The sequence below is a fragment of the Streptomyces sp. 12E genome (assembly GCF_055633275.1).
The window spans coordinates 3046675-3103120 of sequence record NZ_JBVNCJ010000001.1 but is presented as its reverse complement, the minus strand read 5'-3'; the positions used below and the strand labels follow the sequence as shown (position 1 = coordinate 3103120).

At 71.8% G+C, this 56446-nt stretch carries 50 protein-coding genes and 1 tRNA gene (1 of these 51 cut by a window edge); 27 read left to right on the top strand and 24 right to left on the bottom strand.

Annotated elements, in window-relative coordinates; genetic code table 11:
- A protein-coding gene (locus tag ACZ8ZB_RS14340; RefSeq protein ID WP_470738111.1) for an SDR family oxidoreductase crosses the window boundary here: on the top strand, window positions 1–82 show its 3' portion. The gene continues 803 nt to the left of window position 1, outside the view; the window shows 82 of its 885 coding nt (coding positions 804–885); its start codon lies beyond the left edge, outside the window; it ends in the stop codon at window positions 80–82.
- 77 nt (window positions 83–159) lie between these two features.
- Window positions 160–339, top strand: a complete 180-nt coding sequence (locus ACZ8ZB_RS14335; protein ID WP_470738110.1) for a hypothetical protein — start codon at window positions 160–162, stop codon at window positions 337–339.
- A gap of 77 nt (window positions 340–416) precedes the next feature.
- Here the strand turns inward: ACZ8ZB_RS14335 and ACZ8ZB_RS14330 are convergent, their stop codons facing one another.
- Window positions 417–3680, bottom strand: a complete 3264-nt coding sequence (locus ACZ8ZB_RS14330; protein ID WP_470738109.1) for a S41 family peptidase — start codon at window positions 3678–3680, stop codon at window positions 417–419.
- Between the two features lie 175 nt (window positions 3681–3855).
- On the opposite strand from ACZ8ZB_RS14330, the gene ACZ8ZB_RS14325 reads away from it, so the two are divergent.
- Window positions 3856–4455 carry a TetR/AcrR family transcriptional regulator gene (locus tag ACZ8ZB_RS14325; RefSeq protein ID WP_470738108.1) on the top strand — a complete coding sequence of 200 codons (600 nt, stop codon included), beginning with the start codon at window positions 3856–3858 and terminating at the stop codon, window positions 4453–4455.
- 99 nt (window positions 4456–4554) lie between these two features.
- Window positions 4555–6762 (top strand): MMPL family transporter, encoded by a 2208-nt coding sequence (locus tag ACZ8ZB_RS14320; RefSeq protein WP_470738107.1) that lies wholly within the window; start codon window positions 4555–4557, stop codon window positions 6760–6762.
- Between the two features lie 95 nt (window positions 6763–6857).
- Here the strand turns inward: ACZ8ZB_RS14320 and ACZ8ZB_RS14315 are convergent, their stop codons facing one another.
- Window positions 6858–7124, bottom strand: coding sequence for a type II toxin-antitoxin system RelE family toxin (locus ACZ8ZB_RS14315; protein WP_470738106.1), 267 nt, complete (start codon window positions 7122–7124; stop codon window positions 6858–6860).
- Window positions 7117–7383, bottom strand: a complete 267-nt coding sequence (locus tag ACZ8ZB_RS14310) for a type II toxin-antitoxin system Phd/YefM family antitoxin (protein WP_470738105.1) — start codon at window positions 7381–7383, stop codon at window positions 7117–7119. Before ACZ8ZB_RS14310 ends, ACZ8ZB_RS14315 begins: the two co-directional genes overlap by 8 nt.
- A 93-nt stretch (window positions 7384–7476) precedes the next feature.
- Here ACZ8ZB_RS14310 and ACZ8ZB_RS14305 point away from each other — a divergent pair, with 93 nt between their 5' ends.
- Both ACZ8ZB_RS14305 and ACZ8ZB_RS14300 read left to right on the top strand, forming a co-directional pair.
- Window positions 7477–8322, top strand: coding sequence for an EamA family transporter (locus ACZ8ZB_RS14305; protein ID WP_470738104.1), 846 nt, complete (start codon window positions 7477–7479; stop codon window positions 8320–8322).
- Window positions 8323–8404: 82 nt separating this feature from the next.
- Window positions 8405–8680, top strand: a complete 276-nt coding sequence (locus ACZ8ZB_RS14300; RefSeq protein WP_470738103.1) for a DUF1876 domain-containing protein — start codon at window positions 8405–8407, stop codon at window positions 8678–8680.
- A 6-nt stretch (window positions 8681–8686) separates the two neighbouring features.
- On the opposite strand, the gene ACZ8ZB_RS14295 is transcribed toward ACZ8ZB_RS14300, so the two are convergent.
- The gene (locus tag ACZ8ZB_RS14295; RefSeq protein ID WP_470738102.1) at window positions 8687–9853 is read right to left on the bottom strand and encodes a serine hydrolase domain-containing protein; all 1167 of its coding nucleotides are present in this window, start codon (window positions 9851–9853) and stop codon (window positions 8687–8689) included.
- A gap of 304 nt (window positions 9854–10157) precedes the next feature.
- On the opposite strand from ACZ8ZB_RS14295, the gene ACZ8ZB_RS14290 reads away from it, so the two are divergent.
- A complete protein-coding gene (locus ACZ8ZB_RS14290) occupies window positions 10158–10514 on the top strand; it encodes an SsgA family sporulation/cell division regulator (RefSeq protein WP_470738101.1) in 357 nt (118 codons plus the stop codon).
- A gap of 13 nt (window positions 10515–10527) precedes the next feature.
- Here ACZ8ZB_RS14290 and ACZ8ZB_RS14285 read toward each other — a convergent pair whose 3' ends face one another.
- The 3 genes from ACZ8ZB_RS14285 to ACZ8ZB_RS14275 form a co-directional block, all read right to left on the bottom strand.
- Window positions 10528–12195, bottom strand: a complete 1668-nt coding sequence (locus tag ACZ8ZB_RS14285) for a penicillin-binding transpeptidase domain-containing protein (RefSeq protein WP_470738100.1) — start codon at window positions 12193–12195, stop codon at window positions 10528–10530.
- A gap of 106 nt (window positions 12196–12301) precedes the next feature.
- Window positions 12302–13948: a penicillin-binding transpeptidase domain-containing protein gene (locus ACZ8ZB_RS14280; protein WP_470738099.1), complete on the bottom strand. Its 1647-nt coding sequence runs from the start codon at window positions 13946–13948 to the stop codon at window positions 12302–12304.
- A 149-nt stretch (window positions 13949–14097) separates the two neighbouring features.
- On the bottom strand, window positions 14098–15873 hold the full coding sequence (locus ACZ8ZB_RS14275) for a dolichyl-phosphate-mannose--protein mannosyltransferase (RefSeq protein WP_470738098.1): 1776 nt from the start codon (window positions 15871–15873) through the stop codon (window positions 14098–14100).
- Between the two features lie 85 nt (window positions 15874–15958).
- Here ACZ8ZB_RS14275 and rsmI point away from each other — a divergent pair, with 85 nt between their 5' ends.
- From rsmI to ACZ8ZB_RS14250, 5 genes are all read left to right on the top strand, one after another.
- Window positions 15959–16807, top strand: a complete 849-nt coding sequence (rsmI, locus tag ACZ8ZB_RS14270; RefSeq protein ID WP_470738097.1) for a 16S rRNA (cytidine(1402)-2'-O)-methyltransferase — start codon at window positions 15959–15961, stop codon at window positions 16805–16807.
- A gap of 102 nt (window positions 16808–16909) precedes the next feature.
- Entirely contained in the window at window positions 16910–17341 is a 432-nt protein-coding gene (locus ACZ8ZB_RS14265) for a hypothetical protein (RefSeq protein ID WP_470738096.1), read from the top strand.
- Window positions 17342–17351: 10 nt separating this feature from the next.
- Window positions 17352–18242: a TatD family hydrolase gene (locus tag ACZ8ZB_RS14260; protein WP_470738095.1), complete on the top strand. Its 891-nt coding sequence runs from the start codon at window positions 17352–17354 to the stop codon at window positions 18240–18242.
- Window positions 18243–18276: 34 nt separating this feature from the next.
- The gene (gene rsmA / locus ACZ8ZB_RS14255; protein ID WP_470738094.1) at window positions 18277–19185 is read left to right on the top strand and encodes a 16S rRNA (adenine(1518)-N(6)/adenine(1519)-N(6))-dimethyltransferase RsmA; all 909 of its coding nucleotides are present in this window, start codon (window positions 18277–18279) and stop codon (window positions 19183–19185) included.
- A complete protein-coding gene (locus ACZ8ZB_RS14250; protein WP_470738093.1) occupies window positions 19182–20075 on the top strand; it encodes a 4-(cytidine 5'-diphospho)-2-C-methyl-D-erythritol kinase in 894 nt (297 codons plus the stop codon). Before rsmA ends, ACZ8ZB_RS14250 begins: the two co-directional genes overlap by 4 nt.
- 9 nt (window positions 20076–20084) lie before the next feature.
- Here ACZ8ZB_RS14250 and ACZ8ZB_RS14245 read toward each other — a convergent pair whose 3' ends face one another.
- Window positions 20085–20690, bottom strand: a complete 606-nt coding sequence (locus ACZ8ZB_RS14245; protein ID WP_470738092.1) for a Uma2 family endonuclease — start codon at window positions 20688–20690, stop codon at window positions 20085–20087.
- A gap of 143 nt (window positions 20691–20833) precedes the next feature.
- Here ACZ8ZB_RS14245 and ACZ8ZB_RS14240 point away from each other — a divergent pair, with 143 nt between their 5' ends.
- The 4 genes from ACZ8ZB_RS14240 (at window position 20834) to ACZ8ZB_RS14225 (ending at window position 27516) form a co-directional block, all read left to right on the top strand.
- The gene (locus ACZ8ZB_RS14240; protein WP_470738091.1) at window positions 20834–22642 is read left to right on the top strand and encodes an ABC-F family ATP-binding cassette domain-containing protein; all 1809 of its coding nucleotides are present in this window, start codon (window positions 20834–20836) and stop codon (window positions 22640–22642) included.
- A 266-nt stretch (window positions 22643–22908) separates the two neighbouring features.
- Entirely contained in the window at window positions 22909–24663 is a 1755-nt protein-coding gene (locus ACZ8ZB_RS14235) for an outer membrane protein assembly factor BamB family protein (protein WP_470738090.1), read from the top strand.
- 58 nt (window positions 24664–24721) lie between these two features.
- Window positions 24722–26629, top strand: a complete 1908-nt coding sequence (locus tag ACZ8ZB_RS14230; protein ID WP_470738089.1) for an outer membrane protein assembly factor BamB family protein — start codon at window positions 24722–24724, stop codon at window positions 26627–26629.
- A gap of 206 nt (window positions 26630–26835) precedes the next feature.
- Window positions 26836–27516, top strand: coding sequence for a helix-turn-helix transcriptional regulator (locus ACZ8ZB_RS14225; protein ID WP_470738088.1), 681 nt, complete (start codon window positions 26836–26838; stop codon window positions 27514–27516).
- 389 nt (window positions 27517–27905) lie between these two features.
- Here ACZ8ZB_RS14225 and ACZ8ZB_RS14220 read toward each other — a convergent pair whose 3' ends face one another.
- Together ACZ8ZB_RS14220 and ACZ8ZB_RS14215 are read right to left on the bottom strand one after the other, a co-directional pair.
- Entirely contained in the window at window positions 27906–28217 is a 312-nt protein-coding gene (locus ACZ8ZB_RS14220) for a hypothetical protein (RefSeq protein WP_470738087.1), read from the bottom strand.
- 21 nt (window positions 28218–28238) lie between these two features.
- On the bottom strand, window positions 28239–29918 hold the full coding sequence (locus tag ACZ8ZB_RS14215) for a sodium:solute symporter family protein (RefSeq protein WP_470738086.1): 1680 nt from the start codon (window positions 29916–29918) through the stop codon (window positions 28239–28241).
- A gap of 176 nt (window positions 29919–30094) precedes the next feature.
- Between ACZ8ZB_RS14215 and galT the strand changes: the two genes are divergently transcribed.
- From galT to galK, 3 genes are read left to right on the top strand one after another with little or no spacing between them, the layout of a single operon-like run.
- Entirely contained in the window at window positions 30095–31180 is a 1086-nt protein-coding gene (gene galT, locus ACZ8ZB_RS14210) for a galactose-1-phosphate uridylyltransferase (protein ID WP_470738085.1), read from the top strand.
- Entirely contained in the window at window positions 31177–32157 is a 981-nt protein-coding gene (galE, locus tag ACZ8ZB_RS14205; protein WP_470738084.1) for a UDP-glucose 4-epimerase GalE, read from the top strand. The genes galT and galE overlap by 4 nt, the downstream gene beginning before the upstream one ends.
- Before the next feature lie 28 nt (window positions 32158–32185).
- Window positions 32186–33358 carry a galactokinase gene (gene galK / locus ACZ8ZB_RS14200; RefSeq protein WP_470738083.1) on the top strand — a complete coding sequence of 391 codons (1173 nt, stop codon included), beginning with the start codon at window positions 32186–32188 and terminating at the stop codon, window positions 33356–33358.
- Between the two features lie 141 nt (window positions 33359–33499).
- Here the strand turns inward: galK and ACZ8ZB_RS14195 are convergent, their stop codons facing one another.
- Window positions 33500–33955, bottom strand: a complete 456-nt coding sequence (locus tag ACZ8ZB_RS14195; RefSeq protein ID WP_470738082.1) for a GNAT family N-acetyltransferase — start codon at window positions 33953–33955, stop codon at window positions 33500–33502.
- 291 nt (window positions 33956–34246) lie between these two features.
- Between ACZ8ZB_RS14195 and ACZ8ZB_RS14190 the strand changes: the two genes are divergently transcribed.
- Window positions 34247–35002 carry a LuxR C-terminal-related transcriptional regulator gene (locus ACZ8ZB_RS14190; RefSeq protein WP_470738081.1) on the top strand — a complete coding sequence of 252 codons (756 nt, stop codon included), beginning with the start codon at window positions 34247–34249 and terminating at the stop codon, window positions 35000–35002.
- Here ACZ8ZB_RS14190 and ACZ8ZB_RS14185 read toward each other — a convergent pair.
- Window positions 34961–35458: a MarR family winged helix-turn-helix transcriptional regulator gene (locus ACZ8ZB_RS14185; protein WP_470738080.1), complete on the bottom strand. Its 498-nt coding sequence runs from the start codon at window positions 35456–35458 to the stop codon at window positions 34961–34963. The genes ACZ8ZB_RS14190 and ACZ8ZB_RS14185 overlap by 42 nt on opposite strands.
- Window positions 35459–35576: 118 nt before the next feature.
- Here ACZ8ZB_RS14185 and ACZ8ZB_RS14180 point away from each other — a divergent pair, with 118 nt between their 5' ends.
- Window positions 35577–36380 (top strand): trans-aconitate 2-methyltransferase, encoded by an 804-nt coding sequence (locus ACZ8ZB_RS14180; RefSeq protein WP_470738079.1) that lies wholly within the window; start codon window positions 35577–35579, stop codon window positions 36378–36380.
- Window positions 36380–36739, top strand: coding sequence for a VOC family protein (locus ACZ8ZB_RS14175; RefSeq protein WP_470738078.1), 360 nt, complete (start codon window positions 36380–36382; stop codon window positions 36737–36739). Before ACZ8ZB_RS14180 ends, ACZ8ZB_RS14175 begins: the two co-directional genes overlap by 1 nt.
- Here ACZ8ZB_RS14175 and ACZ8ZB_RS14170 read toward each other — a convergent pair.
- Together ACZ8ZB_RS14170 and ACZ8ZB_RS14165 are read right to left on the bottom strand one after the other, a co-directional pair.
- Window positions 36736–37413, bottom strand: coding sequence for a TetR/AcrR family transcriptional regulator (locus ACZ8ZB_RS14170; RefSeq protein ID WP_470738077.1), 678 nt, complete (start codon window positions 37411–37413; stop codon window positions 36736–36738). The genes ACZ8ZB_RS14175 and ACZ8ZB_RS14170 overlap by 4 nt on opposite strands.
- The gene (locus tag ACZ8ZB_RS14165) at window positions 37410–38423 is read right to left on the bottom strand and encodes an acyl-CoA desaturase (RefSeq protein WP_470738076.1); all 1014 of its coding nucleotides are present in this window, start codon (window positions 38421–38423) and stop codon (window positions 37410–37412) included. Before ACZ8ZB_RS14165 ends, ACZ8ZB_RS14170 begins: the two co-directional genes overlap by 4 nt.
- 289 nt (window positions 38424–38712) lie before the next feature.
- On the opposite strand from ACZ8ZB_RS14165, the gene ppc reads away from it, so the two are divergent.
- Window positions 38713–41445, top strand: coding sequence for a phosphoenolpyruvate carboxylase (gene ppc, locus ACZ8ZB_RS14160; protein WP_470738075.1), 2733 nt, complete (start codon window positions 38713–38715; stop codon window positions 41443–41445).
- A 71-nt stretch (window positions 41446–41516) separates the two neighbouring features.
- Here ppc and ACZ8ZB_RS14155 read toward each other — a convergent pair whose 3' ends face one another.
- The 7 genes from ACZ8ZB_RS14155 to ACZ8ZB_RS14125 all read right to left on the bottom strand — a co-directional run bounded on the left by ACZ8ZB_RS14155 (window position 41517) and on the right by ACZ8ZB_RS14125 (window position 47187).
- The gene (locus ACZ8ZB_RS14155; RefSeq protein ID WP_470738074.1) at window positions 41517–42002 is read right to left on the bottom strand and encodes a hypothetical protein; all 486 of its coding nucleotides are present in this window, start codon (window positions 42000–42002) and stop codon (window positions 41517–41519) included.
- An 86-nt stretch (window positions 42003–42088) separates the two neighbouring features.
- Window positions 42089–42703: an aminoacyl-tRNA hydrolase gene (pth, locus tag ACZ8ZB_RS14150; RefSeq protein ID WP_470738073.1), complete on the bottom strand. Its 615-nt coding sequence runs from the start codon at window positions 42701–42703 to the stop codon at window positions 42089–42091.
- A gap of 97 nt (window positions 42704–42800) precedes the next feature.
- On the bottom strand, window positions 42801–43391 hold the full coding sequence (locus tag ACZ8ZB_RS14145) for a 50S ribosomal protein L25/general stress protein Ctc (RefSeq protein ID WP_470738072.1): 591 nt from the start codon (window positions 43389–43391) through the stop codon (window positions 42801–42803).
- Between the two features lie 216 nt (window positions 43392–43607).
- Entirely contained in the window at window positions 43608–44588 is a 981-nt protein-coding gene (locus tag ACZ8ZB_RS14140) for a ribose-phosphate diphosphokinase (RefSeq protein ID WP_470738071.1), read from the bottom strand.
- 88 nt (window positions 44589–44676) lie between these two features.
- Window positions 44677–46122: a bifunctional UDP-N-acetylglucosamine diphosphorylase/glucosamine-1-phosphate N-acetyltransferase GlmU gene (glmU, locus tag ACZ8ZB_RS14135; protein WP_470738070.1), complete on the bottom strand. Its 1446-nt coding sequence runs from the start codon at window positions 46120–46122 to the stop codon at window positions 44677–44679.
- A 118-nt stretch (window positions 46123–46240) separates the two neighbouring features.
- Window positions 46241–46311, bottom strand: a tRNA-Gln gene (locus tag ACZ8ZB_RS14130).
- A 6-nt stretch (window positions 46312–46317) separates the two neighbouring features.
- Window positions 46318–47187, bottom strand: a complete 870-nt coding sequence (locus ACZ8ZB_RS14125) for a helix-turn-helix domain-containing protein (RefSeq protein WP_470738069.1) — start codon at window positions 47185–47187, stop codon at window positions 46318–46320.
- Window positions 47188–47350: 163 nt separating this feature from the next.
- Here ACZ8ZB_RS14125 and ACZ8ZB_RS14120 point away from each other — a divergent pair, with 163 nt between their 5' ends.
- On the top strand, window positions 47351–48652 hold the full coding sequence (locus ACZ8ZB_RS14120) for a sensor histidine kinase (protein ID WP_470738068.1): 1302 nt from the start codon (window positions 47351–47353) through the stop codon (window positions 48650–48652).
- Between the two features lie 12 nt (window positions 48653–48664).
- Here ACZ8ZB_RS14120 and ACZ8ZB_RS14115 read toward each other — a convergent pair whose 3' ends face one another.
- A complete protein-coding gene (locus tag ACZ8ZB_RS14115; protein WP_470738067.1) occupies window positions 48665–49159 on the bottom strand; it encodes an SUKH-3 domain-containing protein in 495 nt (164 codons plus the stop codon).
- A 56-nt stretch (window positions 49160–49215) separates the two neighbouring features.
- Entirely contained in the window at window positions 49216–49728 is a 513-nt protein-coding gene (locus ACZ8ZB_RS14110) for a YwqJ-related putative deaminase (RefSeq protein WP_470741479.1), read from the bottom strand.
- Window positions 49729–50080: 352 nt separating this feature from the next.
- Between ACZ8ZB_RS14110 and ACZ8ZB_RS14105 the strand changes: the two genes are divergently transcribed.
- The 3 genes from ACZ8ZB_RS14105 (at window position 50081) to ACZ8ZB_RS14095 (ending at window position 54702) form a co-directional block, all read left to right on the top strand.
- Entirely contained in the window at window positions 50081–51070 is a 990-nt protein-coding gene (locus ACZ8ZB_RS14105) for an SMI1/KNR4 family protein (protein WP_470738066.1), read from the top strand.
- Between the two features lie 9 nt (window positions 51071–51079).
- A complete protein-coding gene (locus tag ACZ8ZB_RS14100; protein WP_470738065.1) occupies window positions 51080–53614 on the top strand; it encodes an SUKH-4 family immunity protein in 2535 nt (844 codons plus the stop codon).
- 203 nt (window positions 53615–53817) lie between these two features.
- A complete protein-coding gene (locus ACZ8ZB_RS14095; protein ID WP_470738064.1) occupies window positions 53818–54702 on the top strand; it encodes a cellulose-binding protein in 885 nt (294 codons plus the stop codon).
- A gap of 68 nt (window positions 54703–54770) precedes the next feature.
- Here the strand turns inward: ACZ8ZB_RS14095 and ACZ8ZB_RS14090 are convergent, their stop codons facing one another.
- Window positions 54771–56264: an MFS transporter gene (locus ACZ8ZB_RS14090; RefSeq protein ID WP_470738063.1), complete on the bottom strand. Its 1494-nt coding sequence runs from the start codon at window positions 56262–56264 to the stop codon at window positions 54771–54773.
- Window positions 56265–56446: the final 182 nt, after the last annotated feature.

Sequence of the window (56446 nt, the reverse complement as noted above, 5' to 3'; positions counted from 1 at the left end):
CCGGCTCACCGGGGTCCGCACGGGGTTGGTCGGAGCGGGCGGCGACGCCGATGAGCAGCACCGGAACACGGTCCGTGACTGATCGACATGCGTGGGGTGACGGGCCGTGTGAATCTGGTCGGGCAAGTTCCCCCCACCCCACCACGGGAGTGAACCCACATGGGTATGAAGGACCAGTTCCAGGAGAAGTCCGAGCAGTTCCAGCAGCAGGCCAAGCAGCGTGCCCAGCAGGGCAAGGAGCAGCTGCAGAACCGCGGCCGCCGACGGGACGAGGACATGGACGAGCAGCGGCGCCGTCGTGAGTCCGAGGAGCGTCTCGACCAGGACTACGAGGTCTGACGCCGAGCGCTGAGCACGTCCGAGCGCGTCGTGCGCCGAAGTGGAGGGGGCGCCCCGTGGCGAAGGGGCGCCCCTTCTCACGTCCGGGGCGGCAGCTTCGGCCGGGAGCGGTCGGGCACGTCGCGGTAACCGGGGGGTGTCGCCGGGGGGTTGTTCTCCAGCAGGTCGAGGGCGAGCCGTACCGCGTCGTCGAGCACCGCGTACCGGCCCTCGGCCCAGTCCAGCGGGGTGCGCAGCGCCTCCAGGTCGGGTTCGACGCCCTTGTTCTCCACGGACCAGCCGTACGCGTCGAACCAGGCCGCGTTCATCGGCACCGTGATCACCGTGCCGTCGCCGAGCCGGTGCCGGCCGGTCATGCCGACCACCCCGCCCCAGGTGCGCTGTCCCACCACCGGGCCCAGCTCCAGCAGCTTGAAGGCGGCGGTGATCATGTCGCCGTCGGAGCTGGTCGCTTCGTCCGCGAGGGCCACGACCGGTCCGCGCGGGGCGTTGGAGGCGTACGACACCGGCTGGGCGTCGCGGGTGAGGTCCCAGCCGATGATGGTGCGGGTCAGCTTCTCGACGACGAGTTCGCTGATGTGGCCGCCCGCGTTGCCGCGCACGTCCACGATCAGCGCGGGACGGGACATCTCCATGCGCACGTCGCGGTTGAACTGGGCCCAGCCGGAGCCGCCCATGTCCGGGATGTGCAGATAGCCGCACCGGCCCCCGCTCAGCTCCCGCACCACCGCGCGGCGTTTGGCCACCCAGTCCTGGTAGCGCAGCGGCGTTTCGTCGACGAGCGGGACGACGGCGACCCGGCGGGGCGGTCCTTCACCCCCGGCGGGGACGAACGTCAGCTCCACGGTGGTGCCGCCCGCCCCCGCGAGCAGCGGGTGAGGACCCGTGACCGGGTCCACCGGGCGGCCGTCGACGTGGGTGAGGACCGCGCCCTCGCGGATGCCGGTGCCGGCCAGCGGGGAGCGGGCGCGGGAGTCGGAGGAGTCGCCGGGCAGGATGCGCCGGACCGCCCATCCTTCCTCGCGGAGGGTGAAGTTGGCGCCGAGCAGGCCCTGGCGGCGCTGGTAGTGCGGAGGGCCCTCGTTGCGGCGGGCGGCGGTGACGTAGGCGTGGGAGGTGCCGAGTTCGCCGAGCACCTCGCGCAGCAGGTCGGCGAACTCGTCCGGGGAGGCGACCCGTTCGACCAGCGGGCGGTACTGCTCCAGGACCGCGTCCCAGTCGATGCCGCACATGTCCGGTTCCCAGAAGTAGGCGCGGATCAGCCGTCCGGCCTCCGCGTACGCCTGGCGCCACTCGGTGACCGGGTCGGCCTCGTGCAGGATGCGGCGGGAGTCGATCCACACCGTGGAGTCGCCGTCGCCGGGCTCGGTGGCGGGCATCGCGCGCAGCTCGCCCTCGTCGGCCACGACCAGCCGGGTGCCGTCGCCGCTGACCGCGAAGAAGTCCAGGTCGGCGACGAGTTCGGACCTCTTGGCCTTGCCGATGTCGAAGTGTTCCAGGGCGGGCCGGCCGCTGGTGTCGTCGGGGTTGGCGAACGTCTCGCCGAGCGCGCCGGAGATCGGCCAGCGCAGCCACACCAGGCCGCAGCCCGCGACCGGGTACAGCCCCGAGTACTTGGAGGCGGCCACCGGGAAGGGCGTGACCCTGCTCTCCAGGCCCTCCGCCTCCACGGTCACCGTGCCGCCCTCGCCGCTCTCCTCGGTCTCCTCGCGCTCCACCGGGTCCAGTCCCCCGGCGGCCGGGCGGCCCTCGGGGGTGAGGGCGAACGGGGAGGGGGTCGCCGACGACAGCGGCACCAGATACGGGCGGCAGCCCAGCGGGAAGGACAGGTCGCCGGTGTGCACGTCGTACACCGGGTCGAAGCCGCGCCAGGAGAGGAAGGCGAGGTAGCGGCCGTCGCGGGTGAAGACCGGGTTCTCGTCCTCGAAGCGCCCGCTTGTGACGTCGAGGACCAGCCGGTCCTTGATCCGGGCGAGCTTGATCTGCCGCAGCGACCGCCCGATCACGGGATGGGACCAGGCCAGCCACGCCCCGTCGGGGGAGAAGGCGAGGTCGCGCACCGGCCCGTTGCCGGAGTGGATCAGCTCGGTGACCTCCCCCTCCGTCCCGTCCGTCGTCCCGTCGGTGTCGACCAGCAGCAGCCGTCCGTCGTGCGCGGCGACGGCCAGCCGCTGCCCGTCCGGGTCGGCCGCCGTCTCCAGGACCCGGCCCAGCTTCCCGGCGGCCAGCCGCCGGGGGACGCGCTGGCCGGTGGCGCGGGGCAGGGAGGCGATCTCGACGGCGTCCTCGCCCTCGGCGTCCGTCACGTACGCCACCTGGCCGCCCGCGCCGAGCATCTCCGGCAGCCGGACCCGCACGCCCGGGGTGTCGGCGAGGGTGCGGGCGGGCCCGTCGCGGTGGGTGAGCCAGTACAGGCTGCCGCGGACGACGACGGCGCTGGCGCGGCCGGTCTCGTCGACCGAGAGGCCGTCGAGGTGGCGGGCGGCGGGCACCTGGTAGGGGCGCCGCCCGGCCCGCGGGCCGTTCAGCGTCACGTCGAGCCGGCGCGGGACGGAACCGGGGGACAGGCCGTCCACCAGCCACAGATCGCCGGCGCACTGGTAGACGACCCGGGTGCCGTCGCTGGCGGCGTGCCGGGCGTAGAAGGCGTCGTGGTCGGTGTGGCGGCGCAGGTCGGAGCCGTCGTACGCGCAGGAGTACAGGTTGCCGACGCCCTCGTGGTCGGAGAGGAAGGCGATCCGGCCGCCGACGAACATCGGGGAGTGCAGGTGGCCGTCGAGCCCGTCGAGCAGCCGGTGCCCGTGCAGCCACAGCCTGCCCGTGGCACCGCCCCGGTAGCGCTTCCAGGAGGCCGGTTCGTGCGGTGGGGTGCCGGTGAGCAGCAGCGACTTGCGCTCTCCGGCGATGTCGGCGACCTGGATGTCGGAGACCGGGCCCCAGGGCAGTTTGCGGCCCGGGCTGCCGTCGCAGGCGAGTTTGTAGGCCCAGGTGAAGTAGGAGAAGGGCTCGCCGTGCGAGGCGACGGCGAGGATCTCGGCGTGGTCGCCCTCGTCGGGGGGCGCCCAGCCGCAGACCCGGGTGTCGGAGCTGCCCCAGTAGGTGAGGCGCCGGCCCGGTCCGCCGTCCACCGGGACGAGGTGCACCTCGGGGTCGAGGCTGCGCCAGCTCGTGTACGCGATGTGGCGGCCGTCGGGGGAGAAGCGGGGGTGGCCGAGCTTGGTGCGGTCGACGGTGAGCCGCCAGGCGCGGCCCGCCCCGTCGAGCGGGGCGAGCCAGAGGTCGTCCTCGGCCACGAAGCACAGCAGGTCGTCCTTGAGGTGCGGCAGACGCAGATAGGTCACCTTTCCCATGCTTTGCCGGGGTCCGGGCCCCGGCAACTTATGAGTAACCGACAACCGTGACGCAGAACACGAACGAAACAGTTTCGTTTCGTTAGGGGGGTGGGCTACCTTCGTCCTGTACGAAACCGTGTCGTTTCTTTGACGCGGTGGGCGCCGGAGCGGAAAGGTGGACGGCATGAACGAAGTGACGACGGCGCGTCGCAGCCGGATCACCCCCGAGCGCGAGGCCGAGCTGTACGGCGCCGTGCTCGACCTGCTCCGTGAGGTCGGCTACGACGCCCTCACCATGGACGCCGTGGCCGCCCGCACCCGGTCCAGCAAGGCCACCCTCTACCGCCAGTGGGGCGGCAAGGCCGAGCTGGTGGTGAGAGCGATGCGCAGCCAGAAGCCCGGCGGCCTCGCCGACATCGACACCGGGAGCCTGCGCGGCGACCTGCACGCCATCGTCGCGCGCGAGGACGACTGCGTCATGGAACAGAGCGTCGCCCTGATGCGCGCGCTCGCCATGGCCGTGCACATGAACGACGAGCTGCGCCAGGCCTTCAAGGAACTCCTGGTCGAACCGGAGATGGAGGAGTTCCGGCGGATGATCCGGCGCGCGGTGGACCGGGGCGAGATCCGCCCGGACAACCCGGCGCTGGACTACCTGGTGCACATGCTCGTCGGCGCGTTCGCCACACGGACGCTGATCGACGACCTGCCGCCCACGCAGGCGTTCCTCACCTCGTACATCGACGCCGTGGTGCTCCCCGCCCTCGGCGTGTCCCCGCGCTGACCGTCCCCGCGGTCAGCCACCACCTGACGTCACCGCTCACGTCGTCGGGCTGATCCAACCTGCCCCGAAACCACACGACCTGACCGGGAGTACGCCCTCGTGGCCACTTTCCTCTACCGACTCGGCCGGTTCGCCTTCAGGCGACGGCACCTCGTAGCCCTCTTCTGGGTGGCGCTGCTGGCGCTCGCGGGCGCCGGCGCTGCCGGCGCCCCCGCGGCCGGCAACTCGTCCTTCTCCATCCCCGGCACCGAGGCCCAGAAGGCCTTCGACCTGCTGGAAGAACGCTTCCCCGGCTCCAGCGCCGACGGAGCGACCGCACGCGTCGTCTTCAAGGCCCCCGCCGGCGAGAAGATGACCGACGCCGACAACAGGACGACCGTCCGGGACACCGTCGACACCCTCGCCGGCGGCTCCGAGGTCGCCCGCGTCACCGACCCCTACGAGGGCGGCGGCGTCAGCGAGGACGGCGCCGTCGCCTACGCCTCGGTGAGCTACAAGGTCTCCGGCATGGAGCTGGAGGACTCCTCCCGCGACGCCCTGGAGGGCGCCGCCGAGGACGCCCGCGACGCCGGACTGACCGTGGAGATCGGCGGTGACGCCCTCCAGGCCGTCCCGCACACCGGTGCCGCCGAGATCATCGGCATCGGCGTCGCCGCGGTCGTCCTGGTCATCACCTTCGGCTCGCTGCTCGCGGCCGGGCTGCCGCTGCTCACCGCGATCGTCGGCGTCGGCATCGGCGTGGCGAGCATCACCGCGCTGGCCAGCACCCTCGACCTCGGCTCCACCACCTCCATCCTGGCCTCGATGATCGGCCTCGCGGTCGGCATCGACTACGCGCTGTTCGTCGTCTCCCGCTACCGGGCCGAACTGGCCGAGGGCCGCGGGCGCGAGGAAGCGGCCGGCCGGGCCGTGGGCACGGCGGGCTCCGCCGTGGTCTTCGCCGGCCTCACCGTCGTGATCGCCCTGGTCGGTCTGGCGGTCGTCAACATCCCGATGCTGACCAAGATGGGCATCGCCGCCGCCGGCACGGTCGCCCTCGCGGTCCTGATCGCCCTCACCCTGGTCCCCGCCCTGCTCGGCTACGCGGGCCGCCGGGTCCGCCCCGCCGGCGAGAAGAGCAAGCTGCTCGGCGGGGGCCGCGCCGCGAAGAAGCCGCAGCGCCCCAACATGGGCGCCCGCTGGGCGAGCTTCGTCGTACGCCGTCCGCTGGCCGTCCTCCTGCTCGGCGTCGTCGGCCTGGGCGCCGTGGCCGTCCCGGCGGCCTCCCTCGAACTGGGCCTGCCAGACGACGGCTCGCAGCCGACGTCCACCACCCAGCGCCGCGCCTACGACCTGCTCTCCGAGGGCTTCGGCCCCGGCTTCAACGGACCCCTGGTGGTCGTGGTCGACGCCAAGGGCAGCGACGACCCGCAGGCCGTCTTCCAGCAGGCCGGCGACGACATCAAGGCCCTCGACAACGTCGTGAACGTCGCCCCGGCCGCCCCCAACAAGGCCGGCGACACGGCGACGATCACCGTCGTCCCCGACTCCAAGCCCTCCTCGGTGACCACCGAGGAGCTGGTGCACGACATCCGTGACACGGGCGCGGACATCAGGGCCGACACCGGCGCCGACGTGCTGGTCACCGGCTCCACGGCCATGAACATCGACGTCTCGCAGAAGCTCAACGACGCGCTGGTGCCGTACCTGGTCCTGGTGGTCGGCCTGGCGTTCCTGCTGCTGATCGTCGTCTTCCGCTCGATCCTGGTCCCGCTGAAGGCCGCCCTCGGCTTCCTGCTCTCCGTCCTCGCTGCCCTCGGCGCGGTCGTCGCGGTCTACCAGTGGGGCTGGCTGTCCGGCCTGATGGGCGTGGAGGAGACCGGCCCGATCATGTCGATGATGCCGATCTTCATGGTCGGCGTGGTCTTCGGACTGGCCATGGACTACGAGGTGTTCCTCGTGACCCGGATGCGGGAGGCCCACGTCCACGGCGAGAAGCCCGCCCAGGCCGTGGTGACCGGCTTCAAGTACAGCGCCCGGGTGGTGACCGCCGCCGCGGTGATCATGATGGCGGTGTTCTCCGGTTTCATCGGCTCCAGCGAGCAGATGGTCAAGATGATCGGTTTCGGCCTCGCCGTCGCCGTCCTCTTCGACGCGTTCGTCGTCCGCATGGCGATCGTCCCGGCGGTGCTGGCCCTGCTCGGCGACAAGGCCTGGTGGCTGCCGAAGTGGCTGGACCGGATCCTGCCCAACGTGGACGTCGAGGGCGAGGCCCTGCGCACGGAGGACGACCGGAAGGACGAGGACCGGGAGCTCGTCGGGGCCTGACGGCCCGAACGGGTACGCAGAACCAGCCGGTGAGGGCTCCGTGGGGACGGGGCGCCCTCACCGGCTTCCCTCCGTACGGGTTCCGGGACTCCGTGTCAGGTGCCGTATACCGTGGAGCGATGTCCGACGTGAACGACCCAGACCACCAACTCCCCGTTGTCGACCGTGTAGATGACGCGGTGATCACCGATACGGAGCCGGCGCCGGTCGGGCCGGGAGACGAGCGCCGTGGTGTCGAAGCCGAGCGGGTCGGTCTCCAGTTCCGTCAGTTTGACCAGGATCCGGAGCGCCATGTCCCGGGGGACCTTGCGCAGCTCCGCCCGAGCCTCCGGCCGGAAGACGGTGCGATACGTGTTACTCACCGCGCTCCAGCGTTTCCCTCATGACGTCCTCGATCGGGATGCCGGCCACCGGATTCGCCATGCGCTCGTCGATGATCCGGTTGATCTCGCGCTCTTCCCATTCCTGGTACCTGCGGAGGACCTCCATCGACACGACCGCGGCCACCTGCCTGCCACGCCGGGTGATGACCGTGGGCGTGTCGTCACGGTCGGCCCGCTCGACCACCTCGGCCAGGTGGGCGCGCACGTCACGGATGGACTCTATGGGCATCTGCTTCATGCACCAAAGGTACACAGCGTCCCATGTGTACACACCGGATCATTGTCGTCGGCACTCCCGGGCGCCCCGGGGCGACGTGCGCGAGCGCACCCCGTGACCCCCCTGGTCACCGCGGCCGTCCTGTTCGCCGCGGTCACCCACGCCGGCTGGAACGCCATCGCGCACCGGATCACCGACAAGCTCGTCGGGTTCACGCTGATCTCCGGCGGCGGGCTGCTGATCGGCCTGGCGGCGGCGCCGTTCGTGCCGTTCCCGGCGGCCGGGGCGTGGCCGTACCTGTTCTGCTCGGCGGCGATCCACATCGCGTACTACGCGCTGCTGATGAAGTCCTTCCGGCTGGGCGACTTCGGCCAGGCGTACCCGATCGCCCGGGGCAGCGCGCCCCTGGTGGTCACCCTCCTCGCCGCCGTGTTCGCGCACGAGGTGCCCGACGGCTGGGCCGCCGCCGGGATCGTCCTGTCCTGCGCGGGCCTGACCGGCGTCGCCCTGTGGGGACTGCGCGGGCGCCGGCCCGACTGGGCGGCGATCGGCGCGGCCTTGGCGACCGGCCTGACCATCGCCGTGTACACCGTCGTCGACGGGCTCGGGGTACGGGCCTCGGGCTCGTCGTCCGGCTACATCGCCTGGCTGATGGCGGTCCAGGGCACGGTGATCCCGGCGTACGCCCTCTGGCGCTGGCGGCGGGAGGCGGCCGCCCGGCTCCGGCCGCACGCCGGTCTCGGCCTGATCGGCGCCGCGCTCTCCGTCGCCGCGTACGCGCTCGTCCTGTGGGCCCAGACCCGTGCGGCGCTCGCCCCCGTCGCGGCGCTGCGGGAGTCGTCGATCATCGTGGGCGCGGCCATCGGGGCGCTGTTCTTCAAGGAACGGTTCGGCGCCCCGCGGATCGTCGCGGCCGGACTGCTGGTCGTCGGGATCGGGCTGATGCTGCACGCGGGATAGGCGCGCTTTCCCGTGCGCGGGCGGGTGCACGGCGGCGAGGTGAGGCGCACCCTGGAATGAGAGGAATCCGGAGGTGATCGTCATGACGCACACCGCAGTGGGATGGCACGTGGACCTGGAGTTCGAGGAGGACGACCGGCAGACGCGCGCCGCGGCGATGGTCCGGCTGCCCGACGGGACCGAGGTACGGGCCCACGGTCACGCGAGCCGGCACCACACCGACGCGAATCAGCCACGGGTCGGTGAGGAGATCGCCGGGGCACGCGCGCTGAACGAACTCGCCATGCAGATGCTCACCAAGGCGCACGGCGAGATCGACGACGCGTCGGGCCGCATCTCGCACCCGATCCACGTCTAGCCACGTCTAGGCCGTCAGGGCCTGCCGTACCGCCCGTATCAGCGCCTGGGCCCTGGGATCCGCCGTCACCGTCCTGCGGAAGCCGTTGGTGACGTAGCCGAAGGCGATGCCGGACTCCGGGTCGGCGAAGCCGAGGGAACCGCCGCGGCCGGGGTGGCCGAAGGAGCCCGGGGCCAGGAGGGGGGAAGCGCCGCCGTGCAGCATGTAGCCGAGTCCGAAACGGGTGCCGACGACCAGCACCCGGTCGGGGCCCGCCGACTCCTCGGCGCGGGCGAGTTCGACGGTGGCCGGGTCGAGGAGGCGTGTGCCGTCGACCGGGCCGATCAGTGAGGCGTAGAAGCGGGCCAGCCCGTCCGCCGTCGCGATCCCGCCCGCGGCGGGCAGGGCCGCCGCGTGGAACACCGGGTCGTTCTGGTCCGGGAAGGGGGTGATCGCCGCGAAGGCGCGGCGGGTGAGGGAGGACGGGTCGGCGTAGGCGTCGGTGACCGAGCGCTTGGGGCGGGCACGGAGCGTCCCGGAGGGTTCGGGCGCCTCGGTCCTGCCGACCGTGCCGACGCGGTGGGCCCGCGCCTTCGGCAGCCCCACCCACAAATCCAGGCCCAGCGGGCCGGCGATCTCCGACGCGATCCACTCGCCGCAGCCCCGGCCGGTCACGCGGCGCACCAGCGCGTCGACCAGCCAGCCGTAGGTCAGCGCGTGATAACCGTGGTCGGTGCCCGGCTCCCACACGGGCGCCTGTGCGGCGACCGCCTCGGCGGCCCGCACGGGATCGGCCGCCTCGTGCAGGGTGAGCGGACGGTCGAGGACGGGAAGTCCGGCGCGGTGGTTCAGTACGTGCCGGACCGACAGCCGCTCCTTGCCGCGCGCCTTGAACTCCGGCCAGTACGCGCCGACCGGCGCGTCCAGGTCCAGCTCGCCGCGCTGGTGCAGCAGGAGGAGGACGGCGGCGGCGACGCCCTTGGTCGCCGAGCGCACGACCTGCGCGGTCTCCCGCCGCCAGGGCTCGGCGCCGTCGACGTCCTTCACCCCGGCCCACAGGTCGACGACCCTGCGTCCGTCCCGGTACACGGCCACGGCCGCGCCCCGGTCGCCGAGCACGTCGAAGTTGCGCGCGAACGCCTCCCGGACCGGCTCGAAGCCCTCGGCCACTGTGCCGTGCACGTCGACGCCCACGTCCCGTCCGCCCTTCCACTCGCCTGTGACAGTGCGTGCAACCGTGCCGGACCGCCGGTGATTCCCGGGCGGAGCCGGCCGGGCACGAGCGTCGCGAGGGGCCGGGTGCGTGGGCGGACCCGGTGGTGTGACCTGCTGCGCACACCGCGCCGGAGCGAGCCGGTCGTCCCGCCTCACGCACGGCCCGTCTGTGACGGGCGCCTCTCGGACGCGCGAATTCCGGATTGGGGGCAGGATGGAGCGGAGGGCGGGTATACGGCTTACACGCCTTTCATACGGATTGACGCCGGGTAAGGGGTCATCGATGTCCGCAGTAGAGCAGTACGCGCGAGCCCACATCGTCACCGACGTCCTGGACGAGGACCGCGGAGCGGTACCCGTGGTGCTGCGCTACGACCCCGACCGGGACCCCCACTGCGTCCGCATGGCGCTGCCGGGCGCCGCGCCCCGCGAGTGGGCCGTCGCGCGGGACCTCCTCGAGCGGGGCCTGCACGCCCCCGCGGGCCGGGGCGAGATACGGGTGTGGCCGTGCGGCCGCGTCCAGACCGTGGTCGAGTTCCACACCGCGCGGGGCGTGTCGGTGGTGCAGTTCGAGACGAAGACCCTGACGCGGTTCCTGCGGCGGACCCACGCGGCCGCCGCGGAACCCGTCCCGCACTGACCCCTCGGCCGGCTCAGCCGCCGCTCTTCAGCAGCGCCGCCACGATCGGTCCGGCGGTCGAACCGCCGTGACCGCCCTGCTGCACCACGCCGGCGGCCGCCAGATCGCCGCGGTACGCGGTGAACCAGCCGTTGGGCTTCTTCTGGCCGTCGACCTCGGCCGACCCGGTCTTCGCGCCCTTGTCACCGCTCACCCCGGCCATCGCCTCCGCAGCCGTGCCGGAGGTGGCCGTGTACGACATCAGCTCCCGCAGCTGCGCCAGGGTGCCGGGCGACATGGTGCGCGAGGCCGTCGCCAGCGTGCGCCCGTCGACCTCGGGGGAGACCAGGTACGGCTGGTGGAAGACGCCCGCCTTGACCGTCGCCGACACCGACGCCATGTTCAGCGGGTTCATCCGCACCCCGCCCTGGCCGATCAGGGAGGCGCCCATCGGGGCGTCCTTCTGCACCGGCACCGAGCCGTCGAAGGTCGGCACCCCGACCTGCCAGTCGTTCTTCCCCAGCCCGAACACCTCCTGGGCCTGCTCGGTCAGGTCGTCGTCCTCCAGCTCGGGCGCCTGGCTGATGAAGGCGGTGTTGCAGGAGCGGGCGAAGCTCGCCCGGAACGTGCCGTCCTTGATCTCGAACTCGTCGAGGTTCTGGAACTTCCAGCCGCCGTAGCTGAAGTACTTCGGGCACGGGTGCCTCTCGTCCATCGAGGCGAGCCCCTTCTCGATCAGCATCGAGGCGGTGATCACCTTCATCGTGGAGCCCGGGGCCAGCGAACCCTGGAACGCGGTGTTGAAACCGCGCGAGGAGTTGGCCACCGCGAGGATCTCACCGGTCGACGGGCGCAGCACCACCACCGACGCCCGCTCCTTCTTCGCCACCTGCGCCTCGGCGGCGGCCTGCAGGGACGGGTCCAGCGTGGTCTTCACCGTGCCGGGCGTGCCCTCGCTCAGCTCCAGCAGCGTCTTGTCGGACAGCTCCGCCTTCTTCGACGCCTTGCCGCGGACGATCCGCAGCTCGACGCCGGCCTCGCCGCCCGCCTTCTCGCCGTACTTCTCGCGCAGTCCGTCCAGCACCGTCCCCAGGGAGGGGTACGCGGCGGTGGTCAGCTCGGCGCCGTCCCGGTCCAGCGCCTTGACCGGCGGGGTGCCCGCCTCGCCGGTGACCAGCTTGTCGCCGTCCCTGAGCTCGGGATGCACGACGGCCGGCCGCCAGGCCACTCGCGGTTCACCGTCCCCGGCCCGGCGCACGACGGTCAGCGCGCTGTCGTACCTCAGCGGCTTGCCGGCCCCCTCGTACGACACCGTGCCCTCGACGGCGAAGGGAACCTCGGGGCCGGAGCGGGCGCCCGCGGTGAGGGTGACGTCCGTGACCCGGGCGTCCTCGGCGTAGGCGGTCAGCAGGGCGGCCGCGGCCTTCGGGTCGTCGGTGGCGGCGGCCGCCTCGTCCACCTTCCCGGCCTGCCAGGCGGTGAGGAAGCGCTCGGCCGCGGAGGTGACCTCGTCGGCGGAGAGCGGGCCGGTCCTGACGGCCTCGGCCGCGGAGGTCGTACGGGTGCCGTCCTCGGCCGCGGCGCCGCCGAGCAGCGCGTAGGCGCCGAACCCGGCGCCGCCGACGACCGCGGCGATCACTCCGCCGAGCACGACGGGCCTCGTCCTCCGCCCCTCGGCGGTGTTCCTTCTGTTCTTCCCCACTGCTTCCCGTTCCTCCGCTGTCCGCCGGGCTCCCCGTGGCCCTCGTGGTGCCCACGTGTGCCAACGACGGCCACCACCCTAGAGTCCCGATCCGGGCCCGGCGCGGTCAGCCTGCCGCTCGTAGCACGGCTGCGACAATCGGACCGGCCGCGTCGCCGCCGTGACCGCCCTGCTCGACCATGGCCGCCGCCGCGACGTCGTTGCGGAAGCCGGTGAACCAGCTGTCGGAGGTGGCCTTGCCGTCGGCCTCGGCGGAACCGGTCTTCGCGCCGATGTCGCTGCCGAGCCCCGCCATGGCCTCCCGGGCGGTGCCCTGGGTGGCGGTGAGCCGCATCATCTGCCTGAGCTGGGCGGCGGTGCCCGCCGGGAGCCCCTTGGCCTGCGCGAACTGCCGGCCGTCGAGGTCGGGGGAGACCAGGTACGGCTGGCGGAAGGCGCCGGTGATGGCGGTGGCCGTCACGGAGGCCATGTTCAGCGGGTTCATCTGCACCCGGCCCTGGCCGATGGCGTTCGCCGCGCGGTCCGGGCCGGCGACGGCGGGGACGTTGCCGTCGAAGGAGCCGATGCCGGTCTTCCAGTCGTTGCGGCCGAGCCCGAACCGCTCCTGGGCCTCCTGGGTGAGCGAGGCGTCGTCGATCGGCTTCTCGTCGATGAGCTTGATGAAGGCCGTGTTGCAGGAGCGCAGGAAGCTGTCGGCGAGGCTGGCGCCCTCGTTCGGCTCCATGCCGGGGAGGTTCTTGAAGGTCTGGCTCTGCCAGGTCGCGGTGGGCGGGCAGGGTGCCGGGCCGTTCATCGAGGTCACGCCGTTGTCGATGAGCATGGCGGCGGTGATGATCTTCATGGTGGAGCCGGGGGCGACCTGGCCCTGGAAGGCCGCGTTGAACCCGTCGTCGCGGTGGTTGGCCACCGCCAGCACCTCACCCGTGCTCGGCTCGACCGCCACCACCGACGACTCGGCGTACTTCCGCACCGCCTTCTCGGCCGCCTCCTGCGCCACGGCGCTGAGGGTGGTGCGCAGCTTGCCCGGCTCGCCCTCGGCGAGGGTCAGCAGCGGGGTGTCGGCGGCCGGCCCGCCCGTGGCGCCCTCGGCGCGCCTGATCACCAGTTCGACGCCGGGGGTGCCGCCCGCCTTGTCGCCGTACTTCTGGCGCAGGGTGTCCAGGACCGGGCCGAGGGAGGGGTACTTCTCCTTCGTCAGCACCGTGCCGTCGCGGTCCACCGCCTCGATGGGCGGCTGCGCGGACTCCCCGGTGACGAGGGTGTCGCCCTTCTTCAGATCGGGGTGGACGACGGACGGCTCCCAGTCGACCAGCGCCCGCCCGGTGGTCTTCCCGCGCACGACGGTCAGCTCGCTCCTGTAGCTCAGCGCCTTCGACTTCCCGCCGTACGAGACGGTCGCCTTCACCGCGAACGGCACGGTGGCGCCGGCGGCCGTGCCGGGCGTTATCCCGACGTCGCCCACGTGGGCCTCGTCGCCGTACGCAGCCAGCAGCGCGCCGGCCTCCTGCGCGTTGTTCGTGTACGACGCCGCCTGCGACGCCTGCCCCTTCTCCCAGGCCGCGAAGAAGCTCTTGGCGGTCTCCCGGACCTCCGCCCCGTCCGGCGGCCCGGACTTCTTCGTCCCCGCGGCGCTCGCGCCGCTCCCCCCGTCACCGTTCACGGCCGACACGATGTTGTAGACGCCGTACCCGGCCCCGCCCACCATCACCGCGAACACACCGCCGACGACAGCGGTCTTGACCCCCTTGCCCATCGGACGCTCCCCCTCCGCCGGACCCCCCACTTCTTGTGAACGTGTTCAAAAAGCCCGGTGGGTGAGCACTCTAAGCGCAGGGAGTGACGACCGGGGCGGCTGTTTCCGTTTGTTGTCCGAACAGAGATCCGTCCAGCGGCCGGAACGACTCAAACCCACGTGTCCAGCCACATCCGCGCCCGCCAGTCCTCGATCGGGATCGGGGTGCCGGTGTAGATGGGCCAGAAGTAGATGAAGTTCCAGACGATCAGCAGGGTCAGCACGCCCGCCGCCGTGGCGCCCGCGACACGGCGGGCGTCGGTGGAGCGGGGCGGGCCGACGAGGGCGCCCAGGAGCATCGCCACGGCCAGACAGAGGAAGGGGAGGAAGACGACGGCGTAGAAGAAGAAGATCGTGCGTTCCTGGTACAGGAACCAGGGCGCGTAGCCGGCCGCGATGCCGCAGGCGATCGCACCGGCCCGCCAGTCGCGGCGCAGCAGCCAGCGCCACAGGACGTACAGGATCGCGAAGCAGGCCGTCCACCACAGCATCGGGGTGCCGAGGGCCAGCACCTCGTGGGCGCACTTCTCACCCGCGTCGACCGGGCACCCGTCCGTGCCGGGGGCCGGGGACTCGTAGAAGTAGGAGACCGGGCGGCCGGTGACGATCCAGCTCCACGGGTTGGACTCGTAGGGGTGCGGCGAGGACAGTCCGACGTGGAAGTCGTAGACCTGGTTCTCGTAGTGCCACAGGCTGCGCCACCAGTCGGGCAGCAGCCACGACCAGTCGCTGTCCTTGCCGTCCTTGGCCGCCCAGTCACGGTAGTAGCCGCCGGTGCCGTCGGCCGGGGAGAGGATCCAGCCGATCCAGGAGGCGAAGTAGGTGACCACCGCCACCGGCACGGTCGACAGGAACGCCCAGCCCAGGTCGCGCCGGAGCACCGCCACCCGGGGGCGCCGGGCGCCCGCCACCCTGCGCGCGCCGACGTCCCACAGCACCGCCATCACACAGAACGCGGCCATGATGTAGAGGCCGTTCCACTTCGTGCCGATCGCCAGACCCAGCATCAGCCCCGCCGTCAGGCGCCAGGGACGGAAACCGATCCGGGCGTTCTCGGCGACGTACGCGTCCGGGCGGACCCGGCCGTCCGGGTCCACGGGCAGCGCGGCGGCGAGCCTCTCCCGCGCCCGGTCCCGGTCGACCACCAGACAGCCGAACGCCGCCAGCACGAAGAACATCAGCACGCCGTCGAGCAGCGAGGTCCGGCTCATCACGAAGTGCAGCCCGTCCACCGCCATCAGCGCGCCCGCGAGACAGCCGAGGAACGTGGAGCGGAACAGGCGCCGGCCGATCCGGCACAGCATCAGCACCGAGACCGTGCCGAGCAGGGCCGTCATGAACCGCCAGCCGAACGGGTCGAAGCCGAAGATCAGTTCGCCCAGCCCGATCACGTACTTGCCGACCGGCGGATGCACGACGTACGCCGCGTCGGTCGGGATGGGGACGGTGTCGCCCGAGAGGATCAGGTCGTTGGCGTTCTTGTCCCAGTTGACCTCGAACCCGCGGTGGACCAGCGCCCACGCGTCCTTGGCGTAGTACGTCTCGTCGAATATCACCGCCTTCGGACTGCCCAGGTTCCAGAACCGGAGCACGCCCGCCAGCAGCGTGACCAGGAGCGGACAGCCCCACCCCGACCAGCGGGCGATGCGCCCCGCGAGCACCGGCGGCACCCCGAGCGTGTCCCACAGCCGCTTCGACGGCTCCGTGTACGGCGGCACCAGGCGGTCGCGGACGTCGCCCTCGCGGACGTCGGCCCCGCGGGCGTCACCTCCGGCCGGACCCGGCGCCGGGTAGCCGAAACGACGCAGCCGCTGCTGCCACGACGGCCGCTCTTCGTGCGGTGTCTGGTCCTGCCGGGTGTCCGTGGAGGACGCGGTACTGGTCACCGCGCCATCGTAGGGAACAGGGCTGTGCGAGTCCCGCGCATGGCCGGTATGCCCCGGCTCCGTCCGGTCCTGGGAGGATGGGGGGGTGACCGGAACCCTCGTACTCGCAGGCACCCCCATCGGCGACGTCTCCGACGCCCCGCCCCGGCTCGCGGAGGAGCTGGCGGGCGCCGACGTCGTCGCGGCCGAGGACACGCGGCGGCTGCGGCGCCTCACCCAGGCGCTCGGCGTCACCCCCAAGGGGCGGGTCGTGTCGTACTTCGAGGGCAACGAGTCCGCCCGCACGCCCGAACTGGTCGAGGAACTGGCGGGCGGCGCGCGCGTGCTGCTGGTGACGGACGCCGGGATGCCGTCCGTGTCCGACCCCGGCTACCGGCTGGTCGCGGCGGCCGTCGAGCGGGACGTCAAGGTCACCGCGGTGCCGGGGCCGTCCGCGGTGCTCACCGCGCTCGCCCTGTCCGGGCTGCCCGTGGACCGGTTCTGCTTCGAGGGGTTCCTGCCCCGGAAGGCCGGCGAGCGGCTGGGACGGCTGCGCGAGGTCGCCGACGAGCGGCGCACCCTCGTCTACTTCGAAGCCCCGCACCGCCTCGACGACACCCTCGCCGCGATGGCCGAGGTGTTCGGCGGGGAGCGGCGGGCCGCCGTCTGCCGGGAGCTGACCAAGACGTACGAGGAGATCAAGCGCGGTCCGCTGGCGGAGCTGGCCGTGTGGGCGGCGGAGGGCGTGCGCGGGGAGATCACGGTGGTGGTCGAGGGGGCGCCGGAGAAGGGGGCCGAGGAGATCGACGACGCCGAGCTGGTGCGGCGGGTGCGGGTGCGGGAGGAAGCCGGGGAGCGGCGCAAGGAGGCGATCGCGGCGGTGGCCGTGGAGGCGGGGCTTCCGAAGCGGCGGGTCTTCGACGCGGTGGTGGCCGCGAAGCGCGCTCTCGGCTGAGCGGCCGGCCGACGCCGTCGAGGGCCCGTGGCCGTCGCGGACCGACGGCCACGGGCGGGGCCGGTCGCGCCCGCGCGGCGGTGAAGGGCCCGGGACGTTCCGGTGGGGTACGGCCGCATCGCCGCCCGTGCCCGGCCGCCCCTCCTGCGCCCGCCGGCCCGCGGCGGTCCACCGGGAGCCGGGACGCGACCGCCCCTTTGGCGGACCGGCAGGAGCCGGACGTCCGGGATCACCGGGCAGGCCGCGCCGCGCGCGGGCGCCACCGCCGTCGTCGACGAGCCGTCCGCGGTCGCCCGCATCCGCCGCGGGTACGGCTGGGAGCGGTCGTACGGGACGGAGCACCCCACCGGCGCCGACGGCCACGCCCTCGTGATGTGCGTGGCGGACGGCCGGACCGCCCCCTCCCCGCCGAACCGGCCGACCTGCCGGAACCGCGACGGTCACATGGCGTGCGTCCCGCGACCGGACCGGACCGGGCCGGGCCGGGCCGCCTCCGCGCGGAACGCCGAGCCGACGTCCGCGCCGCTTCCGTAGGATCGGGGGCATGCCTTCGAACGCCCCCGACAAGAACGCCGCCCCGCCGCTCCCCGAGCCCCTGCGGGTGCCGGTCGCGGACTCGCACACCCACCTCGACATGCAGTCCGGCACCGTGGAGGAGGGCCTCGCCAAGGCCGCGTCGGTGGGCGTGACGACGGTCGTGCAGGTCGGCTGCGACCTCAAGGGGTCCCGGTGGGCGGCGGACACGGCGGCCGCGTACGACGCCGTCCACGCGACGGTCGCGCTGCACCCCAACGAGGCCCCGCGCATCGTCCACGGGGATCCCGACGGCTGGTCCCGGCAGGGCGCCCGCGAGCCCGGTGGGGACGCGGGACTGGACGAGGCGCTCGCCGAGATCGACCGGCTGGCCGCGCTGCCCCAGGTCAAGGGCGTCGGCGAGACGGGCCTCGACCACTTCCGCACCGGGCCGGAGGGCAAGGAGGCACAGGAGCGGTCCTTCCGCGCCCACATAGAGATCGCCAAGCGGCACGGCAAGACCCTCGTCATCCACGACCGCGACGCCCACGCCGACGTCCTGCGCGTCCTGAAGGAGGAGGGCGCCCCCGAGCGCACCGTCTTCCACTGCTACTCCGGGGACGCCGAGATGGCGGAGATCTGCGCGAGCGCCGGGTACTACATGTCGTTCGCCGGCAACGTCACCTTCAAGAACGCGCAGAACCTGCGGGACGCGCTCGCCGTGGCCCCGCTGGAGCTGGTCCTGGTGGAGACCGACGCGCCGTTTCTGACCCCGGCGCCGTACCGCGGACGCCCCAACGCCCCCTACCTGGTGCCGGTGACCGTGCGTGCCATGGCGGCCGTACGGGGCGTCGACGAGGACACCCTGGCCGCCGCCCTCGGGGCGAACACGGCCCGCGCCTTCGGTTATCCACGGGCGTGACCTGCCCGGTCCCCGTGCCCCGTACCCTTGTCCCGTGACCAGCCCCACCCCCGACGCCCTCCTGGGCCCCGCCGACATCCGTGAACTGGCGGCCGCCCTCGGCGTACGGCCCACCAAGCAGCGCGGCCAGAACTTCGTCATCGACGCCAACACGGTGCGCCGTATCGTGCGCACCGCCGGGGTCCGCCCCGACGACGTGGTCGTCGAGGTCGGCCCGGGGCTCGGCTCGCTCACGCTGGCGCTCCTCGAGGCCGCCGACCGGGTCACCGCCGTCGAGATCGACGACGTCCTCGCCGCCGCGCTGCCCGCCACCGTCGCCGCCCGCATGCCCGAGCGGGCCGAGCGGTTCGCGCTGGTCCACTCCGACGCGATGCACGTCACCGAGCTGCCCGGACCCGCCCCGACCGCCCTGGTCGCGAACCTGCCCTACAACGTGGCCGTCCCGGTGCTGCTGCACATGCTCGAAAGCTTCCCCAGCATCGAACGCACCCTCGTCATGGTGCAGTCGGAGGTCGCCGACCGGCTCGCCGCCGCGCCCGGCTCGAAGGTGTACGGCGTGCCCTCGGTCAAGGCCAACTGGTACGCGGAGGTCAAGCGGGCCGGGGCCATCGGACGGAACGTCTTCTGGCCCGCGCCGAACGTCGACAGCGGGCTGGTCTCGCTGGTGCGCCGCGCGGAGCCGCTGAAGACGGACGCCTCCCGGCGCGAGGTGTTCGCCGTCGTGGACGCGGCCTTCGCCCAGCGCCGCAAGACGCTGCGGGCGGCGCTCGCCGGGTGGGCGGGGTCGGCGGCCGCCGCGGAGGCCGCCCTGGTCGCCGCCGGGGTGTCGCCGCAGGCGCGCGGCGAGTCCCTGACCGTCGAGGAGTTCGCGCGCATCGCCGAGAACGCCGGGAACGCCGGGAACGCCGGGAACGCCGGGAACAGGGAGCAGGGTCAGCAGTGAGCGTCACCGTCCGCGTCCCCGCCAAGGTCAACGTCCAGCTCGCGGTCGGCGCCGCCCGCCCCGACGGCTACCACGACCTGGCCAACGTCTTCCTCGCGGTGGGCCTGTACGACGAGGTCACCGTCACGGCGGCCGACGGGCTGCGGGTGACCTGCGCCGGCCCCGACGCCGGCCAGGTCCCCCTCGACCGTACGAACCTCGCCGCCCGCGCGGCCCTGCTGCTCGCCGAGCGGTACGGCCGTGACGCGGACGTCCACCTCCACATCGCCAAGGACATCCCCGTCGCCGGCGGCATGGCGGGCGGCAGCGCGGACGGCGCGGGGGCGCTGCTCGCGTGCGACGCGCTGTGGGGGACGGGAGCCTCGCGCGAAGAGCTCCTGGACATCTGCGCCGAGCTGGGCAGCGATGTGCCGTTCAGCCTGGTGGGAGGGGTGGCGCTGGGTACCGGACGGGGCGAGAGGCTGACGGAGCTGGAGGTCGGAGGCGCCTTCCACTGGGTGTTCGCGATGGCCTCGCGGGGGCTGTCGACGCCGGCGGTGTTCCGGGAGTTCGACCGGCTGGGGGAGGGGCGGGAGATCCCGGAGCCGGTCGCCTCGCGGGAACTGCTCGACGCCCTGGCCAAGGGCGACGCCGACGCGCTCGCCGCCACCGTCTCCAACGACCTCCAGCCGGCGGCGCTGTCGCTCTTCCCGGAGCTGGCGGACACGCTCGCGGCGGGGCGTGCGGCGGGGGCGCTGGCCTCGCTGGTGTCGGGGTCGGGGCCGACGACGGCGTTCCTGGCGCGGGACGCGGAAGCGGCGGAGGGGATCGCGGGTGCGCTGCGGGCCGCCGGCACCTGCCGCACGGTGCGTACGGCGGCTGGTCCCGTGCGGGGCGCGACGGTGGTCTGAGGGAGCTGGTCAGAGCTCGTCGACGGCCGTGAGGTCGATGTCGATGCCGTAGGGCTTGTCGACCTTGATCCGGTCGCGGTGCATGTCCGTGTGCACGTACGCGCGAGCGAGCGGATCCGGTTCATGCACGTGGACGAGCGGCTTGCGGTCGGTCCCGTCACGCTCGACCCGCCAGAAATGGGGGACGCCGGCGTTGCCGTACTCGTGCGGCTTGGTCGTACGGTCGTGGGACTCCGAGTCCGGGGACACGGCCTCGACGGCCGGCACCACGTCCTGGGCCCGGTAGCTCGTCCGGTCCGGGCCGCGGACCGCATCCGCGAAGACCACGCTGACATCGGGCTCCGGTCCGTTGCGCCGGTCCAGGGCGACGGTCATCCCCCGTTCGACCCTGTGGTTCTTCGGAGCGCTTCGCCGCAGGCCACTGACCAGCAGGTCGATCACGTCTGCGTGGAAACTGCGCTGCGGACTCACGGTGATGAGGCTCCCGTCGACCAACTCGGTGTGCGGCGGGAGATCGGGCAGCGTGAACAGGTCGTCCACGGTGTAGCCGTCCAGCGGCGGCACCGGCCACGGGACGCGGTGCTCTGCGGACTCGGCGGTCGTGGTTCCTCCCATGGACGGGATCCTGCTGCCTGTCCCTACGGGAGCCGTCCGTCTCCGATCACGTCATCACGGAGAGTGATGATCTCCTCGCGTCCCGTCCGCCCTCCCGCAGGCCCTACGCTTGAAGGCTGAGCGATCCACCGGGCAGGAGAGAAATGGCCGTCAATCTGGTCAATGTCGAGAACGTCAGCAAGGTGTACGGCACGCGCGCGCTGCTCGACGGGATTTCCCTCGGCGTCTCCGAAGGGGACCGGATCGGGGTGGTGGGGCGCAACGGGGACGGCAAGACCACCCTCATCCGGATGCTGGCCCGGCTGGAGGAGGCCGACACCGGGCGGGTGACGCACTCCGGCGGGCTGCGGCTGGGGGTGCTCACCCAGCACGACTCCCTCGACCCGGCCGCCACCGTCCGGCACGAGGTCATCGGCGACATGGCCGACCACGAGTGGGCCGGGAACGCCAAGGTCAGGGACGTACTGACCGGGCTGTTCGGCGGACTGGACCTGCCGGGGTTCCCCAAAGGGCTGGACACCGTCATCGGGCCGCTGTCCGGCGGTGAGCGCAGGCGCATCGCGCTCGCCAAGCTGCTCATCGAGGAGCAGGACCTGATCGTCCTCGACGAGCCGACGAACCACCTCGACGTCGAGGGCATCGCCTGGCTCGCCCAGCACCTGCGGACCCGCCGGTCCGCGCTCGTCTGCGTCACCCACGACCGCTGGTTCCTCGACCAGGTCTGCACCCGCATGTGGGACGTGCAGCGCGGTGACGTGTACGAGTACGAGGGCGGCTACTCCGACTACGTCTTCGCCCGCGCGGAGCGCGAGCGCATCGCCGCCACCGAGGAGGTCAAGCGGCAGAACCTGGTCCGCAAGGAGCTGGCCTGGCTGCGGCGCGGTGCTCCCGCGCGGACGTCCAAGCCGCGCTTCCGGGTGGAGGCCGCCAACGAGCTGATCAGGGACGTCCCCCCGCCCCGTGACAGCAGCGAGCTGATGAAGTTCGCCTCCTCGCGGCTCGGCAAGACGGTGTTCGACCTGGAGGACGTCACCGTCCAGGCCGGACCCAAGGTGCTGCTCAAGCACGTCACCTGGCAGCTCGGACCCGGCGACCGCATCGGTCTGGTCGGGGTCAACGGCGCGGGCAAGACGTCCCTGCTGCGGGCGCTCGCCGAGGCGGCCCGGAGCGAGGGGGAGACGCAGCCCGCGGGGGGTCACGTCCGCGTCGGCAAGACGGTCAAGCTCGCCTACCTCTCCCAGGAGGTCGCCGAGCTCGACCCCACCTGGCGGGTGCTCCAGGCGGTGCAGCAGGTGCGCGAGCGCGTCGACCTCGGCAAGGGGCGCGAGATGACCGCCGGGCAGCTGTGCGAGACGTTCGGGTTCAGCAAGGAGAAGCAGTGGACCCCGGTCGGGGACCTGTCCGGCGGTGAGCGGCGGCGGCTGCAGCTGCTGCGGCTGCTGATGGACGAACCCAACGTCCTCTTCCTCGACGAGCCCACCAACGACCTCGACATCGAGACCCTCACCCAGCTCGAGGACCTTCTCGACGGCTGGCCCGGCTCGATGATCGTCATCTCCCACGACCGGTTCTTCGTCGAGCGCACCACCGACCGGGTGTTCGCCCTCCTCGGCGACGGCACCCTGCGAATGCTGCCGCGCGGGATCGACGAGTACCTGGAGCGGCGCAAGCGGATGGAGGAGGCCGCCGCGGCCTCCGCTCCGGCCGCGGCGCCCCAGGGCTCCGCCCCGGAGAAGAGCGCCGCCGACCAGCGCGCCGCCAAGAAGGAACTGCAGAAGATCGAGCGCCAGCTCGACAAGGTCTCCGAGAAGGAGACCAGGCTGCACGCCGCCATCGCCGAGCACGCCACCGACTTCGCGAAGGTGGCCGAACTCGACGCCGAGCTGCGGGAGCTGGCCGGACAGCGGGACGAGCTGGAGCTGCGCTGGCTGGAACTCGCCGAGGACGCCTGAGCCGACCCGCCGCCCGGTGTGCCGGGGGCGCGTGGCGTGAAGAGGGAGTGCTGTGCTTTCCGGGGGGATCCCCCGGGGACCTCCCGCGCGTAACAAGGGCATCACGGGCCGGTCCTCCCTTGGGAACAGGGGAGGACGCGGCCCGGTTGCGTGTCGGCGCCGGGTGATACAAAGGGGCCAGTCTGAGAAACGTCTGAATACGACTCTGGGTTCATCGCATACCTCAGGGCGTGGCTAAAAATCAGTGAGCAAGGGGGAACGCGCTGATGACTCAGCCGCCCAATCAGCCGCCGCAGGGCGGCTTCGGAGCGCCGCAGGATCCGCCGCCGGGGGGTGGTTTCGGGGCTCCGCAGACGCCTCCGCCGCCGCAGGGCCCGCCGCAGCCCGGGTACGGGTATCCGCAGCAGCCGGGACCGTACAACTCCGGGCCGTACGCCTCCGGCCCCTACGGGCAGCCGCAGCAGCCGGGGCCCTACGGACAGCCGCAGCAGCCGGGGCCCTACGGGCAGCCCGGGTACGGACACCCGCCGCAGCCGCAGTTCCCCGGGGCGCCCGGCACGCCGCCGCCCGGCGGGTCCGGCTCCCGCAGCCCCTTCAAGGGCAAACCCGTCATGATCATCGGTGCCGCCGTGGCCGCGCTGCTGGCGATCGGCGGCACCGTGTGGGCCGTCTCCGGCGACGACGGCAAGAAGGACGAGAAGCCCGTCGCCCAGCAGACCGACGACCCCGAGCCGGGCGGCAGCTCCGGCGCCCCGGTCAACCCGGGCGACGGCAGCGGTGACGGCGGTGAGGACCCGGAGAACCTCAACGAGGGCCGCCAGGCCGGTGAGTCCAAGGTGCTCTGGTACAAGGAGGCGCCCGACGCGCCCGGTTCCGGTGCCGACGCCCCCGGCATGTGGATCACCGACAAGACGGCCGTGAAGGCCGCCTACAAGGAGCTCTTCGCCTACAACGTCGGCGATGGAAAGCCCACCTGGGACAGCCTCGCCTTCCCGCAGAAGATCTGCGCGGTCACGAAGGAGGCGACGTCCGACAACAAGGTCGTCATCGCCTACATGAGCGGCAGCAGCGACCGCGCCAAGTGCAACCAGCTCCAGCTCGTCGACCTCGACACCGGCGAGAAGGGCTGGACGCAGGAGGTCGCCGACGGCGCGCTGTTCGACTCCGTGCTCTCCATCGAGATGTCCCTCGCCGGCAACACGCTGATGGTGGGCCGCTCGCAGTCCGGCACGGCGTACGACATGACCAGCGGCAAGAAGCTGTTCGACGCGAAGAAGTACGGTGACGCCCCCTGCTTCCCCGCCGCCTTCGCGGGCGGTGAGCGGCTGCTCCAGGTCGCGTCCTGCGGCGCCGGCGGCACCAACGAGCACGACGAGCTCCAGGAGCTCGACCCGAAGACCGGCAAGGTGAAGTGGACCCGGAAGTTCGAAAAGGGGTGGCGCATCGAGCGTGCCTACTCCGTCGACCCGGTGGTCGTCTACAGCACCAACGAGGAGAAGAAGGCCTGGAACATCTCCGCCTTCACCGGCAGCGGGAAGTTCCGCTCCCAGGTCACCGTCGACGAGGACTTCGCTCCCGGCTGCGGCTGGGCCATCCTCGCGCGCGACCTCCAGGGCTGTGAGGGCGTCGTCGTCGACGGGAACACCCTCTACCTGCCGACCAAGGCGACCACCGGGGCCAACGAGATCGTCGCCATCGGCCTCGACAACGGCAAGGAGCAGTGGCGGGTCAAGTCCCCGGCCGAGGAGTCCATGCAGCCGATGAAGGTCGAGGACGGCAAGCTCATCGCCTACGTCGACCCTTCGTACGACGCGGGCGGGCGGGTCGTGGCCATCCCCGTCGGCGGCGGCGACCACAAGCCGGCCGAGCTGCTGAAGAACCCGCAGGGCGTCGCGAGCATCGAGAACAGCTTCTTCAGCAAGTCGATCGACTGGGCCGACGGGCGGTTCTACATCTCGACCACCCGGCTGACCGGCAATGACGAGTCGAAGGAGAAGTTGATGCTCGCCTACGGCAAGTGAGGGCCGTTCCCGTCCCCTTCCCGTCGCCCGTCGTCCCCTTCCCCGAGGTGCTCACGTCATGACCCAGCCGCCCCCGCCGCCCAACCAGCCTCCGCAGCAGCCGGGGTTCGGACCGCCGCAGCCGCCCGCGCAGCCTCCGCAGCCGCAGCCGACCGCGCCCGGCGGGCCTGATCTCAGCAAGGCCCCGGAGCCCGGATACGGGTATCCGCAGACTCCGCCGGCCCCGACCGCCCCGCAGCCGCCGGCCGCCCCGCAGCCGCCGGCCGCCCCGCAGCCGCCGGTCGCGCCGCCGTCGGCTCCGCAGGGACCCGGGTACGGGTATCCGCAGCAGCCGCCGGCCGCCGGGTACGGGTATCCGGGGCAGCCGCAGCCGGGGGCGTACGGGTATCCGGGGCAGCCGCAGCCGGGGGCGTACGGGTATCCGCAGCAGCCGGGGCCGTACGGGCAGCCCGGGTACGGACACCCGCAGCCGCCGACCATGCCGATGCAGTCGCAGCCGGGGGGCGGCGGGAAGAAGTTCGGCGCGCAGGCCGCCATCATCGTCTCGGCGGTCGTGGCCATCGCCCTGATCGTCGGCGCCGGCGTCTGGTACGCCTCCTCCGGCAAGGACGACGACAAGAACACCACCGCGGATTCCGGCGGCACCAGCGGCAAGGGCGGGAAGGACGGCGGCTCCGGGGGCACCTCCTCCGGGGCGGAGGAGAAGGCGCCGGCCGACACCGGCTCCAAGGTGCTGTTCCAGGTGCCCGCGCCCAAGGTCCCCAAGGGCACCACGAGCATCCCCACCTCCGGTTCCTGGGTGACCGACACGGTGTACGCCAAGAGCGGGATCGCCGAGATCGTCGGCTACGACCGTGCCAAGGGCACCGAGAAGTGGACGATCGACCTGCCCGGACCGGTGTGCGAGGCCACCAACCGCGTCACCGAGGACGGCAGGACGGCGATCATCTTCAAGCCCGCCATGCCGACCAAGGAGAACCCGCAGGCCTGCACGCAGCTCGCGGTGATCGACCTCGCGGCGGGCAAGGAGGTGTGGACCAAGACCGCCAAGTCCGGCACCATGCCGATCAGCTTCAACAACGTCACCCTCAGCGGCGGCACCGTCGCGGCGGGCAGCTCCAGCGGCGGCGCCGCATGGGAGATCGCCTCCGGCAAGCAGCTGTGGGCGCCCAAGACGTCCGACTCCTGCTTCGACTCCGGGTACGGCGGCGGCGAGAAGCTCGTCGCGGTGCGCAAGTGCGGTTCGTACGACCAGCGGCGGCTGCACATCCAGACCATCGACCCGAAGAGCGGGAAGGTGATCTCCGATTACGAGATGGGCGAGGGCATCGAGTACGCCGCCGTCGTCTCCACCGACCCGCTGGTCGTGGCGGCCGACGTCAACGAGTCCGCGGGTGACGGCAGCGGGATCTCGGACTTCTTCTCCATCGACGGCAGGACCGGCAAGCTGCGCACGCGCATCTCCGCGCCGGGCGAGGAGTACGCGGCCCGCTGCGACGGCATCTACAAGCTCGAGAAGTGCACCGGGCTGGCGGTCGGCGACGACCGGCTGTACATCGCGACCGAGGAGCACGAGGGCGGCGGGGAGTCGTACGTCCAGACCAACGAGGTCGTCGCCTTCGACCTGGCGACCGGCAAGCAGACCGGGCAGCGTGCCGACGCGGGTGACGGCTACACGATCACCCCGCTGCGGATGGACGGCGGCAACATCCTGGCGTACAAGCGTCCGCCGTACGACAAGGGCGGGCAGGTCGTCAGCATCGACGGGGGGACCTTCGAGCAGACGACGCTGATGGAGAACCCGGCGACGAGAACCGTGCGGGACGTCGAGTCGCGGATGTCGCCCGAATACGCGGAGATCCTGTTCTCGCGGGGCGCTCTGTACATGTCCGGTGCCTACGCCAGTGACTTCTCGTCGGCTTCGGACGAGAAGGAATATCTCGTGATCGCTTTCGGTACGAGCTGATCGTCCGGTTCGTTGCTTTCCGCGGCCCCGTCCCTGGTCAGGGACGGGGCCGCGGGCGTATCGCGCGTCATCCGCCCATCGCCGTCGAATGCGAGAATTTCGGCGATCCGGGGCGATTCTCGCCGGTAGGGGGAGCGCGACGTCGAACAAGCGTGTAGCTTCCGGGGGCATCCTGGGGTGCGTTGTCATGGGGGGTTGGTTGTTCGATGGGAGCGCGGCTGATGGTGGTCGACGACCACCGATTGCTCGCCGAGGCGTTGGCCTCGGCGTTGAAGCTGCGGGGGCACCGGGTGCTGGCGGCGGCCGCGCCGGCGGCCGGCGCCGCGGATCTGGTGATCAGCAGGGCGCCCGAGGTGTGTCTGCTGGGGACGGCGGCGCCCGCGGCGGCGGGAGCGTTCGATCCGGTGGTGAAGATCAAGCGGGAGCGGGCGCAGGTGGCGGTGGTCGTGCTGGGACCGGTGCCGTCGCCGCGGGGCATCGCGGCGGCGTTCGCGGCGGGGGCGTCGGGGTACGTGCGGCACGACGAGCGCATCGAGGGGGTCGAGCGGGCGATCACGAAGGCGCGGGCGGGGGAGGCCGCCGTGGCGCCGCAGTTGCTGCAGGGGGCGTTCGGGGAGCTGCTGAATCCTGCGGCGCAGCCGGACGACGAGGGCGCGCGGCTGCTGCGGATGCTGACGCCTCGGGAGGCGGAGGTGCTGGTGCGGGTCGCCGACGGGGAGGACACCCGGCTGATCGCGGCGGGCATGGGCATCGCGCCGTCCACGGCCCGGACGCATGTCCAGCGCGTCCTGATGAAACTGGGCGTGGGCTCCCGCCTGGAGGCGGCGGCTCTGGCCGCCCGGACGGGCCTGCTGGACCGGGCGGGGCCGGTGGGGGGCGGCGCCTAGGCCCGCGGCGCGGGGCCCGGTCCGGTGGGGGTGCGGGTGTGGTGCCCGCGGCGCGGGGCGGGCGGGATGCCTGCGGCGCCTGTGCGGCTTCGGCGGGGGCGGGCGGAGCGCCCGCGGTGGGTGGACCGGGGCCGCGTCGGGGGTGTCCGTCCTCGGACCGGCGCGGATCACGTCTCCCGGGAAGGCGAGGGCGCGGACGCGCCGGCCGCCGCGGGTGGCCACCGCGCCCCGCCCCCTCCCCGCCGTACGCCGCCACCCGTCTTCCTCCCCGCGGCCAGCGGCTCACCACGCCGACCGCTCCCGCGGGCAGTCGTGACACTGGGGCGATGGGGAGGCTCCGGGGGGAGGCACCCCGCGGGCGCCGGGGCGCGCGTCCCGTGCAACCCCGCCTACTCCTCCCGTTCCCCCGGAACGGCGTCCGGCGGCGGCGGAGCCGTCGGCCTGAGCTTCAGCCAGAGGAGGAACAGCAGGCCCAGGACGAGCATCCCCAGCCCCGTCCAGAGGTTGATGTTGACGCCCTCCGCCTTGTCGAGGTCCGCGTCGGACGCGGTGAGGCCCGCGATCGTGACGATCACGCCGTACACGACGAACAGTCCGCCGATGATCCGCCGGATGTCGAACAATCGTGCGGCCGTCGTGGACCTGGTCTCCAGCTCGGAGACCTCCTGCTGGAGTTCACGCTCGGAGTAGTGCTCGGACATGTTCTCTCCATCCTCCCGCGGTCAGAACGAGAACGGGATGTAGCAGGCGGCGGCCAGGATCACCGCACCCCAGCCCAGCAGCGCCGGCTTCCGGTACCACGCGTCGTCGCCCTCCGCGGGCGGTTCCGCCATGCCGGGGGAACGCGTGCCGTAGACCAGGCCCTCGAGTTCCTCCGCCGGCTTGGGGGCCGTGAAGAGCGACACGGCGACCATGACCACCGCGCCCGCGACGAAGCCGGCGATCGCGGAGACGAAGTTGGCGCCCTGGTCGGAGGGGATGTCGATGATGCCCTGCTTGTAGATCCAGAAGTAGTTCACCATCGCGGCGGTGGTGCCGGCGAGCAGGCCCCAGAAGCCGGACTTCATGGACGCCCTCTTCCAGAACATGCCGATGATGAAGACCACGAACATCGGCACGTTGAAGAAGGAGAACAGCGTCTGCAGGTAGCTCATGATGTTCGAGAACGAGGACGCGAGGAAGGCCGTGCCGATGGAGGCGAGGACACCGATCGCGGTGATCAGGCGGCCGAAGCGGACGTAGTACTCGTCCTCGCGGTGCTTCACCACGTACTTCGCCCAGATGTCGGTGGTGAAGACGGTGTTGAAGGAGGAGACGTTGGCCGCCATGCCGGCCATGAACGCGGCCAGCAGGCCGGTGACGGCGATGCCCAGGACGCCGTTGGGCAGGAGCTGCTGCATCAGGTACGGGATCGCGTCGTTGTACTGCAGGTCCGAGTCGGCCGTGCCGATCGCCGGGACCAGCACGGCGGCGACCAGGCCCGGGATCATCACCAGGAACACGATGAAGATCTTCGGGAACGCGGCGATGAGCGGGGTGCGCTGGGCCGCCGAGAGGTTCTTGGCGGACAGGGCGCGCTGCACCTCGGCGAAGTTCGTCGTCCAGTAGCCGAAGGAGAGGACGAAGCCGAGGCCGAGGACGATGGTCAGCCAGTTGGCGCCGAGCGGGTTGTCGCTGCCGATGCCGGTGCCGCCCCAGGCGGTCATGAAGTCGTCGCCGCGCGCCTGGGTGAGGGAGTCGGACAGGCCGTCCCAGCCGCCCACGCTCTTCAGGCCGAGCACCGTGATCGGGATGAGCGCGGCGAGGATGACGAAGAACTGCAGGACCTCGTTGTAGATCGCCGAGGACAGACCGCCGAGGGTGATGTAGGCCAGGACGAAGAAGCCGGCGACGACGATCGCCACCCACTGCGGCCAGCCGAGGAGGGCCTCGACCACGATCGCGAGGGCGTACAGGTTCACGCCGGCGATCAGGATGGCCGCCGCCGCGAAGAGGCCCGAGCTGAGCAGGTGGGCCGCCTTGTCGAAGCGCAGCAGCAGGAACTCGGGGACCGAGCGGACCTTGCTGCCGTAGTAGAACGGCATCATCACCAGGCCCAGGAAGACCATCGCGGGGATGGCGCCGATCCAGTACCAGTGGGTCGTGTAGACGCCGTACTGGGCGCTGTTGGCCGCCATGCCGAGGATCTCGGTGGCGCCGAGGTTGGCGGCGATGAAGGCCAGACCGGTGACCCAGGCGGGCAGGGAGCGGCCGGACAGGAAGAAGTCGAGGCTGGTCCTGACCGAGCGGCGGGCGGCGAAGCCGATGCCCAGCACGACGACGAAGTAGATCCCGAGGATCGTGTAGTCCAGCCAGTTGGTGGGGAGTCGAAGCTCTGCGGCCAGGTATGTGGGGGTTTGCATACACACTCGCTTCGTTCGCGAACTGATCCGGTGCGGAACCCATGCCTCGGTGTTCGATTGCCGAACACTTCCCGTGATGTTCTTTGTTTGATCGTGACGAGCGGGGCTCGCTGGTGGGTTGTGATGTGTTATGTTTATTTGTGTTGAGTGATGGGTGGGTGTAGAGGAGTGCGGCAGTGAAGAAGACCTCGACCCGGCTGGCCGACGGCCGCGAGCTCATCTACTACGACCTGGGCGACGACACCGTCCGCGACGCCGTCGACCGCCGTCCTCTGGACGCCACCGTCACCACGTCCGAGATCCGCCGCGACGTGCTGCTGGGCGACTCCGTCGCCATCGCCTCCCACCGTCAGGGACGCACCTATCACCCGCCGGCCGACGAATGTCCGCTGTGCCCCTCCGAGGGCGACCGGCTGAGCGAGATCCCGGACTCGTCGTACGACGTGGTCGTCTTCGAGAACCGTTTCCCCTCGCTGGCCGGGGACTCGGGCCGGTGCGAGGTCGTCTGCTTCACCTCCGACCACCACTCCTCCTTCGCCGGTCTGAGCGAGCGGCAGGCGCGGCTGGTGCTCGACGCCTGGACCGACCGGACCTCCGAGCTGTCGCATCTGCCCTCCGTCGAACAGGTCTTCTGCTTCGAGAACCGGGGGGTCGAGATCGGCGTCACCCTCCAGCACCCGCACGGGCAGATCTACGCCTACCCCTTCACCACCCCCCGCACCGCCCTGACACTGCGCCAAGTGGCCGCACACAAGGAGGCGACGGGCGGTGAGAACCTGTTCGACGCCGTACTGGAGCGGGAGCTGGCCGACGAGCGGATCGTCCTTGAGGGTGAACACTGGGTGGCCTTCGTGCCGTACGCGGCGCACTGGCCCTACGAGGTCCACCTCTACCCCAAGCGCCGGGTGCCCGACCTGCTCGGACTGGACGAGGCGGCGCGCGCGGAGTTCCCCCGGGTGTACCTGGAACTCCTGAAGCGCTTCGACCGGATCTTCGACGGGCGGGACGGGGGGAAGGAAGGCGGGGGCGAGCCCCCGACGCCGTACATCGCGGCCTGGCACCAGGCCCCGTTCGGCACGCTGGAGGAGTTCGACGGCGTCACGCGCGACGACTTCGCGCTCCACCTCGAGCTTTTCACCATCCGCCGTACGTCCGGCAAGCTGAAGTTCCTCGCGGGCTCCGAGTCCGGCATGAACGTGTTCATCAACGACGTGCCGCCGGAGCGCGCGGCCGAGCGACTGCGAGAGGTAGCGAGTTCATGAGCGGGAAGTACCTGGTGACGGGCGGGGCCGGTTACGTCGGCAGTGTCGTCGCCCAGCATCTGCTGGAGGCCGGCCACGAGGTCGTCGTGCTCGACAACCTCTCCACCGGGTTCCGGGAGGGCGTTCCCGCGGGCGCGTCGTTCATCGAGGGCGACATCCGCGACGCGGCCAAGTGGCTGGACCCCTCCTACGACGGCGTGCTGCACTTCGCCGCGTTCTCGCAGGTCGGCGAGTCGGTGGCGAAGCCGGAGAAGTACTGGGACAACAACGTCGGCGGCACCATGGCGCTGCTCGGCGCGATGCGCGAGGCGGGCGTGCGCCGGCTCGTGTTCTCCTCCACGGCGGCGACGTACGGCGAGCCCGAGCAGATCCCGATCGTCGAGTCCGCGCCGACCAGCCCCACCAACCCCTACGGCGCCTCGAAGCTCGCCGTCGACCACATGATCACCGGTGAGGCGGCGGCGCACGGACTGGGCGCGGTCTCCCTGCGCTACTTCAACGTGGCCGGCGCCTACGGACGGTACGGCGAGCGGCACGACCCCGAGTCGCACCTCATCCCGCTCGTGCTGCAGGTGGCCCAGGGACGGCGCGAGGCGATCTCCGTCTACGGCGACGACTACCCGACGCCCGACGGCACCTGCGTGCGCGACTACATCCACGTCGCCGACCTGGCCGAGGCCCATCTGCTCGCCCTGAGGGCCGCCGCGCCCGGCGAGCACCTGATCTGCAACCTCGGCAACGGCAACGGCTTCTCCGTCCGCGAGGTCGTCGAGACGGTCCGCCGGGTCACCGGCCACCCGATCCCCGAGGTGGTGGCCCCCCGCCGGGGCGGCGATCCGGCGGTCCTGGTCGCGTCGGCCGCCACCGCCCGCGAGAAGCTGGGCTGGAACCCGTCGCGCGCCGACCTCGCGGGGATCGTCGCGGACGCGTGGGAGTTCGCGCAGCAGCGCGCCGAGCAGGCCGAACAGGCCGAGTAGAACGTCACGAAGGAGCAGGGGTCAGGGCATGAGCGAGTCCAGCGAGACCGTCGCGGGGGCCGTCGCCGAGCGGTTCGAGGAGCTGTACGGGGCCGCACCGGACGGGGTGTGGGCGGCACCGGGCCGGGTCAACCTCATCGGCGAGCACACCGACTACAACGACGGCTTCGTCATGCCGTTCGCCCTGCCGCACACCGCGGTCGCCGCGGTGTCCCGGCGGGACGACGGCGTCCTGCGGCTGCACTCCGCCGACGTGGACGGGCCGGTCGTGGAACTGACGGTCGACGCCCTGACCCCCCAGTCCGACAAGCGGTGGACCGCCTACCCGGCGGGCGTCGTGTGGGCGCTGCGCGAGGCCGGACACCCCGTCACCGGCGCCGACGTCCACCTCGCCTCGACCGTCCCGGCGGGCGCGGGCCTGTCGTCCTCGGCCGCCCTGGAGGTCGTCGTCGCGCTCGCCCTGAACGACCTGTTCGGCCTCGGTCTGCGCGGCTGGCAGCTGGCCCGGCTGTCCCAGCGCGCCGAGAACGTCTACGTCGGCGCCCCCGTCGGCATCATGGACCAGACGGCCTCGGCCTGCTGCGAGCCCGGCCACGCCCTGTTCCTCGACACCCGTGACCTCTCCCAGCGCCAGATCCCCTTCGACCTGGCCGCCGAGGGCATGCGCCTGCTCGTCGTCGACACCCGGGTCAAGCACAGCCACAGCGAGGGCGAGTACGGCAAGCGCCGCGCCGGCTGCGAGAAGGGCGCGGCCCTGCTGGGCGTCGACGCCCTGCGGGACGTCCCGCACGCGGAACTGGACGCGGCGCTGGAGCGGCTCGGCGACGAGGAGGAGGTCCGCCGGCTGGTCCGGCACGTGGTGACGGAGGACGAGCGGGTCGAACGGGTCGTCTCCCTGCTGGAGTCGGGCGACACCCGCGCCATCGGCCCGGTGCTCGTGGAGGGCCACGCCTCGCTGCGCGACGACTTCCGCGTCTCCTGCCCCGAACTCGACCTGGTGGTGGAGACCGCCGTGGCCTCCGGCGCCCTCGGCGCCCGCATGACCGGCGGCGGCTTCGGCGGCTCGGCCATCGTCCTGGCGGAGGAGACGGACGTCCCGGCGGTCACCAAGGCGGTGGAGGAGGCCTTCGCGGCGGCCGGCTTCAAGACCCCCCGGGTCTTCGAGGCGGTGCCGGCGGCGGGCGCGCGGCGGGTGCGCTGACGGCCGGCGAGGGACACGTCCGAGCCCCGCGCCGGCGAGGACTCCGGTGGGAGCGGGTGCCGGGGCGGAGGGCCGCCCCGGCACGGCGCCGCGGGCAGGGGCCGGGCGGGGAGCAGCGGCGGGGCCCGGACGGCGGCGCGGTCAGCCCAGCCGCTTCGTCAGCGTGTACTCCGTGATCCCCGGCGGGTAGTCGGGGATCACGCACACCACCTCGTAGCCCTGCCGCTTGTAGAACTCCGGGGCCTGGAAGTCCCAGGTCTCCACGCGGGAGGCCGTGCAGGCGCGTTCGGCGGCGGCGACGCGTTCCGCCTCCGCGAGGAGGCCGGAGCCCAGTCCCGCTCCCCGGTGGCGGGCGTCGACCCACAGGTAGGTCACGTGCAGCCAGGCCGTCCAGGTGTGGCCGACCAGGCCGCCCGCGAGATCACCGTTCGCGTCCCATGCCCACACGTGCAAAGGCGTCTCGCGTTCGCCCGGGGTCCCGCGCAGCGCGCGCAGGACCGGTGAGGCCGCCGTGTTGGTGTCCCTCAGCCTCTTGTGGAGCAGATCACGTCGGGCCATGTCGACTTCTGTCTCAAGACGAAACATGCGGCTCACCATAAACGCGCGAGGCCGCCAGTTCTGCAAATAACCTTCCGCTCCCGGCCCCCGCCCGTACGCTGATGGACAGCGCCGGTGGGGGCCGGCGCCGTTCAGGGGGCGAGACGGTCGGGTACGGCGTCCGAGGCGGGGGCGGCGGTTGTCGCGCGGCGGCGACCGTGCGGCTGCGGCGGCCCGTCCTGCGTCCGGTGAGTGAGTGACAGGGGCCTCGGCGTCGTACCCGCGCCGGTGTCGTCCTCCGACGATGGGGTGATCCCCCGCTCCGGAAGGAGCGTGGGGGAGGGGGGTTTCGTGGTTCGCATTCGAGTCCTGGTCGTCGACGACCACCGCATCTTCGCCGAGTCACTGGCCGCGGCCCTGGCCGCGGAGCCCGACGTCGACGTGTCCGCGGCGGGCAGCGGCCCGGCCGCGCTGCGCTGTCTGGAGCGGGCGGCCGCCGAGGGACGGCGGTTCGACGTGCTGCTCGTCGACGCCGACCTGGGCGGCAAGGCGCCGGCCGTGCCCGTGCAGGCCGTCGACGAGGACGGACTCGTCGACGGGATCACGCTGGTCACCGGGGTGCGATCGACGCAGCCGCAGGTGCGGGTCGTCGTCCTCGCCGAGAAGGACGATCCGGCCCGGGCCGCGCTCGCGCTGCAGGCGGGGGCCTCCGGGTGGGTGGCCAAGGACTGCTCGCTGAGCCGGCTGCTCACCGTCGTCCGAGGGGTGCTGCGCGACGAGACGCATCTGCCGCCCGCACTGCTGACGGGCGTGCTGCGGGAGCTGACCGCCGCCCGGCGGCACCGCACGGAGAGCGAACGGCTCGTGGAGTCCCTGACCCCGCGCGAGCGGGAGGTGCTGCGGTGCATGGTCGCGGGGCTGGGGCGCAAGGCGGTCGCCGAGCGCCTGTACCTGTCCCCGCACACCGTACGGACCCATATGCAGAACGTCCTCGGGAAGCTGGGGGTGCACTCCACCCTCGCCGCGGTGGCCCTCGCCCGGCGGGCGGGTGTCGGGCCCGCCGACCTAACCGGGGACGTTGTCGAACGGGGCGGTCAACTGGCGTAGCAGTCCTGCCAGTTCGGCGCGCTGGGCATGGGTGAGTTCCGCGAGGATCGCCCGCTCCTGCGCCAGCAGCCCGGCCAGTGCCTGGTCGGCGCGGTCGCGGCCCTCCTCCGTGAGCCGGACCAGGACACCGCGCCGGTCACTGGGGTCGGGCAGCCGCTCCACCAGGCCCTTCTTGGCGAGGCGGTCGATGCGGTTGGTCATCGTGCCCGAGGTGACGAGCGTCTGCGTGAGGAGCTGTCCCGGAGAGAGCTGGTACGGGGTGCCCGCGCGGCGCAGCGCGGTCAGGACGTCGAACTCCCAGGACTCCAGGCCGTGCTCGGCGAAGGCGAGCCGGCGCGCCCGGTCCAGGTGCCGGGCCAGCCGGCTCACCCGGCTCAGCACCTCGAGCGGTTCCACGTCGAGGTCCGGGCGCTCCCGGCGCCACGCTGCGACCAGCCGATCGACCTCGTCCTCCATGACGATCAGTGTAGTGGTTGTGTCGACGTGAAGTCTCTTGATGTCGAGCTTCTTGACATCGAGATGGATGGAGGGTGACGCTGGACATCCGACCCTCCGCACCGCACCGGGAGGCCTCGTGCCCACCACCGACCCCACCTGGGACCCCGCCCAGTACCTGCGCCACGCCGGTCACCGCACCCGGCCCTTCACCGACCTGCTCGCCCGGATCCCGGAACTCCCCGGGGAGCCGGCCCGCATCGCCGACCTCGGCTGCGGCGCCGGCAACGTCACGGCCCTGCTCGCCGAACGCTGGCCCACCGCCCGCATCACCGGCTACGACAACTCGCCCGAGATGCTCGGCAGGGCCCGCGCCGACCACGAGGGCGGCGGGCTGGACTTCGCCCACGCCGACGTCCGCACCTGGGTGCCGGAGGGGCCGTACGACCTCATCGTCAGCAACGCCACGCTGCAGTGGGTCCCGGGGCACGTGGAGCGGTTCCGCGACTGGCTCGAAGGGCTCGCTCCCGGCGGCGCCTTCGCCTTCCAGGTCCCCGGCAACTTCGACGCCCCCAGCCACGCACTCATGCGGGAACTGGCCGCCTCCCCGCGCTGGCGCGACCGCCTGTCCGGCGTCCTGCGCCACGACGACGCCGTGCTCCGGCCGGAGGCCTACCTGGAGCACCTGACCGGCCTCGGCTGCACGACCGACGCCTGGGAGACCACGTACGTCCACCTGCTGACCGGGCAGGACCCGGTCCTCGACTGGGTCGGGGGCACGGGCCTGCGTCCCGTCCTGACGGCTCTGGCGGACGATCCCGAGGCCCGCGACGCGTTCGTCGGCGCCTACCGGTCCGCCCTGCGAGCGGCCTACCCGGCCGGCCCGCACGGCACCCCGTTCCCCTTCCGCCGCGTCTTCGCGGTCGCCGTCAAGGAGGCGTGATGCTCACCGCCGTCGACCACGTGCTGCTCGCCGCCCCGCCCGGCTCCGAGGAGCGGCTGCGCGCCTACTACGCCGGTGTCCTCGGCATGACCGAGACGCCGAAGCCGCCGGCCCTGGCGGCGCGCGGCGGCTGCTGGTTCGAGGCCGGGGACGTACGGCTCCACCTGGGCGTCGAGCACGACTTCCGGCCCGCGAGGAAAGCCCACCCCGGCCTGAGGGTGACCGGCATCGAGGCGTACGCCGCCCGCCTGGCCGCCCACGGAGCCCCCGTCACCTGGGACGACAGCCTCCCCGGCCACAAACGCTTCTACTCCGACGACCCGGTGGGCAACCGGCTGGAGTTCCTGGAGCCCCGCTAGGACTTCCGGTGGCCTATCAGCCGCGGCTTCGGCTCCAGGCCGTCCAGCCCGTGCCACGCCAGGTTGACCAGGTGGGCCGCCACCTCCGCCTTCTTCGGACGGCGCACGTCCAGCCACCACTGGCCCGTCAGCGCGACCATCCCGACCAGGGCCTGCGCGTACAGCGGGGCCAGCTTCGGGTCGAAGCCGCGGGACTTGAACTCGCGGACCAGGATGTACTCCACCTGGGTGGCGATGTCCGAGATCAGCGAGGCGAAGGTGCCCGTCGACTGGGGGATGGGGGAGTCACGGACCAGGATGCGGAAGCCGTCCGTGTACTCCTCGATGTAGTCCAGCAGCGCGAACGCCGCCTGCTCGCACAGCTCGCGGGGATGACCGGCCGTCAGCGAGCCCGTCACCATGTCCAGCAGCCGCCGCATCTCGCGGTCCACCACCACCGCGTACAGGCCCTCCTTGCCGCCGAAGTGCTCGTACACCACCGGTTTGGAGACCCCGGCCCTCGCCGCGATCTCCTCCACCGACGTGCCCTCGAAGCCCTTCGCCGCGAACAGGGTGCGGCCGATCTCCAGCAGTTGCTGGCGGCGCTCCGCACCGGTCATCCGGGTGCGACGCACTCGCCGCGGCTTGTCATTGCTCGGGGTGCTGCTCGAGTCGGTCGCCACGGCGACCATCATGCCGCCTCGGCGGTTTCCTTCCCTCGCCGGGCGTCGCCTTCCGCGGTGTTACGGCGCGAATCGATACGCGAGCGTGACGGCCACCGCACGTCGTACGCCCAGCCCAGCCGCTCGAACCAGCGGATCAGACGGGCGGAGGAGTCCAGCTGCCCGCGCTCCACACCGTGCCGCGCGGACGTCGGGTCGGCGTGGTGCAGGTTGTGCCAGGACTCACCGCAGGACAGCACCGCCAGCCACCACACGTTGCCCGAACGGTCCCGCGACTTGAAGGGGCGCTTGCCGACCGCGTGACAGATCGAGTTGATCGACCACGTCACATGGTGCAGCAACGCCACCCGGACGAGTGACCCCCAGAAGAACCCGGTGAACGCACCCCACCACGACATGGTGACCAGACCGCCGATCAGCGCGGGCAACGCCAGCGACAGCGCCGTCCACAGGACGAACTGCCGGGAGATCGCCCGCAGCGTCCGGTCCTTGACCAGGTCCGGCGCGTACTTGTCCTGCGGCGTCTGCTCCTCGTCGAACATCCAGCCGATGTGCGCCCACCACAGGCCCTTCATCAGCGCCGGAATCGTCTCCCCGTACTTCCACGGCGAATGCGGGTCGCCCTCGGCGTCGGAGAACTTGTGGTGCTTGCGGTGATCGGCCACCCACCGCACCAGCGGCCCCTCCACCGCCATCGAACCGGCGATCGCCAGCGCGATCCTCAACGGCCGCTTCGCCTTGAACGAACCGTGCGTGAAGTGCCGGTGGAAACCGATGGTGATGCCGTGGCAGCCGAGGAAGTAGAAGAAGACCAGCAGACCGAGGTCCAGCCAGCTCACCCCCCATCCCCACGCCAGCGGCACCGCCGCCACCAGCGCCAGGAAGGGGACGATGATGAAGAGCAGCAGCGTGATCTGCTCGATGGAGCGCTTGTGCTCGCCGCCCAGCGTGGCGGAGGGCGCCGCGTCGTCGGGCCCGGGTCGTTCCGTAGCTTCGTGCAGCACATCGGAGCCTGAGGTCATGCGTGTTCCCTGTGGGTATGTGGACTGGGGCGGGTGCCCCGCCTCCGGAAACGCACGGCCTACCTACGCCCCCGTAACCTACGGCAACGTAAGTATGGCAGCGCGTCACCCGGCGGCAAGGGCCCGTGGGCCTGTGCGTCCGGGTCGACACCTATCCTTGAAGTCGGTCGGACAGCGCGGTCCGCTCTGATTTCTTCCCGGACGTCCGGCCCGCAAGCGGCGCACGCCGCGCGAGACGCCGTCCGGGTTCCCTCCCAGACGAGCTTCAACACTGCAAGGAGCCGCACCTGTGAGCAGTGCCGACGACCAGACCACCACGACGAGCAGCGAGCTGCGCGCCGACATCCGCCGACTGGGCGACCTCCTGGGCGAGACCCTGGTCCGGCAGGAGGGCCCGGAGCTGCTCGACCTCGTCGAGAAGGTCCGCCGACTCACCCGTGAGGACGGCGAGGCCGCCGCCGAGCTGCTGCGCGGCACCGAACTGCAGACCGCGGCCAAGCTGGTCCGCGCCTTCTCCACCTACTTCCACCTGGCCAACGTCACCGAACAGGTGCACCGCGGCCGCGAACTGCGCGCCCGCCGCGCCGCCGAGGGCGGACTGCTCTCCCGCACCGCCGACCGCCTCAAGGACGCCGACCCCGAACACCTGCGCGAGACGGTCCGCAACCTCAACATCCGGCCCGTCTTCACCGCACACCCCACCGAGGCCGCCCGCCGCTCCGTCCTCAACAAGCTCCGCCGGATCGCCGCCCTCCTCGACACCCCGGTCATCGCCTCCGACCGGCGTCGCCTGGACACCCGGCTCGCCGAGAACATCGACCTCGTCTGGCAGACCGACGAACTGCGCGTCGTCCGCCCCGAACCCGCCGACGAGGCCCGCAACGCCATCTACTACCTCGACGAACTGCACGCCGGCGCCGTCGGCGACGTCCTGGAGGACCTCACCGCCGAACTGGAACGCGTCGGCGTCCACCTCCCCGACGACACCCGCCCCCTCACCTTCGGCACCTGGATCGGCGGCGACCGCGACGGCAACCCCAACGTCACCCCCCAGGTCACCTGGGACGTCCTCATCCTCCAGCACGAACACGGCATCAACGACGCCCTGGAGATGATCGACGAACTGCGCCACTTCCTCTCCAACTCCATCCGCTACGCCGGAGCCACCGAGGAACTGCTCACCTCCCTCCAGGCCGACCTCGACGCCCTCCCCGAGATCAGCCCCCGCTACAAGCGCCTCAACGCCGAAGAGCCCTACCGGCTCAAGGCCACCTGCATCCGCCAGAAGCTGGAGAACACCAAGCTCCGCCTCGCCAAGGGCACCCCCCACGAACCCGGCCGCGACTACCTCGGCACCGGCGAACTCCTCACCGACCTGCGGATCATCCAGGCCTCCCTGCGCGAACACCGCGGCGGCCTCTTCGCCGACGGCCGCCTCGCCCGCACCATCCGCACCCTGGCCGCCTTCGGCCTCCAGCTCGCCACCATGGACGTACGCGAACACGCCGACGCCCACCACCACGCCCTCGGCCAGCTGTTCGACCGGCTCGGCGAGGAATCCTGGCGGTACGCCGACATGCCCCGCGAGTACCGGTCCAAGCTGCTCGCCAAGGAACTCCGCAGCAGGCGCCCCCTCGCCCCCACCCCCGCCCCCGTCGACGCCGCCGGCGAGAAGACCCTCGGCGTCTTCCAGACCGTCAAGCGCGCCCTCGAGGTCTTCGGCCCCGAGGTCGTCGAGTCCTACATCATCTCCATGTGCCAGGGCGCCGACGACGTCTTCGCCGCCGCCGTCCTCGCCCGCGAGGCCGGACTCATCGACCTGCACGCCGGCTGGGCGAAGATCGGCATCGTCCCCCTCCTGGAGACCACCGACGAGCTCAAGGCCGCCGACACCATCCTCGAGGACATGCTCGCCGACCCCTCCTACCGGCGCCTCGTCGCCCTCAGGGGCGACGTCCAGGAGGTCATGCTCGGCTACTCCGACTCCTCCAAGTTCGGCGGCATCACCACCAGCCAGTGGGAGATCCACCGCGCCCAGCGCCGCCTGCGCGACGTCGCCCACCGCTACGGCGTACGGCTGCGCCTCTTCCACGGCCGCGGCGGCACCGTCGGCCGCGGCGGCGGCCCCACCCACGACGCCATCCTCGCCCAGCCCTGGGGCACCCTCGAAGGCGAGATCAAGGTCACCGAACAGGGCGAGGTCATCTCCGACAAGTACCTCATCCCCTCCCTCGCCCGGGAGAACCTGGAACTGTCCGTCGCGGCCACCCTCCAGGCATCCGCCCTGCACACCGCACCCCGCCAGTCCGACGAGGCCCTCGCCCGCTGGGACGCCGCCATGGACGTCGTCTCCGACGCCGCCCACACGGCCTACCGCCGGCTCGTCGAGGACCCCGACCTGCCGACGTACTTCCTGGCCTCCACGCCGGTCGACCAACTCGCCGACCTGCACCTGGGCTCACGGCCCTCCCGCCGCCCCGGCTCGGGCGTCTCGCTCGACGGACTGCGCGCCATCCCGTGGGTGTTCGGCTGGACCCAGTCCCGGCAGATCGTCCCCGGCTGGTACGGCGTCGGCTCCGGCCTCAAGGCACTGCGCGAGGCCGGCCTGGACACCGTCCTCGACGAGATGCACCAGCAGTGGCACTTCTTCCGCAACTTCATCTCCAACGTCGAGATGACCCTCGCCAAGACCGACCTGCGCATCGCCCAGCACTACGTCGACACCCTCGTCCCCGACGAGCTCAAGCACGTCTTCGACGCCATCAAGGCCGAGCACGAGCTCACCGTCCGCGAGGTCCTGCGCGTCACCGGAGAGGCGGAACTCCTCGACGCCGACCCGGTCCTCAAGCAGACCTTCGCCATCCGCGACGCCTACCTGGACCCCATCTCCTACCTCCAGGTGGCCCTCCTCAAGCGCCAGCGCGACGCCGCCGGCGCCGGCGAACAGCCCGACCCGCTGCTCTCCCGCGCCCTGCTGCTCACCGTCAACGGCGTCGCCGCCGGCCTGCGCAACACCGGCTGACCCGGCACGACGAAGGGCGCCCCCGGCCTCGTACGGCCGGGGGCGCCCCCTCGTCCTGCACGGTCGGTGTCCTACACGGCCAGGAAAGCCGCCGTCAGCAGCACCGCCCCCGACAGCCCCAGCACCCACGCCGCCCGCGTCCGCAGCAGACCCCCCGCCACCACGACCGACGCGAGCAGCAGCGCACCGCCCAGCGGAACCCACGCGTACAGGATCCCGGCGGCACCCGACCGGACCGCGCGGGCGCCGCCCGGCTTCAGCACCACCGCGTACGTCCGCCCCTCCGCCACGGCCACCGAATCCTCCAGCACGACCTCCGCACGCGGCTGCGACCCCGGCGACAACGGGCTGTACGGCCCCGCGCACGTCGTCGCGCCGCACCGCGCCACCGCCACCGTGCCGCGCTCGCGCCCCTTCGTCAGCATCGCGTGCTGCGCCGTACCCCACGACGCCCACACACCCGCGATCAGGATCACCACGGTGACCGCGCCCATCACCGCGAACCGGCCGAACCGCAGGGCAAAGGAGCCACGGGAGGAACGGGCAGCGGGAGACATGGCCGAGATCCTTGGCCATGACCTCGCGGTCGGTCAACTCGGGTGGGAACCGACGGGGCACATCAACCGGTGCGCCCCTCAGCAGGTCAGGAGTTGTACGTACTCTGCGCCCGCTCCAGCCCCTCGATCACCAGACACTCCACCGCGTCCGCCGCCCGGTCCACGAACCAGTCCAGCTCCTTGCGCTCCGCCGAAGAGAAGTCCCTCAGCACGAAGTCCGCCACCTGCATCCGCCCCGGCGGCCGCCCGATCCCGAACCGCACCCGGTGGTAATCCCGCCCGAACGCCTTCGTCATCGACTTCAGCCCGTTGTGACCGTTGTCCCCGCCACCCAGCTTCAGCCGCAGCGTCCCGTACTCGATGTCCAGCTCGTCATGGACCGCCACCACGTTCGCCACCGGCACCTTGTAGAACTCCCGCAGCGCGTTCACCGGCCCGCCCGACAGATTCATGTACGACATCGGCTTCGCCAGCACCACCCGCCGGTTCGCCGGCCCCGGCGGCCCGATCCGGCCCTCCACCACCTGCGCCTGAGCCTTGCCGGCCCGCTTGAACCGGCCCCCCATCCGCTCCGCCAGCAGATCCGCCACCATGAACCCCACGTTGTGGCGGTTCATCGCATACTCCGGCCCCGGATTGCCCAGCCCCACCACCAGCCAGGGACCCGCCGCACCGGCCGCCGCATCCGTCGTCACGTCCATGTCTCCTTCGTACGCTCCATCACACGCGCCCTCATACGCGTCGGCCGCTGCCCCGTACGGGAACAGCGGCCGACGAAACGACGACTCGGAACGAGGATCAGGCCTCGGCGGCCGCCTCGCCCTCACCCTCGGCGGGCGCCTCCTCCGCCTGCGCGGCCAGCACCTGGATGACGACGGCGTCCTCCTCGACGGCCAGCTTGGTGCCCTTCGGGAGGGTGACGTCCTTGGCGAGGATGGAGGCGCCGGCCTCCAGACCCTCGACGGAGACGGTCACGCTCTCCGGGATGTGCGTGGCCTCGGCCTCGACCGGCAGCGCGGCCAGCACGTGCTCCAGCAGGTAGCCGCCCGGGGCCAGCTCACCCTCGGTCTGCACCGGGATCTCGACCTGGACGGTCTCGCCGCGCTGCACCAGCTGCAGGTCCACGTGCTCCAGGAAGCCCTTCAGCGGGTCACGCTGCACCGACTTCGGGATCGCCAGCTCGCTCGACGTGCCGTCGATGTCCAGCGCGATCAGCACGTTCGGCGTACGCAGCGCGAGCAGCAGCTCGTGGCCCGGAAGGCTCAGGTGCAGCGGGTCCGAACCGTGCCCGTACAGCACACCCGGAACCTTGTTGTCACGACGGATACGGCGCGCGGCACCCTTGCCGAACTCGGTGCGCGTCGCGGCGGAGATCTTCACCTCGGACATGCTCACTCCTCGAAAGTCAGAAACGGACGTGGTCACCCGGCCACGAACGGCCTGCTACGAAGAGCGCGTCGATAACGGATCGCCGTACCCCTTCCGAAAAGCGGTACGGCCTCCCTCGCCGAGCAACTTCGACAGTCTACTCGGACCAGGAGGCCGCACCCAAAACGATCACCGGCGGACCCGGTGCAGAACCCTTACTGCACCGACCGCACAGGACTACTGCTCGTCGAACAGGCTCGTCACCGAACCGTCCCGGAACACCTCACGCACCGCACGCGCGATCGTCGGCGCGATCGACAACACCGTGATCTTGTCCAACGACTCGCTCAGCTCACCCGGCGTCGGCAACGTGTTCGTGAACACGAACTCACTCACCCGCGAGTTCTTCAGACGATCCGCCGCCGGACCCGACAGCACACCGTGCGTCGCCGTCACGATCACATCCTCCGCACCATGCGCGAACAGAGCGTCCGCCGCGGCGCAGATCGTGCCACCCGTGTCGATCATGTCGTCCACCAGGACGCAGATGCGCCCCTCCACGTCACCCACGACCTCGTGCACCGTGACCTGATTCGCCACGTCCTTGTCACGCCGCTTGTGCACGATCGCCAGCGGCGCACCCAACCGGTCGCACCAACGGTCCGCCACCCGCACACGACCCGCGTCCGGAGACACCACCGTCAGCTTCGAACGGTCCACCTTCGCACCCACGTAGTCCGCGAGCAGCGGCAGAGCGAAGAGATGGTCGACCGGCCCGTCGAAGAAACCCTGGATCTGATCCGTGTGCAGATCCACCGCCAGCAACCGGTCCGCGCCCGCCGTCTTCATCAGGTCCGCGATCAGACGCGCCGAGATCGGTTCACGACCCCGGTGCTTCTTGTCCTGCCGCGCGTAACCGTAGAACGGCACGATGACCGTGATGGACCTGGCCGACGCGCGCTTCAACGCGTCGATCATGATCAACTGCTCCATGATCCACTTGTTGATCGGAGCAGTGTGGCTCTGGATCAGGAAACAGTCGGCACCACGAGCCGACTCCTGATACCGCACATAGATCTCACCATTGGCGAAGTCGAAGGCCTTCGTCGGCACGACCCCGACATCCAGCTGTTGGGCGACCTCCTCGGCAAGCTCGGGGTGGGCGCGGCCGGAGAAGAACATCATCTTCTTCTCGCCGGTCGTCTTGATCCCGGTCACAGCACAGTCTCCTCAGAGGTGTCGCAGCTGGTGGCGGTGCAGAAGTGCACTTATCACGGTACGCCCTGTACGAGAGGACCGAATCCGGTCAGCCCTCACCGGCCGGCTCCCGGGAAGCCGCCTCCGCCGCCTTCGCGGCAGCACTCCCCGGACGCTTACGAGCCACCCAACCCTCGATATTCCGCTGCTGACCACGGGCCACGGCCAGCGAACCCGGCGGCACATCCTTCGTGATCACCGAACCGGCAGCCGTGTAAGCACCGTCCCCGACCGTGACAGGCGCCACAAACATGTTGTCCGAACCCGTCCTGCAGTGCGACCCGACCGTCGTGTGATGTTTGTCCTGCCCGTCGTAATTGACGAACACACTCGCCGCACCGATGTTCGAGAACTCGCCGATCGTCGCATCCCCCACATACGACAGATGCGGAACCTTCGACCCCTCACCGATCGACGCGTTCTTCGTCTCCACATACGTACCGATCTTGGCCTTACGTGCCAGCCGCGACCCCGGACGCAGATACGCGTACGGCCCCACACTCGCCTCAGGACCCACCTCGGCACCCACCGCCACCGCGTTGTCCACCCGCGCACCCGCACCCACACGGGTATCGGTCAGCCGCGAGTTCGGCCCCACCTCACACCCCTCCGCGAGATGCGTGGCCCCGAGCAACTGCGTCCCCGGATGAACGACGACGTCCTGCTCGAACGTCACGGTCACATCGACCCACGTCGACGCCGGATCGACCACGGTCACACCCGACAGCATGGCCTCCGTCAGCAACCGGTCATTGAGGATCCGCCGCGCCTCGGACAACTGCACCCGGTTGTTGATCCCCGCGATCTCACGATGATCCCCCGCCACCGACGCACCCACCCGGTGCCCCGCCCCACGCAGGATCCCGAGCACGTCCGTCAGGTACTCCTCACCCTGACTGTTGTCCGTCCGCACCCTCTTCAACGCGTCCGCAAGCAACGCCCCGTCGAACGCGAACACACCCGAATTGATCTCCCGGATCGCCCGCTGCGCCTCGGACGCGTCCTTGTGCTCCACGATCGCCGTGACCGCACCGCCCTCGTCCCGCACGATCCGCCCGTAACCGGTCGCGTCCGGCACCTCGGCCGTCAGCACCGTCACCGCGTTCCCGTCGGCGGTGTGCGTGGCCGACAGCCGCCGCAACGTCTCACCCGTCAGCAGCGGGGTGTCACCACAGACCACGACCACGGTCCCGTCCACGGAACCCCCCAGCTCCTCCAGACCCGTCCGCACGGCGTGCCCGGTGCCGTTCTGCTCCGCCTGCACGGCGGTACGCACGTCCGGGGCGATCTCCGCGAGATGCGCGGTCACCTTCTCGCGGGCGTGACCCACGACGACGACCAGGTGCTCCGGCTCCAGCTCACCGGCTGCGGCGAGCACATGGCCCACCAGGGAACGGCCACAGATGTCGTGCAGGACCTTCGGTGTGGCCGACTTCATACGGGTGCCCTCACCCGCTGCGAGAACGACGACGGCTGCCGGGCGATTGGTGCTCACGGGATGCCCTTCGGCTGTGATGGGGAGGGGGGTGACATCCGCAGGATACCGGGGGTGTTCGCGGGGGACATGAGAGCGGGCCCTGACAGTGCAGTCAGGGCCCGAACGTGAGCATGTGCTCCCGGGGGAGGACTCGAACCCCCATGATCAGAACCAAAATCTGACGTCTTGCCCTTAGACGACCCGGGATTACCGCTATGCCCGATTTCGCAGATCGGTCGCGGTGGCAGCCCCTACTATGCCGTACCACCAGCCTTCGATGCGACGGTGTAGGTCGGCGCTTCCCAGAACGGCGACTCGCAGGCAGCCGTAGTAGCCCTCGCCTGTGTTCGTTCGGTTGGTCTTGGGGTTGTGCCTCTTGAGGCTGGTTTTCAGGAGGTCCTCCACCTCGATGCCGACTTGGTCTGCCCAGAAGGCCTCGGCCTTGGAGATGTCTGCGGACTCGTGGATGTTGACCGAGAAGCGGCGGCGGTGAGGTTCCACGTCGAGCAGGTCAAGCCAGAGGAGGAACACCTTGATCATGTTCGGGTCGCTGTTCACGAAGATGACGCGCCGGTGGCTGCCTTCCTTGGCCTTGGCTCCTTCGGACCAGTAGAGCCCCACGCCTACCAGGAAAAGCTCGCGTGAGGTGAGAGGCCCGATCTCGCTCTCGGCGATGCTTCGCAGTTCCTCCCGTGCGACGGTGCGGTTCCCGACTGCTTGCTTCACGCCGAGCCGTGCTGCCGTCATGTCAGGTCGACTGGGCCGTGCCAGCGATGGCAGATCCCGTACCCACAGGGAAATCGAGCTTTTGGAGCAGCCCAGCTCTGCCTGAATCTGGTTATACGTCCAGCCTTGTAGCCGGAGCTCTCGCGCCTTGGCTCGGAGGTCGTCCTTCGCGTTGGGGCGTCTCGTCCAGGCCGGCGGCGGTTCGCCCTTCACCAGCTGGTTGAGGATGTCGTTGTTGTAGATCTTCAGTTCGTCGCGGATCTGCCGGAGGCTGTGGCCCGCCCGTCGCAGGGCGAGCGCCTGCTCCCGCAGGGCTTCGAAGTCGGCGTACTTGCCGGGTGCGTGTGTCACACGCATACCGTCCGGGCGGAATGGTCGGTTCCCCCCCCTCGAACGGTGTCCGATTCAGCAGTTCGAGGGATTTCGGGCCGTATCGCATTCGGGGAATCACCCGGTGTGGTGCGGTTTGGGCGTGGAAACTCTTCGGGAAAGCGGAGCTTCCCGCCCGTAGGCTGGAGTCATGACCACGACGGGGGAAGAGCTGGTGACGGCCCGGGGAGGGCCGTGGTGGTGGGACAGGCGGCGTGGTGCCGTGCTGGATGTGGGGCTCGCGGTGGTGTCCGCGGTGGAGTGCGGGGTGGAGGGGGTCCCGTTCGCGCGGGAGGCGGGGATTCCGGTCCCTGTGGGGGTCGTCTTCGGTCTGCTGGCCGGTTCGGTGCTGCTGGTGCGGCGGAAGTGGCCGATCGCGGTGGTGCTGGTGGGGGTCGCGGTGACGCCGGCGGCGATGGGTTTCCTGCTGGGGCTCGTCGGTCTGTATTCGCTGGCGGCGTCCGAGGTGCCGCGGCGGATCATCGGGTCGCTGGCCGGGATGCAGTTGGTGGGTGTGCTCGTCGTGATGTTCGTGCGGATGCGGCAGGACCTCGCGAAGGAGGACGTGGACGTCGGCGACTGGCTGGTGCCGTTCGCGTCGATCACGACGGCGTTGGGGATGACGGCGCCGCCGTTGTTGCTGGGTCTGTACGTGGGGGCGCGGCGGCGGTTGATGGAGAGCCTGCGGGAGCGGGCGGACAGTCTGGAGCGGGAGCTGCAGTTGCTCGCGGAGCGGGCGGAGGAGCGGGCGGAGTGGGCGCGGGGTGAGGAGCGGACGCGGATCGCGCGTGAGATGCATGACGTGGTGGCGCACCGGGTGAGTCTGATGGTGGTGCATGCGGCGGCGTTGCAGGCGGTGGCGCGGAAGGATCCGGAGAAGGCGGTGAGGAACGCTGCTCTGGTGGGGGACATGGGGCGGCAGGCGTTGACGGAGTTGCGGGAGATGCTCGGGGTGCTGCGGTCCGGTGGGGACGGGGGGCGGCGGGAGCGGGCGTCGGTGCCGTTGGCGGCGGTGGGGGTGGCTGCTGCGGCGGCTGCGTCGCGGGTGGTGGATGAGGGGGAGGGGCCGTGTCTGTCGGAGATCGAGGAGTTGGTGGGGCAGTCGGCGGCGGCGGGGATGGTGGTGGATCTGTCGGTGGTGGGGGAGGCGCGGTCGTGTGCGCGGGAGGTGGAGTCGACGGCTTATCGGGTGGTGCAGGAGGCGTTGACGAACGTGCACAAGCATGCGGCGGGTGCGAAGACGTATGTGCGTCTGGCGTATCGGGTGTCGGAGATCGCGATGCAGGTGGAGAACGAGCCGCCGTCGGGGGCGGTGTCGTCGGCGGGGTTGCCGTCGGGAGGGAATGGTCTGGTGGGGATGAGGGAGCGGGTGTCGGCGTTGGGTGGGGTGTTTGTGTCGGGGCCGACGGATGCGGGGGGTTTTCGGGTGTCTGCGGTGATTCCGACGGTGTAGTCGGTGGTGGGTTCAGCCGGCGGTGAGGCGTGTGGGTCGTGTGCCGGTGATGAGGGTGGCGAGGGCGTGGTCGATGTCGGGGCCGAGGTACCAGTCGCCGGTGTGGTCGAGGGCGTAGGCGCGGCCTTGGGTGTCGATGGCGAGGAGTGCCCGGGTGTCGGTTTCGGTGCCGAGGGGGCAGACCTCGGTGTCGAGGGCGCGGCCGAGGTCGCCGAGGGTGCGGGCCATGTGGAGGCCGTGGAGGGGGTCGAGGTGGAGGGTGGTGGGGGCGATGTGGCGGCCGGGGCCGGTGGGGGTGATGTGGAGTCCGCCGAATTCGGCCCAGGCTTCGACGGCGGCGGGGAAGACGGTGTGGCGGTGTCCGGCGGGTGAGGTGTGGTCGCGGAGGGTGTCGGCCCAGATTTCGGCTTGTTTGATGTCCCAGCGTCCGGGTTGCCAGCCGGCGGTGCGCAGGGCGGCGTCGACGGGTACGGCGAAGCGGGTGGTGGAGGTGCGGTCGGTGTGCATCTGCCTTCAGCTCGTCTGCCTTTAGCTCGTCTGGGTCGTGTGGGGGTGGGCTGGGGTCAGCCGGTGGTGGCGGGGTCGACCAAGCGGACGCCGAAGTGGGCGGTGAGGGCGGTGCAGGCGCGGCAGGGGGTGGCGTAGGAGCCGTGGAGGGGGTCGCCGTCCTCGCGGATGCGGCGGGTGGTGAGTTTGGCGTGTTTGAGGGCTCTGCGGGCTTCGCCGTTGGTCATGGGTTTGCGTGCGGCGCGTTTGCTGCGTGCGGCGTCGGCGGTGGTGAGGTGCCGGGAGATGAGGATGGTTTCGGCGCAGCGGCCGGTGAAGCGGTCGCGTTGGTCGCTGGTGAGGGTGTCGAGGAAGTCCTGGACGAGGGGGTGGAGGGCGGGGGGTGTGTCGCCGCGGGCGGCGGTGCAGGTGAGGGTGGTGCCGCGGACGGAGAGGGCTGCGGCGATGGTGGGGAGGATGCCGTCGCGGCGGTGGTGGAGGGTGGGGGGGTGGGGGGTGTCGGTGGCGCTCCAGCCGATGCGGGGGTCGCCGGATGGGCCGGTGTGCGGCCCTGTCTGCATCACGTTCATGATCATCTTCCCCTCCCGAGTGTGTCCCCGGTGGTCACAGGGTGCCAAATGGGGTGGCTGATGTGGAAGCTGGGGCGGGGTGACACGCCCGGGCGGGGGCGGGGTGTCACGGGGTGGTGACGTGTGGTCACGGAAGCGGAGGGGTGGTCGGCCGGTGCCGGTGACCGGTGGGGGTGTACCGCATAGGCTGTCGGCACCGCGATCCGTGCGGTGTTCTGCGTGCTGGTGTGTGCGGGCGCCGTGGGGGTCGTGGCGGTAAGCAGTGGAGACAGACGTGAGTGTCGAATACGTTCCGTAGTGGTCCGAAGGTGGGCGGTGCGGGGCGTACAGAGTGCCGCAGGGGGCAACCGCCATGACGACAGGTCGGCTCGGGCAGGAGGCCGTGCCGCCGAACGCGGCTTATGCCGGGCAGGTCGTGCACTTCCCGGATCCGGTGCGGGCGGCGCGTCATCCGAGGGGGGTGCGGGTGGACGAGCGTGGTTACCCGGATTTCTCGCCTTATGCGCGTGCGGCGGCGGAGGTGGCGGAGCCGCCTGAGGGTTTCGGTGTGGACGAGTTGCGGCTGACGGATTACGTGTCGGCGAACGCGGCGCTGGCGGCGAGTGGTCATGAGTTGTGGGACACGGTGCCGGCGGTGGCGACGCCGCATGGTTGGACGTGGCATCACGTGGTGGGGTCGCGGCGGCTGGAGTTGGTGCCGGTCGAGGTGAAGGCGTTGCTGCGGCATCACGGTGGGGTGGCGACGTCGGCGGTGGATCATGGGAAGCGGGGGACGCGGCCGTTGCAGGAGACGCGTCCGGCGCATTTCGGGCTGCCGAAGTCGGGTGTGGCGGTGACGGAGTCGCAGGTGCTGGGGGTCGAGGAGGATCTCGGGTACCGGTTGCCGGGTGCGTACCGGTCGTTTCTGAAGGCGGCGGGTGGTTGTGCGCCGGTGGGGACGGCGTTGGACGCGGAGTTGGGGCTGCTGGTGGACCAGCCGTTCTTCACGGTGCGGGACGAGGCGGCGGTCAATGATCTGGTGTATGTGAACAAGTGTCTGCGTGATCATCTGACCAAGGACTATCTGTGTGTGGCGTTCGTGCAGGGTGGTCTGCTGGCGGTGAAGGTGCGGGGTGAGCGGCAGGGTTCGGTGTGGTTCTGCGCGTACGACGATGCGCGGGACGTGGATCCGTCGTGGCCGCCGGCCGAGCGGGTGGAGCGGTTGTTGTTGTCGTGCGGGGACGATTTCGACGTGTTCCTGTCCCGGCTGGCGGGGTCTCCGCCGGAGCTGGAGACGGTGGCGAATCTGATGGTGGACGGTGGGTTCGCGCGTGCCGTTCCGGTTTCTTCCGCGGGGGAGTGAGCTTCGGCGATGGTGACGTTCGCGCAGGCGCAGGAGCGCGCGGAGGAGTGGGTCAACGGGGATGTGCCGTCGTACCAGCACCGTGAGGTGCGGGTGCGGGAGTTCGACCTCGGGTTCGTGGTGTGGGCGGAGGACCGTGCGGACGGGCCGCGTTCGGACGGGGGTGCGCAGCGGCTGGTGATCGCCCGGGACAGTGGTGAGGCGACGTTGTGGCCGGCGTTGCCGGTGGGTGAGGTGATCCGCCGGTACGAGGAGGAGTACGGCCGTGGTGACGCGGTGTCCGGGCCGGTGCCGCCGGCTGCGGCGCGGGTGGATCTGAATCAGACCTCGTTCTTGTTGAGTCCGCCGGAGTGGCTGCAGGAGGCGGCGGACCGGCTGGGGATTCCGGATCGGCGGGGTGAGGGTTCGGGCTCGTCCGTGGGGTCTGCCGCGGGTGTGGGTTCGGGTGCGGATGTGTCCGGTGGGCCGGGGTCGGTTCCGGGTTCCGGTTCGGCTTCGTCCGCGGGTGCCGGTTCTTCGGGGGAGGGTGCCGGGGCGGGGAGCGGTGCCGCGTGGCCCGCTGCCGGGGGGAGTGGTGCGCAGGCGGGGGACGGGGCGACTCCGTGGGCCGGTACGGACACCAACGCCGATGCGGGTGAGGACCGTTCGGTGCCGTTGCCGGAGACTGTGTTCGCGTCGCAGTTGAGTGAGGCCGGTGACGACGCTCCGCCGCCGGCGGCTCCGCCGGAGGCGAAGACGGCGCTGATGTCGGGCGGCAGCGGGCTTCCGCCGACGGCCGTCGCGCCGGTGGTCCGGGATTCGGGTGCGCCGCAGGGAGCGCCGGGCGCACCGCCGCCCACGCAGGGTGGTGCGCCCACGCCTCCGCCGCCGGTCGGTGGTGCGCCCACGCCTCCGCCGGCCGGTCCGGGGGTGCCGGCGCGGCCGCTCGCGCCGAACGCCGGGGACATCGCGGACGCCGCGACCAGCAAGGCGGCTCCGCCTGCGCGGCGCGGTCCGGGTGCGACGCCCCCGCCCCCGCCTCCGCCGGGTGCCCCGGGTGCGCGTCCGGGCGGTGCGCCCGCGGCGCCGTCCGCCCCGGCGGGCGGGTACGTGCCGACGCAGATGGTGTCGTCGCTCGGTCCCGGCGGGCCGGGGGCGCCGGGCGGTCCGACCCCGCCGCCGGGGACGCCGGCTCCGCCCGCGCCGCCCGGTGGTGTGCATCACGCGGCGACGATGCTCGCCGGCCCGGGTGGCACGGGTCCGGGCGGCCCCGGTGCGCCGCAGCCTCCGGGTCCGCCGCCGGGTGTTCCCGGTGCGCCGCAGCCTCCGGGTCCGCCGCCGGGTGTTCCCGGTGCGCCGCGGCCTCCCGGCCCCCCCGGGGGTTCGGGTGCCCCCGGCGCCGCGCAGCCGCCGGGTGCCCCCGGCGCCGCGGGGCGCGGGCCCGTGCACCACGCGGAGACGGTGCTGGCCGCGCCGCCGGTGGCCGGGCCCGGTGTGCCTCCGCCTCCGCCGCCGCCGGGTACGCCTCCGGCCGGTGTTCCGGTGCCGGGGCAGCCGCCGGCGTACGGCTATCCGCAGCCGCCCGCCGGTCGGCCGACCGTCGGCCCGGGCTACCAGGCCGTGTTGCGCTACCGCGCGCAGGACGGCAGTGAGCAGCAGCTGATCCGGCGCTCGGCGCCGGGTACGCCGCACCCGGAGTGGCAGATCTTCCACGAGCTGCGCGCCATGAACGTGCCGCCGGACCAGGTGCTGGAGCTGCACACCGAGCTGGAGTCGTGCGAGCTGCCGGGGGCGTACTGCGCGCGGATGATCCGTGAGCAGTGGCCGCAGGCGCGGATCACGTCCATCGCCCCCTACGGCACGGATCACGCGAGCCGGCAGCAGGGCATGCGGCAGTTGCTCGCCCACCAGGGTGAGTTGCATCAGGTGGCGGACGGTCCGGCGCGTCCCGCGCCGGTGCGTGCGCCGATTCCGCCGGTGCAGCCCGCGCCGCCGGTTGCGCCGGAGGCCGTCGCGCAGGAGCTGGCGGGGGCGTTCGGGCCGGGCGTGTTCCGGTTCGAGCAGGCGGCGGTGTCCCGGCAGGGTGTGCCGCCGGTCGTGGCGCACACCCTGGTGGTGGCGGGGCTGCCGCTGGACATGGGCCCGTTCTTCTGGGCGCAGGCGCAGCCGGGCCGGCCGGTGCCGACGCTGGCGGAGCTGGCGGCGGAGCGGGGTGTGCAGCCGGCTTCGGACGCGGGTTCGTACCTGGTGATGGGCAGTGACTTCGGCAAGGCGATCTGTGTGCAGTACGGCACGGCGAACATCGTCGCGGTGCCGGTGGAGTCCGGGCCGGGCGGTGTGCCGGCCGCGCCGCAGTTCGTGAACACCGGTCTGCCGGAGTTCGCGCGCTGTCTGGCGCTGCTGGGCCGGATGTGGCGGCTGCGGTTCGGGCTGAACCAGGAGCAGGCGGGCCGCTGGACGGTGGACTTCCAGGCGCAGTTGGCGGCGTTGGACCCGGCGGCGTTGGGGTCGCCGGAGAGCTGGTGGTCGGTGCTGCTGGAGGAGATGTGGGACGGGTTGTTGTGATCCGTCGCAGCTGAGGCCCGTGCGAGGTGAGGAGCCGGGTCCGGTCGTCAGGACGACCGGGCCCGGCTTTTGCGTGCCCTCCTCGCGGAGTGTCGCGTTATGAACACTTCCGTGTCATCCACCAAGATGTGCGCGATTCATCCCATTTCGTACCCGGTCTTTCGTACTGGGTTTCGGGTCCGTCGGTGGAGAGGGGTTCCAGGGTGAGCAGCGCATCGGTGTCGTCGCAGGGCTTCGAGGTCGTACGGGGGCGTGGTTACCGTCCCCTGCAGGTGATCGCGTACGTCGAGGCCCTCTCGAGTCGTCGTGACGCCGCCTGGGAGCGGGCCGCGCGGCTCACCGTCCTCGCCCGGGAGATGGAGGAGGAGCTGGCGCTGCTGCGGGCGCGGGTGGCGGGGCTGGCGCCGCAGACGTACGAGTCGCTCGGGGAGAGCGCGCGGCGGCTGTTCGCGCTGGCCGGGGAGGAGGCGGCGGCCGTGCGGGAGTCGGCGCGGCAGTACGCGCGGGACGTGACGGACCTGGCGGCGGACGACGCGGCCGGCGTGCGGGAGGCGGCGCAGGCGCACGCCGAGGCCGTGCGCGCCGATGCCGACGAGGGTGCCGGGGAGGTGCTGTCGGCGGCCCGCGCGCAGGCCGACCGGATCAGGGCCGAGGCCCGGGCTGAGGTGAAGGAGCGGCGCGCGCAGACGCTGGCGGTGCTGCGGGAGATGCGGGAGCGCACCTCCGGGATGCTCGCCGAGGCGGCAGGGGAGCAGGCGGAACGGCTGGACGCGGTGGCCCGGGAGGAGGCCGCGCGGGTGGCTGTGCTGGAGGCCCGGCACGCGGAGGCGGAGGAGCGTGCCGAGCGTGTGCTGGCCGAGGCGCGGCAGGTGTTCGCCGATGCGGAGGAGGTGGCGCGGCGCCGCGCGGAGGAGGCGCGGGAGCGGGCGGCGGAGCTGCTGGCCGGGGCGCGCGTCCGCGCGGAGGACGTCGCGCGGGAGACCGAGCGGGTGCTGCGCGAGCACGCCGGGAGGCGGGAGGACGTGCAGGCGCAGCTGGACCAGGTGTGTGCCGGTCTCAGTGCGCTGACGGGCCGGGCCGTGGAGTGACCCGGTGCCGGGCGCGGGGCCCTGTGCCGCGGCCGGCGGGGAGGGGCCGTTCGGGCCGCGGGGCCGGTTCAGTCCTTGAGGACCGGGAAGGTGCGCGGGGCGAGGACCAGCAGGACCAGGAACGCCAGTGCCGCCGCGCCCGCCGCGCCGAGGTAGGCGGCGTGCACGGCGTCCGCGACGGCCCGGCGGATCGCCTCGGGGACGGTGCCCGCGTCCAGGGCGCGGGTGACGGAGTCCAGGTCGTTCGCGCCGCCGAGGCGCGCGGCCAGGACGCCGTTGGCGAGCGCTCCGAAGAGGGCCGCGCCGATGGTCTGGCCGGTCTGGCGGCAGAACAGGATCGACCCGGTCGCCGTGCCGCGTTCCTCCCACCCCACCGAGGACTGCACCCCGATGATCAGGGGCAGCTGGAACAGGCCGAGGGCCGCGCCCAGCAGCAGCATCAGCAGGGTCGGCTGCCACGCCTCGCCGGGATAGGGCAGGAAGGTGAACGCCAGGAGGACGAGCGAGGCCGTGCCGATGCCGAGCATCGCGGTGCTGCGCAGGCCGATGCGGCGGTACACGTGCTGGCTGAGGGCGGCCGACACCGGCCAGGTCAGCGTCCACACGGAGAGGACGAATCCGGCGGCCGCCGGGGTGAGGCCGAGGACGGTCTGGGCGTAGGTGGGCAGGAAGAGCGTGGGGGCCACCATCAGCAGGCCCAGGGCGCCGAGGGCCAGGTTGACGGCGGCGATCGTGCGGCGGCGCCACACCCAGCCGGGGATGATCGGTTCCGCCGCGCGGCGTTCCGCCACGACCACGGCCACGAGGAGCGCGGCTCCCGCGGCGAACAGGGCGAGTGACGGGGCGGACAGCCACGGCCAGGCGACCCCGCCCTGGACGAGCGCGGTGAGGAGGACGCCGCCGCAGGCGAAGATCGCGACCGCGCCCGTCCAGTCCACGCGCGCGTGGCGGCCGTTCTCCCGCCGCGGCTCGTGGAGGTGGCGGACGATCAGCCACAGCGCCACCGCTCCGACGGGCAGGTTGACGAGGAAGATCCAGCGCCAGTCGGCGTAGGAGGCGAGCAGTCCGCCGAGGCCGGGGCCGGCCACCGCGGAGAGGGCCCACACGGTGGAGAGCCGGGCCTGGATCTTCGGGCGCTCCTCCAGTGGGTACAGGTCGGCAGCGAGGGTCTGCACGGTGCCCTGGAGGGCGCCGCCGCCCAGGCCCTGCACGATGCGGAACGCGATGAGCGCGGCCATGTTCCAGGCCGCGGCGCACAGCAGCGAGCCCAGCAGGAACAGTGCGGCGCCCGCGACGAGGACCGGTTTGCGGCCGAAGGTGTCGGAGAGCTTGCCGTAGACGGGGAGGGTGACCGTCACGGCCAGCAGGTAGCCGGAGAAGAGCCAGGAGAAGTGGGAGAAGCCGCCGAGGTCGCCGACGATCTGCGGGACGGCGGTGGACACGACGGTGGAGTCGAGTGCCGCCAGGGCCATCGCGAGCATCAGCGCGGCGACGACGGCGCCGCGCCGTCCGGCCGCGGCGTGTCGCCCGCTGTCGCGTGTCACCGGTCTGGTGCCGTCCACCCGGATTCCCTTCCTCGCGGTTGAGTGCCCCTTGCACCTGTCTGCCGCGGCACAGCTTCGCACTTGACCCTCACGTGGCGGGAGGGCGGAGCCTTGACGGGCCGACGGGTGGAGCGACCCCGAGACGGGGTCCGCCTGACGGAGGAGAGCCCTTAGGGGTACCTCCGTACTACGGGTCGGGG

What these genes read in the sequence shown, in the direction of transcription:
- ACZ8ZB_RS14335 (WP_470738110.1), top strand. Translation starts at nt 160, where the DNA reads ATGGGTATGAAGGACCAGTTCCAGGAGAAGTCCGAGCAGTTCCAGCAG.
- ACZ8ZB_RS14325 (WP_470738108.1), top strand. Translation starts at nt 3,856, where the DNA reads ATGAACGAAGTGACGACGGCGCGTCGCAGCCGGATCACCCCCGAGCGC.
- ACZ8ZB_RS14310 (WP_470738105.1), bottom strand. Translation starts at nt 7,383, where the DNA reads ATGAAGCAGATGCCCATAGAGTCCATCCGTGACGTGCGCGCCCACCTG.
- ACZ8ZB_RS14300 (WP_470738103.1), top strand. Translation starts at nt 8,405, where the DNA reads ATGACGCACACCGCAGTGGGATGGCACGTGGACCTGGAGTTCGAGGAG.
- ACZ8ZB_RS14290 (WP_470738101.1), top strand. Translation starts at nt 10,158, where the DNA reads ATGTCCGCAGTAGAGCAGTACGCGCGAGCCCACATCGTCACCGACGTC.
- ACZ8ZB_RS14280 (WP_470738099.1), bottom strand. Translation starts at nt 13,948, where the DNA reads ATGGGCAAGGGGGTCAAGACCGCTGTCGTCGGCGGTGTGTTCGCGGTG.
- ACZ8ZB_RS14260 (WP_470738095.1), top strand. Translation starts at nt 17,352, where the DNA reads ATGCCTTCGAACGCCCCCGACAAGAACGCCGCCCCGCCGCTCCCCGAG.
- ACZ8ZB_RS14245 (WP_470738092.1), bottom strand. Translation starts at nt 20,690, where the DNA reads ATGGGAGGAACCACGACCGCCGAGTCCGCAGAGCACCGCGTCCCGTGG.
- ACZ8ZB_RS14240 (WP_470738091.1), top strand. Translation starts at nt 20,834, where the DNA reads ATGGCCGTCAATCTGGTCAATGTCGAGAACGTCAGCAAGGTGTACGGC.
- ACZ8ZB_RS14235 (WP_470738090.1), top strand. Translation starts at nt 22,909, where the DNA reads ATGACTCAGCCGCCCAATCAGCCGCCGCAGGGCGGCTTCGGAGCGCCG.
- ACZ8ZB_RS14230 (WP_470738089.1), top strand. Translation starts at nt 24,722, where the DNA reads ATGACCCAGCCGCCCCCGCCGCCCAACCAGCCTCCGCAGCAGCCGGGG.
- ACZ8ZB_RS14225 (WP_470738088.1), top strand. Translation starts at nt 26,836, where the DNA reads ATGGGAGCGCGGCTGATGGTGGTCGACGACCACCGATTGCTCGCCGAG.
- ACZ8ZB_RS14220 (WP_470738087.1), bottom strand. Translation starts at nt 28,217, where the DNA reads ATGTCCGAGCACTACTCCGAGCGTGAACTCCAGCAGGAGGTCTCCGAG.
- ACZ8ZB_RS14215 (WP_470738086.1), bottom strand. Translation starts at nt 29,918, where the DNA reads ATGCAAACCCCCACATACCTGGCCGCAGAGCTTCGACTCCCCACCAAC.
- galE (WP_470738084.1), top strand. Translation starts at nt 31,177, where the DNA reads ATGAGCGGGAAGTACCTGGTGACGGGCGGGGCCGGTTACGTCGGCAGT.
- galK (WP_470738083.1), top strand. Translation starts at nt 32,186, where the DNA reads ATGAGCGAGTCCAGCGAGACCGTCGCGGGGGCCGTCGCCGAGCGGTTC.
- ACZ8ZB_RS14195 (WP_470738082.1), bottom strand. Translation starts at nt 33,955, where the DNA reads ATGGTGAGCCGCATGTTTCGTCTTGAGACAGAAGTCGACATGGCCCGA.
- ACZ8ZB_RS14185 (WP_470738080.1), bottom strand. Translation starts at nt 35,458, where the DNA reads ATGGAGGACGAGGTCGATCGGCTGGTCGCAGCGTGGCGCCGGGAGCGC.
- ACZ8ZB_RS14175 (WP_470738078.1), top strand. Translation starts at nt 36,380, where the DNA reads ATGCTCACCGCCGTCGACCACGTGCTGCTCGCCGCCCCGCCCGGCTCC.
- ACZ8ZB_RS14170 (WP_470738077.1), bottom strand. Translation starts at nt 37,413, where the DNA reads ATGATGGTCGCCGTGGCGACCGACTCGAGCAGCACCCCGAGCAATGAC.
- ACZ8ZB_RS14165 (WP_470738076.1), bottom strand. Translation starts at nt 38,423, where the DNA reads ATGACCTCAGGCTCCGATGTGCTGCACGAAGCTACGGAACGACCCGGG.
- ACZ8ZB_RS14155 (WP_470738074.1), bottom strand. Translation starts at nt 42,002, where the DNA reads ATGTCTCCCGCTGCCCGTTCCTCCCGTGGCTCCTTTGCCCTGCGGTTC.
- pth (WP_470738073.1), bottom strand. Translation starts at nt 42,703, where the DNA reads ATGGACGTGACGACGGATGCGGCGGCCGGTGCGGCGGGTCCCTGGCTG.
- ACZ8ZB_RS14145 (WP_470738072.1), bottom strand. Translation starts at nt 43,391, where the DNA reads ATGTCCGAGGTGAAGATCTCCGCCGCGACGCGCACCGAGTTCGGCAAG.
- ACZ8ZB_RS14125 (WP_470738069.1), bottom strand. Translation starts at nt 47,187, where the DNA reads ATGCGTGTGACACACGCACCCGGCAAGTACGCCGACTTCGAAGCCCTG.
- ACZ8ZB_RS14120 (WP_470738068.1), top strand. Translation starts at nt 47,351, where the DNA reads ATGACCACGACGGGGGAAGAGCTGGTGACGGCCCGGGGAGGGCCGTGG.
- ACZ8ZB_RS14115 (WP_470738067.1), bottom strand. Translation starts at nt 49,159, where the DNA reads ATGCACACCGACCGCACCTCCACCACCCGCTTCGCCGTACCCGTCGAC.
- ACZ8ZB_RS14110 (WP_470741479.1), bottom strand. Translation starts at nt 49,728, where the DNA reads ATGAACGTGATGCAGACAGGGCCGCACACCGGCCCATCCGGCGACCCC.
- ACZ8ZB_RS14105 (WP_470738066.1), top strand. Translation starts at nt 50,081, where the DNA reads ATGACGACAGGTCGGCTCGGGCAGGAGGCCGTGCCGCCGAACGCGGCT.
- ACZ8ZB_RS14100 (WP_470738065.1), top strand. Translation starts at nt 51,080, where the DNA reads ATGGTGACGTTCGCGCAGGCGCAGGAGCGCGCGGAGGAGTGGGTCAAC.